Origin of the sequence: Nonomuraea sp. NPDC049504 (genome assembly GCF_040676845.1) — a bacterium.
Taxonomy (GTDB): Bacteria; Actinomycetota; Actinomycetes; order Streptosporangiales; family Streptosporangiaceae; genus Nonomuraea; species Nonomuraea salmonea.
The window spans coordinates 167227-224011 of record NZ_JBFAPT010000019.1 but is presented as its reverse complement, the minus strand read 5'-3'; the positions used below and the strand labels follow the sequence as shown (position 1 = coordinate 224011).

At 70.6% G+C, this 56785-nt stretch carries 51 protein-coding genes and 1 riboswitch (1 of these 52 cut by a window edge); of the genes, 26 read left to right on the top strand and 25 right to left on the bottom strand.

Annotated features, from left to right (window positions below; translation table 11 throughout):
- Positions 1 to 48: 48 nt before the first annotated feature.
- The 4 genes from argS to AB0K28_RS32460 form a co-directional block, all read right to left on the bottom strand.
- Positions 49 to 1776, bottom strand: a complete 1728-nt coding sequence (gene argS, locus AB0K28_RS32475; RefSeq protein ID WP_364377524.1) for an arginine--tRNA ligase — start codon at positions 1774 to 1776, stop codon at positions 49 to 51.
- Positions 1773 to 4085 carry an HAD-IC family P-type ATPase gene (locus AB0K28_RS32470; RefSeq protein ID WP_364377522.1) on the bottom strand — a complete coding sequence of 771 codons (2313 nt, stop codon included), beginning with the start codon at positions 4083 to 4085 and terminating at the stop codon, positions 1773 to 1775. Before AB0K28_RS32470 ends, argS begins: the two co-directional genes overlap by 4 nt.
- A 73-nt stretch (positions 4086 to 4158) precedes the next feature.
- Complete coding sequence (gene plsX / locus AB0K28_RS32465; RefSeq protein ID WP_364377520.1) at positions 4159 to 5178, bottom strand: phosphate acyltransferase PlsX; 1020 nt, start codon at positions 5176 to 5178, stop codon at positions 4159 to 4161.
- A 140-nt stretch (positions 5179 to 5318) separates the two neighbouring features.
- Positions 5319 to 5879, bottom strand: a complete 561-nt coding sequence (locus AB0K28_RS32460) for a DUF1707 domain-containing protein (RefSeq protein ID WP_345391281.1) — start codon at positions 5877 to 5879, stop codon at positions 5319 to 5321.
- A 177-nt stretch (positions 5880 to 6056) separates the two neighbouring features.
- Between AB0K28_RS32460 and AB0K28_RS32455 the strand changes: the two genes are divergently transcribed.
- Positions 6057 to 7373 (top strand): lysine 2,3-aminomutase, encoded by a 1317-nt coding sequence (locus tag AB0K28_RS32455; RefSeq protein ID WP_364377517.1) that lies wholly within the window; start codon positions 6057 to 6059, stop codon positions 7371 to 7373.
- A gap of 393 nt (positions 7374 to 7766) precedes the next feature.
- The gene (locus tag AB0K28_RS32450; protein WP_364377515.1) at positions 7767 to 8729 is read left to right on the top strand and encodes a hypothetical protein; all 963 of its coding nucleotides are present in this window, start codon (positions 7767 to 7769) and stop codon (positions 8727 to 8729) included.
- Between the two features lie 911 nt (positions 8730 to 9640).
- Here AB0K28_RS32450 and AB0K28_RS32445 read toward each other — a convergent pair.
- The 3 genes from AB0K28_RS32445 to AB0K28_RS32435 form a co-directional block, all read right to left on the bottom strand.
- On the bottom strand, positions 9641 to 9796 hold the full coding sequence (locus tag AB0K28_RS32445; protein ID WP_345391275.1) for a hypothetical protein: 156 nt from the start codon (positions 9794 to 9796) through the stop codon (positions 9641 to 9643).
- 164 nt (positions 9797 to 9960) lie between these two features.
- Positions 9961 to 10827, bottom strand: coding sequence for an ABC transporter ATP-binding protein (locus tag AB0K28_RS32440; RefSeq protein ID WP_364377513.1), 867 nt, complete (start codon positions 10825 to 10827; stop codon positions 9961 to 9963).
- Positions 10820 to 11755 (bottom strand): ABC transporter permease, encoded by a 936-nt coding sequence (locus AB0K28_RS32435; protein WP_345391272.1) that lies wholly within the window; start codon positions 11753 to 11755, stop codon positions 10820 to 10822. Before AB0K28_RS32435 ends, AB0K28_RS32440 begins: the two co-directional genes overlap by 8 nt.
- Positions 11756 to 12357: 602 nt before the next feature.
- Here AB0K28_RS32435 and AB0K28_RS32430 point away from each other — a divergent pair.
- The 5 genes from AB0K28_RS32430 to AB0K28_RS32410 all read left to right on the top strand — a co-directional run bounded on the left by AB0K28_RS32430 (position 12358) and on the right by AB0K28_RS32410 (position 17954).
- Positions 12358 to 13866, top strand: coding sequence for an ABC transporter substrate-binding protein (locus AB0K28_RS32430; protein ID WP_364377511.1), 1509 nt, complete (start codon positions 12358 to 12360; stop codon positions 13864 to 13866).
- Between the two features lie 125 nt (positions 13867 to 13991).
- Positions 13992 to 14936, top strand: a complete 945-nt coding sequence (locus AB0K28_RS32425; RefSeq protein ID WP_345391269.1) for an ABC transporter permease — start codon at positions 13992 to 13994, stop codon at positions 14934 to 14936.
- Complete coding sequence (locus tag AB0K28_RS32420) at positions 14929 to 15903, top strand: ABC transporter permease (protein WP_345391266.1); 975 nt, start codon at positions 14929 to 14931, stop codon at positions 15901 to 15903. The genes AB0K28_RS32425 and AB0K28_RS32420 overlap by 8 nt, the downstream gene beginning before the upstream one ends.
- A 13-nt stretch (positions 15904 to 15916) precedes the next feature.
- Positions 15917 to 16954, top strand: a complete 1038-nt coding sequence (locus tag AB0K28_RS32415) for an ABC transporter ATP-binding protein (RefSeq protein WP_364377508.1) — start codon at positions 15917 to 15919, stop codon at positions 16952 to 16954.
- Entirely contained in the window at positions 16938 to 17954 is a 1017-nt protein-coding gene (locus AB0K28_RS32410) for a dipeptide ABC transporter ATP-binding protein (protein ID WP_364377506.1), read from the top strand. The genes AB0K28_RS32415 and AB0K28_RS32410 overlap by 17 nt, the downstream gene beginning before the upstream one ends.
- 59 nt (positions 17955 to 18013) lie before the next feature.
- Here the strand turns inward: AB0K28_RS32410 and AB0K28_RS32405 are convergent, their stop codons facing one another.
- From AB0K28_RS32405 to AB0K28_RS32385, 5 genes are all read right to left on the bottom strand, one after another.
- Positions 18014 to 19198 (bottom strand): lipid-transfer protein, encoded by a 1185-nt coding sequence (locus AB0K28_RS32405; protein WP_364377504.1) that lies wholly within the window; start codon positions 19196 to 19198, stop codon positions 18014 to 18016.
- Positions 19195 to 19599, bottom strand: a complete 405-nt coding sequence (locus AB0K28_RS32400) for an OB-fold domain-containing protein (RefSeq protein WP_364377502.1) — start codon at positions 19597 to 19599, stop codon at positions 19195 to 19197. The genes AB0K28_RS32405 and AB0K28_RS32400 overlap by 4 nt, the downstream gene beginning before the upstream one ends.
- A gap of 26 nt (positions 19600 to 19625) precedes the next feature.
- Positions 19626 to 20774, bottom strand: coding sequence for a S8 family serine peptidase (locus AB0K28_RS32395; protein WP_364377500.1), 1149 nt, complete (start codon positions 20772 to 20774; stop codon positions 19626 to 19628).
- Positions 20771 to 21334, bottom strand: a complete 564-nt coding sequence (locus AB0K28_RS32390; protein WP_364377498.1) for a hypothetical protein — start codon at positions 21332 to 21334, stop codon at positions 20771 to 20773. The genes AB0K28_RS32395 and AB0K28_RS32390 overlap by 4 nt, the downstream gene beginning before the upstream one ends.
- A 126-nt stretch (positions 21335 to 21460) precedes the next feature.
- On the bottom strand, positions 21461 to 22267 hold the full coding sequence (locus AB0K28_RS32385; RefSeq protein WP_345391260.1) for an SAM-dependent chlorinase/fluorinase: 807 nt from the start codon (positions 22265 to 22267) through the stop codon (positions 21461 to 21463).
- A gap of 118 nt (positions 22268 to 22385) precedes the next feature.
- On the opposite strand from AB0K28_RS32385, the gene AB0K28_RS32380 reads away from it, so the two are divergent.
- Positions 22386 to 22685, top strand: coding sequence for a DUF3263 domain-containing protein (locus AB0K28_RS32380; RefSeq protein WP_355414860.1), 300 nt, complete (start codon positions 22386 to 22388; stop codon positions 22683 to 22685).
- A 39-nt stretch (positions 22686 to 22724) separates the two neighbouring features.
- The gene (otsB, locus tag AB0K28_RS32375; RefSeq protein WP_364377495.1) at positions 22725 to 23495 is read left to right on the top strand and encodes a trehalose-phosphatase; all 771 of its coding nucleotides are present in this window, start codon (positions 22725 to 22727) and stop codon (positions 23493 to 23495) included.
- A gap of 4 nt (positions 23496 to 23499) precedes the next feature.
- On the opposite strand, the gene AB0K28_RS32370 is transcribed toward otsB, so the two are convergent.
- On the bottom strand, positions 23500 to 24924 hold the full coding sequence (locus tag AB0K28_RS32370; protein ID WP_364377493.1) for a trehalose-6-phosphate synthase: 1425 nt from the start codon (positions 24922 to 24924) through the stop codon (positions 23500 to 23502).
- A gap of 31 nt (positions 24925 to 24955) precedes the next feature.
- On the opposite strand from AB0K28_RS32370, the gene AB0K28_RS32365 reads away from it, so the two are divergent.
- The 6 genes from AB0K28_RS32365 (at position 24956) to AB0K28_RS32340 (ending at position 30064) form a co-directional block, all read left to right on the top strand.
- Entirely contained in the window at positions 24956 to 25510 is a 555-nt protein-coding gene (locus tag AB0K28_RS32365; protein WP_237106268.1) for an RNA polymerase sigma factor, read from the top strand.
- Positions 25511 to 25589: 79 nt separating this feature from the next.
- Positions 25590 to 25731: riboswitch (SAM riboswitch) on the top strand.
- A gap of 13 nt (positions 25732 to 25744) precedes the next feature.
- Positions 25745 to 26977 carry a threonine synthase gene (gene thrC, locus AB0K28_RS32360; RefSeq protein WP_345391246.1) on the top strand — a complete coding sequence of 411 codons (1233 nt, stop codon included), beginning with the start codon at positions 25745 to 25747 and terminating at the stop codon, positions 26975 to 26977.
- 24 nt (positions 26978 to 27001) lie between these two features.
- A complete protein-coding gene (locus tag AB0K28_RS32355; protein WP_364377490.1) occupies positions 27002 to 27277 on the top strand; it encodes a MoaD/ThiS family protein in 276 nt (91 codons plus the stop codon).
- A gap of 243 nt (positions 27278 to 27520) precedes the next feature.
- Positions 27521 to 27721, top strand: a complete 201-nt coding sequence (locus AB0K28_RS32350; protein ID WP_106250594.1) for a cold-shock protein — start codon at positions 27521 to 27523, stop codon at positions 27719 to 27721.
- A 330-nt stretch (positions 27722 to 28051) separates the two neighbouring features.
- Positions 28052 to 29683 (top strand): chaperonin GroEL, encoded by a 1632-nt coding sequence (gene groL / locus AB0K28_RS32345; RefSeq protein ID WP_345391243.1) that lies wholly within the window; start codon positions 28052 to 28054, stop codon positions 29681 to 29683.
- 150 nt (positions 29684 to 29833) lie between these two features.
- Positions 29834 to 30064 (top strand): hypothetical protein, encoded by a 231-nt coding sequence (locus AB0K28_RS32340; RefSeq protein ID WP_364377488.1) that lies wholly within the window; start codon positions 29834 to 29836, stop codon positions 30062 to 30064.
- A gap of 69 nt (positions 30065 to 30133) precedes the next feature.
- Here the strand turns inward: AB0K28_RS32340 and AB0K28_RS32335 are convergent, their stop codons facing one another.
- Together AB0K28_RS32335 and AB0K28_RS32330 are read right to left on the bottom strand one after the other, a co-directional pair.
- A complete protein-coding gene (locus tag AB0K28_RS32335; RefSeq protein WP_364377486.1) occupies positions 30134 to 30664 on the bottom strand; it encodes a YbhB/YbcL family Raf kinase inhibitor-like protein in 531 nt (176 codons plus the stop codon).
- A gap of 66 nt (positions 30665 to 30730) precedes the next feature.
- Positions 30731 to 32761, bottom strand: a complete 2031-nt coding sequence (locus tag AB0K28_RS32330) for an AAA family ATPase (RefSeq protein ID WP_364377484.1) — start codon at positions 32759 to 32761, stop codon at positions 30731 to 30733.
- A gap of 121 nt (positions 32762 to 32882) precedes the next feature.
- Here AB0K28_RS32330 and AB0K28_RS32325 point away from each other — a divergent pair, with 121 nt between their 5' ends.
- Positions 32883 to 33212: a hypothetical protein gene (locus AB0K28_RS32325; protein ID WP_364377482.1), complete on the top strand. Its 330-nt coding sequence runs from the start codon at positions 32883 to 32885 to the stop codon at positions 33210 to 33212.
- Positions 33213 to 33424: 212 nt separating this feature from the next.
- Here AB0K28_RS32325 and AB0K28_RS32320 read toward each other — a convergent pair whose 3' ends face one another.
- From AB0K28_RS32320 to AB0K28_RS32310, 3 genes are all read right to left on the bottom strand, one after another.
- A complete protein-coding gene (locus AB0K28_RS32320; protein ID WP_364377480.1) occupies positions 33425 to 35077 on the bottom strand; it encodes a DNA repair helicase XPB in 1653 nt (550 codons plus the stop codon).
- 132 nt (positions 35078 to 35209) lie between these two features.
- A complete protein-coding gene (locus AB0K28_RS32315; RefSeq protein WP_345391234.1) occupies positions 35210 to 35566 on the bottom strand; it encodes a hypothetical protein in 357 nt (118 codons plus the stop codon).
- Between the two features lie 73 nt (positions 35567 to 35639).
- On the bottom strand, positions 35640 to 37118 hold the full coding sequence (locus AB0K28_RS32310; protein WP_364377478.1) for an AMP-binding protein: 1479 nt from the start codon (positions 37116 to 37118) through the stop codon (positions 35640 to 35642).
- Between the two features lie 342 nt (positions 37119 to 37460).
- On the opposite strand from AB0K28_RS32310, the gene AB0K28_RS32305 reads away from it, so the two are divergent.
- A complete protein-coding gene (locus tag AB0K28_RS32305; protein WP_364377476.1) occupies positions 37461 to 38810 on the top strand; it encodes a hypothetical protein in 1350 nt (449 codons plus the stop codon).
- Here the strand turns inward: AB0K28_RS32305 and AB0K28_RS32300 are convergent.
- Positions 38788 to 41217, bottom strand: a complete 2430-nt coding sequence (locus AB0K28_RS32300) for a helicase C-terminal domain-containing protein (protein ID WP_364377474.1) — start codon at positions 41215 to 41217, stop codon at positions 38788 to 38790. The genes AB0K28_RS32305 and AB0K28_RS32300 overlap by 23 nt on opposite strands.
- Before the next feature lie 45 nt (positions 41218 to 41262).
- On the opposite strand from AB0K28_RS32300, the gene AB0K28_RS32295 reads away from it, so the two are divergent.
- On the top strand, positions 41263 to 42237 hold the full coding sequence (locus AB0K28_RS32295) for a hypothetical protein (protein WP_364377472.1): 975 nt from the start codon (positions 41263 to 41265) through the stop codon (positions 42235 to 42237).
- Here the strand turns inward: AB0K28_RS32295 and AB0K28_RS32290 are convergent.
- Both AB0K28_RS32290 and AB0K28_RS32285 read right to left on the bottom strand, forming a co-directional pair.
- Positions 42234 to 42851, bottom strand: coding sequence for a helix-turn-helix domain-containing protein (locus AB0K28_RS32290; protein WP_345391214.1), 618 nt, complete (start codon positions 42849 to 42851; stop codon positions 42234 to 42236). The genes AB0K28_RS32295 and AB0K28_RS32290 overlap by 4 nt on opposite strands.
- Before the next feature lie 34 nt (positions 42852 to 42885).
- The gene (locus AB0K28_RS32285; protein WP_364377469.1) at positions 42886 to 43332 is read right to left on the bottom strand and encodes a hypothetical protein; all 447 of its coding nucleotides are present in this window, start codon (positions 43330 to 43332) and stop codon (positions 42886 to 42888) included.
- Positions 43333 to 43432: 100 nt separating this feature from the next.
- Here AB0K28_RS32285 and AB0K28_RS32280 point away from each other — a divergent pair, with 100 nt between their 5' ends.
- Together AB0K28_RS32280 and AB0K28_RS32275 are read left to right on the top strand one after the other, a co-directional pair.
- Positions 43433 to 44053: an HAD family hydrolase gene (locus AB0K28_RS32280; protein ID WP_345391207.1), complete on the top strand. Its 621-nt coding sequence runs from the start codon at positions 43433 to 43435 to the stop codon at positions 44051 to 44053.
- Positions 44054 to 44146: 93 nt separating this feature from the next.
- Positions 44147 to 44542, top strand: coding sequence for a cold-shock protein (locus tag AB0K28_RS32275; RefSeq protein ID WP_345391204.1), 396 nt, complete (start codon positions 44147 to 44149; stop codon positions 44540 to 44542).
- Positions 44543 to 44588: 46 nt separating this feature from the next.
- Here the strand turns inward: AB0K28_RS32275 and AB0K28_RS32270 are convergent, their stop codons facing one another.
- Positions 44589 to 46103, bottom strand: a complete 1515-nt coding sequence (locus tag AB0K28_RS32270) for an MFS transporter (RefSeq protein ID WP_345391201.1) — start codon at positions 46101 to 46103, stop codon at positions 44589 to 44591.
- Positions 46104 to 46390: 287 nt separating this feature from the next.
- Between AB0K28_RS32270 and AB0K28_RS32265 the strand changes: the two genes are divergently transcribed.
- Together AB0K28_RS32265 and AB0K28_RS32260 are read left to right on the top strand one after the other, a co-directional pair.
- Positions 46391 to 47191 carry a DUF3027 domain-containing protein gene (locus AB0K28_RS32265; RefSeq protein WP_364377466.1) on the top strand — a complete coding sequence of 267 codons (801 nt, stop codon included), beginning with the start codon at positions 46391 to 46393 and terminating at the stop codon, positions 47189 to 47191.
- A 67-nt stretch (positions 47192 to 47258) separates the two neighbouring features.
- On the top strand, positions 47259 to 50294 hold the full coding sequence (locus AB0K28_RS32260; RefSeq protein WP_364377464.1) for a hypothetical protein: 3036 nt from the start codon (positions 47259 to 47261) through the stop codon (positions 50292 to 50294).
- 3 nt (positions 50295 to 50297) lie between these two features.
- Here AB0K28_RS32260 and AB0K28_RS32255 read toward each other — a convergent pair whose 3' ends face one another.
- Entirely contained in the window at positions 50298 to 51584 is a 1287-nt protein-coding gene (locus tag AB0K28_RS32255) for an MFS transporter (RefSeq protein WP_364377462.1), read from the bottom strand.
- Positions 51585 to 51659: 75 nt separating this feature from the next.
- Here AB0K28_RS32255 and AB0K28_RS32250 point away from each other — a divergent pair, with 75 nt between their 5' ends.
- A complete protein-coding gene (locus AB0K28_RS32250; RefSeq protein WP_364377460.1) occupies positions 51660 to 52223 on the top strand; it encodes a CGNR zinc finger domain-containing protein in 564 nt (187 codons plus the stop codon).
- Between the two features lie 22 nt (positions 52224 to 52245).
- On the opposite strand, the gene AB0K28_RS32245 is transcribed toward AB0K28_RS32250, so the two are convergent.
- Complete coding sequence (locus AB0K28_RS32245; protein ID WP_364377458.1) at positions 52246 to 53724, bottom strand: alpha/beta hydrolase; 1479 nt, start codon at positions 53722 to 53724, stop codon at positions 52246 to 52248.
- Between the two features lie 93 nt (positions 53725 to 53817).
- On the bottom strand, positions 53818 to 54030 hold the full coding sequence (locus AB0K28_RS32240; protein WP_345391166.1) for a DUF2530 domain-containing protein: 213 nt from the start codon (positions 54028 to 54030) through the stop codon (positions 53818 to 53820).
- 82 nt (positions 54031 to 54112) lie between these two features.
- Between AB0K28_RS32240 and AB0K28_RS32235 the strand changes: the two genes are divergently transcribed.
- From AB0K28_RS32235 to AB0K28_RS32225, 3 genes are all read left to right on the top strand, one after another.
- Positions 54113 to 55552, top strand: a complete 1440-nt coding sequence (locus tag AB0K28_RS32235; RefSeq protein ID WP_345391163.1) for an NCS2 family permease — start codon at positions 54113 to 54115, stop codon at positions 55550 to 55552.
- A gap of 148 nt (positions 55553 to 55700) precedes the next feature.
- Complete coding sequence (locus AB0K28_RS32230) at positions 55701 to 56153, top strand: MarR family transcriptional regulator (RefSeq protein WP_345391160.1); 453 nt, start codon at positions 55701 to 55703, stop codon at positions 56151 to 56153.
- Positions 56154 to 56176: 23 nt separating this feature from the next.
- Positions 56177 to 56785, top strand: partial view of an MFS transporter gene (locus AB0K28_RS32225; protein ID WP_364377455.1) — the beginning only. Its footprint extends 615 nt past the window's final position; only the first 609 of its 1224 coding nucleotides appear in the window; its start codon is at positions 56177 to 56179; its stop codon lies off the right edge, out of view.

Genomic DNA, 56785 nt, shown 5'->3' with positions numbered 1-56785 from the left:
TGGAGGCGCGCCCACGACGATAGGGGAGACTTTGAGCCAACTGCCGGTTTACATGCGCTCGGGGACAGGGACACCGAGGAGACCGAGCCCCGTTTCGAGCACCCGCAGGGTCAGCGCGCACAGGGCGAGCCGGGAGGCGCGGGTGTCGGGGTCGACCCCTTCCTTGAGCACCGGGCACTGCTCGAAGAAGTCGGTGAAGGCGGAGGCGGTGGCGTAGAGGTACGCGCACAGCCGGTGGGGCTCGCTCAGCTCCGTCGCCTGCTCGACCACGCTGCCGAAGCCCAGCAGTTGCAGGGCGAGTGCGCGCTCCGGCGCGGCGCCGAGCCTGATGGGGCCGGTCGCGGCGGCGGGGTCGATCTCGCCCTTGCGGAAGATGGAGCGGATGCGGGCCTGGGCGTATTGGAGGTAGGGGCCGGTGTTGCCGGTGAAGGCCACCATGCGGTCGAGGTCGAAGACGTATTCGCTGTCGTGGCTGACCGACAGGTCGGCGTATTTCACCGCGGCCATGCCGACGGCGCGGGCGATCTCGTCCTGGGTCTCGGCGTCGTAGCCGCGGTCGGCGATCAGCGCGGCGGCCTTGTCGACGGCCGACTGGAGGAGGTCCATCAGCTTGACGGACTCGCCGGAGCGGGTCTTGAAGCGGCGGCCGTCCTTGCCGAGCATCATGCCGATCTGGACGTGCTCGGCCGAGACGGTGTCGGGCAGCCAGCCGGCCATGCGGGCGGCGGCGAACACCATGCGGAAGTGCAGGGCCTGATCGCTGCCGACGACGTAGAGGATGCGGTCGGCCTTGAGGTCGTGGACGCGGTAGCGGACGGCCGCCATGTCGGTGGTGGCGTAGCCGTAGCCGCCGTCGCTCTTTCTGATGATGAGCGGCAGCGGCCTGTCGTCGGAACCGGTGAAGCCGGGCGGGAACACGCAGAGCGCGCCCTCGCTCAGCTGCGCGGTGCCGGACGTCTCGAGGTCGTCGCAGGTCTTCTGGAGCATGGGGTTGTACATGCTCTCGCCGGCGATGTCGGCGTCGGTGAGGGTGACGCCGAGCATGTCGTAGACCTTGTTGAAGTAGCGCACGGTGGCGTCCATGAAGACGTGCCAGAGCCGCAGCGTGTCGGGGTCGCCCGACTGGAGGGTGCCGACCCGCGCGCGGGCGCGTGCCTTGAACGCCTCGTCGCTGTCGAACTTGGCGCGCGCCGCCTGGTAGAACTCGGTGCCCTGGCCGGCTTCGAGCTGGGCTATCGCGGCCGGTTCGCCGATGTCGAGCAGGTGCTCGATGAGCATGCCGAACGGGGTGCCCCAGTCGCCCAGGTGGTTCTGCCTGATGACGGTGTTGCCGACGTGTTCGTGCAGGCGGGCCAGCGAGTCGCCGACGATGGTGGTGCGCAGGTGGCCGACGTGCATCTCCTTGGCCGCGTTGGGCGCGGAGTAGTCGATCACCACGGTCTGCGGCGGGGTGCTGGTGCCGACGCCGAGCCGCTGGTCGGCGAGGATCTCGCCGGCCTCGGCCGCGATCCAGCCGTCGTCGAGCGTGATGTTGAGGAAGCCGGGGCCGCTGACCTCGACCGTGCCGGGGAAGTCGGACAGCTCGGCCCTGATCGCCTCTGCGACCTCCCGCGGGCTCCGTCGCAGGCGCTTGGCCAGGCTCATCGCGACGTTCGCTTGGAAGTCGGCGAACTGGGAGGGCCGGATCAGCGGGTCTGCGTCGGCGTGCTCGGAGCCGAACGCGCGGGCCAGCGCCTGCTGGACGCGCTCGGTGAGCACTTTCTGCGGGTCGGTCATGGTCTAAGGGTACCGGCGAGCTTGACCGCCACGCTTATCATTACGGCCGCCACGAGGGAGATGCCGACGGCGGTCAGGTCGTTGCCGAGATCGCCCGGCTGGAGGGCGAAGAAGTCTCTGACGAACGGCAGCGCGAGCCCGATCGCGAACAGCACCGCCATGGCCCCGACCAGCGCTCCGCGCCACCAGTTGAGCGGCCTGGCGATGAGCACGAGCACCCACCAGGTGGTGAGGAAGAGGGTGATGACGGCGGCGGTCTGGTGCTCCAGCAGATCGGAGGAGCCGTGGTGGGCGGCCCAGAACGTCGCGAGCACCGCCAGCGCGCACAGCACCCCGGCCGGTACGGCGAAGCGCATCACCCGGGGCACGAACCCGGGCCGCGAGCGTTCGAGGGTGGGCGCGAGCGCGAGGAAGATCGCGGGGATGCCGATGACGAGCGCGTTCGTCAGGGTGGAGTGGCGGGGCGCGAACGGGAACGCGATGCCGGCCAGCCCGACGAGCAGTGACAGCACGATCGCGTAGAAGGTCTTGGTGAGGAACAGGTTGGCGACGCGCTCGATGTTGGCCAGCACGCGGCGGCCCTCGCCGACGACGTGGGGCAGGGTGGCGAAGGTGTCGTCGAGCAGCACGACCTGCGCGACCGCCTTGGTGGCCGGGCTGCCGGTGCCCATGGCGATGCCGAGGTCGGCGTCCTTGAGTGCGAGCACGTCGTTGACGCCGTCGCCGGTCATGGCGACGGTGTGGCCGCGGGCCTGCAACGCGGTGACGAACGCGCGCTTCTGCTGCGGGGTGACCCGGCCGAAGACGGTGTGGCGGTCGAGCAGCTCGCCGAGCGCGGCGGGGTCGGCGGGGAGCGTACGGGCGTCGACGGCGCGCTCCGCGCCGGGGATGCCGAGGCCGGTGGCGATGGCCGAGACCGACAGCGGGTTGTCGCCGGAGATCACTTTGACCGTGACGCCCTGCTTGGCGAAGTAGCGCAGGGTCTCGTGGGCGTCGGGCCTGATGCGCTGGCTGAGCGTGACGAGCGCGACGGCCTCGATCTCGGCGTGCCCGTGCTGAGCTCGCTCCAAGCTGTCGGTACGGCACAGCGCCAGCACGCGCGTGCCCGAAGCGGCCAGCTCGGTGGCCCTGTCGTAGGCGTCGCCGCCCTTGAGCAGCACGTCGGGGGCGCCGAGCAGCCAGGTGCCTCGCGTACCGAAGTCGGCGCCGCTCCACTTGCGGGCCGAGGAGAACGGCACGCTCGCGCGGGCGCTCCAGCCGGCGGGCGTGGCGGGGTGGCGGGACTTGATGGCCTCGGCGGTGGCGTTGGGGTGGTCGTCGAGGTTCGCCAGGGCGGCGAGTGCCTGCTCGACGGGCTCGCCGTCGCCTACGGGCAGCACCTGGTCGAGGTCCATGCCGCCGGCGGTGAGCGTGCCGGTCTTGTCGAGGCAGAGCACGTCTACCCTGGCCAGGCCCTCGATGGCGGGCAGCTCCTGGACGAGGCAGCGGCGCCGGCCGAGGCGGACGACGCCGACGGCGAACGCGATGGAGGTCATCAGCACGAGCCCCTCGGGGATCATGGTGACGATGCCGGCGACCGCGCCGGTGATGGCGGTGCCGAGGTCGGCCGAGTTGTTCAGCTGGCTGTAGATGAGCAGGGCGCCGATCGGGACGACCAGCCAGGTGATGTATTTGATGAAGTTCGCCACGCCGGCGCGCAGCTCGGAGTGGGCGAGGTGGAAGCGGCTGGCCTCTTCGGCGAGCCGCACGGCGTAGGCGTCGGTGCCGACCCTGGTCGAGACGAACGCGCCCGAGCCGGCCACCGCGAAGCTGCCCGACAGCACGCGGTCGCCCGGCCGCTTGTGGACGGGGTCGGCCTCGCCGGTCAGCAGCGACTCGTCGATCTCCATGCCGTCGGAGTGGACGACCTCGCCGTCGACCAGCAGGCGGTCGCCGGGCCCGAGCAGGATGAGGTCGCCGAGCACCACGTCGCGGGGGTCGACCAGGCGTTCTTCGCCGTCGCGGCGCACGCGTACGGGAGCCTCGTTGATCACCGCGAGCCGGTCGAGCGTGCGCTTGGCGCGCAGCTCCTGGACGATGCCGATCAGCGCGTTGGCCACGATGACCAGCCCGAACAGGCCGTCCTGCCACTCGCCGAAGATCAGGATCAGTGCCCAAAGCACGCCGATGACCAGGTTGAACAGGGTGAACACGTTCGCTCTGAGGATGGCGCTCAGCGACCTGCTCGATCGGCGCGGCACATGGTTGGCCTTGGCCCCCGCTACTTGGGCGGACGTGAGCCCGTGGACCACCGAGGTGAGCCCCTCCACATAACCCCCCGTTTGTGTGGATCGGTCACACCCTAAAGGGTCGGCGCCCTTCCTCGAGGGTGACTTGATTCTGTCACCACAATCGATGCGAGCGGCCCGTGGCGGCCATGCGTTCGCCGATGGCGGGAACGACTCCGGCCGCGGCCAGGTCGGCGGCGAGCCGGCAGGCGGCGCTGATGCCCTGGGCCTTGGAGGCGCCGTGGGCGATGACGACGGTGCCGTTCAGGCCGAGCAGGACGGCGCCGCCGTACGCCTCGGCGTCGAGGCGGCGGCGCAGCTCGCGGATGCGGGAGCGCTGCAGCGCGGCGCCCAGCCTGGCGATCCTGCTGTCCTCGATCGCCTCCCGCAGCTCGGTGAAGGCGTAGCGGACGGCGCCCTCCATGGTCTTCAGCGCGACGTTGCCGGTGAAGCCGTCGGAGGTGATGACGTCGACCTTGCCGGTGAGCAGGTCGTGGCCCTCGACGTTGCCGGCGAAGTGCAGGCCGGAGCCGGCCTGGAGCAGTTCGTGGGCGCGCTTGACGACCTTGTTGCCCTTCTCGGCCTCGCTGCCGATGGTGAGCAGGCCGACCTTGGGGTCGTGGACGCCGTGGGCGAGCTCGGCGTAGATGGCGCCGAGGTGCGCGAACTGCAGCAGCATCTCCGGCTTGGCCTCGGCGTTGGCGCCGGCGTCCACGAGGACCGTGGGGGAGGGCAGGGTGGGGAGCGCGACGGCGATGGCCGGCCTGAGCACGCCCTGCTGGCCCTTGAGCCGCAGGCGGCCGGTGGCGACGACGCCGGCCGTCGACCCGGCGGAGACCACCGCGGCGGCGTCGCCGCGGCGCACGAGGTGGCAGGCGACCGCGATGCTGGACCGGGGGCGGCGCAGGCTGGCCAGCGCGCCCTCGTCCATGGCCAGCGCCTCCTCGGCCCTGACGATCGGGATCTCCTTGGTGGCGTCGTGGTCGGCGAGCGCCTCGTACAGCACGCGGGGCGAGCCGACGAGCACGACGGGCAGGCCGCGTTCGCGGACGGCGTGCACGGCTCCGGCCACGATCTCGTGGGGCGCGTGGTCGCCGCCCATGGCGTCGAGCGCGATCGGCCTGCTCTCTGACAAATGGTCACCTCGTACGGCTTCGAGCCCGCCGTCACGGCTTGGGCCGGAACGCGGGCTCGGATGTCCGCATCGCAGGCACGGCAGCTGCCAGGTTAACCGGCGGGTAGACCCTGATGGTCCCCGGCCGGGGCGCGTCGCGGCTAGCGCAGGTTCCAGTCGTCCAGGCCGCGGGTGACGATGACCTTCGAGAACGCGGACGAGCCGGTCAGCCGGATCAGCGGGCCGTCGCCGCTGCCGCCCGCGGTGCTCACGTTGCGCTTGCCGAAGACGGAGCCGCCCTCGTCGATGACGCGGGCGTCCGCGGGCACCCTGACGATGACCTTGCTGAAGTTCGCGCTGGTCTCGATGGTGATCTCGCGGCCGGGCAGCACGGCGTCGGACAGGTCGATGACGAGCGCGCCGAAGCCGGCCCGGAGCTTGAGGTGCCGGGAGGCCACCCAGCGGCCCTTGCGCACGATCTTGCTGAAGGTGGAGCTGATGACCTGCCGTTCGATGGCGACGGGAGCGGCCGAGGCCGTCACGTCGGGCAGGTCGTGGGTGAGGGGGACCAGCTCGCCGACGGTCTTGGCGTTGTAGGCGACGTCGAGGCGGTCGGCGTGCTCGACGCTGGTGAGTCTTCCTGTGGCGAGTGCTTCCGACAGGACGGCGGCCACGCGGTCGCGGTCTTCGTCTGAGGCGCGGAGCTGCGGATCCTGGGTCACGATATGTCAGTGTACGCCTGGACGCGATATGTCGCGAGTGCTCCGAACCTCAAGGAAAACTTGGAGACCGGCGGAACCGGTGACGGCAGTGGGCGCGTCCGGGTATTAAGAACCGTAGACGCGCGACAGGGTCGTGAGGTTTACACGCGATCGAACAAAAAAGATGGGAAAGGCCTAGTGATCTTGAACCAAGCTGGCACGCGACGCTTCCGGGCGTACACGTCCAAGCACCTCGACGAGCTCCTGCGGCGTGCGGGGCTTGGAGACGACGAGCGCCTCAAGGTGCGCGCCGTCGCCACGGTGCTGCCTTTCCGGACCAACGCCTACGTCGTGGATGAACTCATAGATTGGTCGGCTGCTCCCGACGACCCGATTTACCGGCTGGTCTTCCCACAGGAGGACATGCTGCCCGCAGCCGACGTCGCCCGGCTGGCCGACCTGCTCAAGGCCGAGGCGCCGAACGCCGAGATCCAGGCGGAGGCCAATCGAGTACGCGCCCAGCTCAACCCGCACCCCGCAGGCCAGAAGGAGCTCAACGTCCCGAAGATCGGCGACGAGCCCGTCCCTGGTATGCAGCACAAATATCCGGAGACCGTGCTGTTCTTCCCCAAACAGGGGCAGACCTGCCACGCCTACTGCACCTACTGCTTCCGGTGGGCGCAGTTCGTCGGTGACGCGGACCTGAAGTTCGCCTCCGACGACATCGACCAGATGGTCGGCTACCTCCGCCAGCACCCCGAGGTGACCAGCGTGCTGATCACCGGCGGCGACGCGATGATCATGGGTGAGCCCGTGATCAGGCGCTACATCGAGCCGCTCCTGGAGCTGGAGCAGCTCGAATCCATCCGGATCGGCACCAAGGCGCTCGCCTACTGGCCCCAGCGCTTCACCACCGACCCCGACGCCGGCGAGACCATGCGGCTGTTCGAGCAGGTCGTGGCCAAGGGCAAGAACCTCGCGTTCATGGCCCACTTCTCGCACCCGCGCGAGCTGGAGTCGTCGCTGGTCGAGTCCGCGGTCAAGAACATCCTCGGCAGCGGGGCGACGATCAGGACCCAGGCGCCGCTGATCAGGTCGATCAACGACGACCCGGCCACCTGGTCGTCCATGTGGCGGCGGCAGCACAGGATGGGGATGATCCCCTACTACATGTTCGTCGAGCGCGACACGGGCCCCCAGGACTACTTCGCGGTCCCGCTGGCGCGGGCGTACGAGATCTTCAGGGACGCCTACTCCTCGGTCTCCGGCCTCTGCCGTACGGTGCGTGGGCCGTCCATGTCGGCCACGCCGGGCAAGGTCTGCGTCGACGGCGTCACCGAGATCGCCGGCGAGAAGGTGTTCATGCTCCACTTCATCCAGGCCCGCGACCCGTCGCTGGTGGGGCGGCCCTTCTTCGCCCGCTACGACCCGTCGGCGGTCTGGCTGACCGACCTGCGGCCGGCCTTCGCCGACCGTTTCCCGTTCGAGAGCGCGGACGACCTGCTGCCCGCCTGACGGCGGTCGCGCGCGTCCACCGCGACCACAGAAAAACCGCGCCCCCGGCCCGTGACATTTGTTTTCGCGACCCTTTGTTCACGGGCCGCCGGGGCGCTTCCGACTTCGTGCGGTCTTGTCCGCGCTTTATCGTGAACAAGGCCGCCTGAATCCCGTTTTGTCTCCCCGCTCAACGCTCCCCCTTTACTCGGTAACCGGGCTGCAAACCCCTGCTACATGGGCATTCATGCGCCTGCGGCCACTCCGGGCGAGTGGTAGAACTGCTTTCGTAGCTCAGCCGTGGCGACACGCTCAGTGTGGTGCCCATAGCGCGTACGCGACGGCATACGGGGGTTATCGATTCGCATTTCCATCGCATTCGAGAGCGATCGATCACGAGCCGGGAAGGCAATCATGAATCGAGTAGTCAAGACGGCCCTGGCCGTCACAGCTTTCGGCTTGGCGGCGGCGGCCATGGCCGTGCCGGCGCAAGCCGATGTTCAATCAGAGACCGCCGCGCACGCGCCGGTCGACGGCGGGGGCACCACTGGAGCAAGCCCGCTCGGCGGCCTCCTCGGTGGCCTGGTCGGCGGCGACCTGCTGGGCAGCCTGCTCCCCGGGAGCAAGGCCAAGTCCGCGGCCGCCCCGTCCGGCCAGATGAGCGAGGTCGAGCGCGACCGGCTCAACGAGATGCGGATGCAGCAGCAGGCCGAGGCCAGGGGCAACGGGTTCGAGGACATCACGCGTACCGGCGGGCCCATGCCTGAGCTGTCGCCCATCGTCTCCAGCATGCCGTTCGGCGGCGGCGCCCTCACCTCGTCGCTGCCCCTGCTGGGCGCGGCGCGCATGGCGCAGCCGTCCGTCAAGTCCGGCCGCGCCCAGGGCGCCGCCCCGGCGGCGTCGGCGCTCAGCACGGTCAACGGCGTGCTCGCCTCGCCCGTCGGCGGTGCGCTCGGCCGCCTGCCCGGCGCCGGTCTGCTGCCGGCCTCCGGCAGCAGCATCGCCGACACCAGCGGCGTCACGGCCAAGACCGTCAACAGTGCGACCTCCGGCCTGCGGGCCGTCTCGGCCGACTCGTTCGTGGCCGGGCTCAGCGACGCGGCCGCGCGGGCGCTGCCGCACGCCACGAGCGGCCGGCTGTCGCCGGTCGTCGGCCGGGTCGCGCCCGCCGAGGTGGCGCCGGTCGTCGAGGCGGTGCCGGGCACGACGCAGGCCGTCGCCATGGACGAGCTCGCGCCGCTGGTCGAGGACACCGCCGCCTTCGTCGCCACCCGTGGGACCAAGGCCGCGGGCTCCTACAGCGACGTGGTCACCGCCCTGGGCTGGACCGCCGACGCGCTGACCGGCTCGGTGCGCGGCGTCACCGCCCACCACTAGCCCTCGCGGGCCGGGGGTGAGCGCGGGCTCGTCCTTGAACCGGCATGAAGGGACGCGGACGTCAAAGGTGCCGACGCCCGTGCGTCCGACCGCCGGAATTGCACGACCCGCCTCCCAGGCCCCCGCAACGGGCTCCCCTCCAGCTGGATCCGGTGTTCCCCGGCGCGATCGCCGGCTGCCGTGGCGGATTCCCCCTCCGGCGGCTCCGGCGCTCCCTCGGCGGGACGCCACCACCGCGGCAGGTTCCGGTGTTCCCTGGTGGAAGACCGGCCGCCACGGCGGACTCTTGTCCGCCGGGCGCGGTGCCCTCTCCGGAGGGTCCGACCGCCACGGCGGCTGCTCGACCGCCCGGCGCGGTGCCCCTCCTGGGGCCGGTCGTCAGGGCGGGTGCTTCTCCGGTCGGCGCGGTGCCTCCCTTGGTGGAGGTGGCGGGCGTCGTGGCCGGGTGCGGCAGGCCGTTCAGGATGTTCCCAGGTGCCGGGCGCCTGAGGCACTGACGCGCAGAGATGACGAGGACCTCCGCGGCACGCGGGCGGTCCGACTGACGGGCCAGGGCGGACGCGCCCTCGCCCCGGGCGTGCTCGCGTACGGCGCCGCCACTGCAGGGCAGCGGCGCCACGCGAGCCCCGCCCCGCCGCCGACCCTCAGGGGTCGGCGGCTTTCGCATGCTGTGCCCCGCCCCGCCGCCGACCCTCAGGGGGTCGGCGGCTTTCGCATGCCGTGCCGAGCCTCGCCTTCCTCGTCCTCGGGGGTGGGTGGAGAGCGTGGGGGTGGTGGGGTGGGCGGCGCTGTGGTGGGTGCTGGGGCCTTGGCGGCTGTGGTGTCTCATCTCCCGAGGCTCTCCGGCCGCTCGGGCGTCCAGAGCGCGTACGGCCCCTCGAACGGGGTGCTGTGGCGGCCCGGGTGGGTGGTCAGGGGAGGCGGACGCCGGTGCGGCGGGCTATCTGGGCTTGTAGGCGGGCCATCTGCCAGTGCAGCTCCAGCAACTGCTCGGCCAGTTGGATCCGCGGGATCTCGGACACATCCTCGGTGGCCAGGTGGTCAATCGCGGCCGAAAGCTCTCCCATCGCGAGCCCCCACTCCATCACCGTTCCTCGGATCGAATTGACGTTCGAATCCTAGCGGAACCCCCGCCGCGCTGTCAGTCTTTTGCCCCTCGCGTCGCACACGTTTCGTACACAAGAACGAACCCCCTGCACGATCGTCGTGCAGGGGGCGGGAAGCGAGAAGGTCAGCCCTTGTTGTAGGCGGCGATGACTTCCTTCGGGTCGCCGTCCATCCTGATCTTGCCCTTGTGCAGCCAGATGACCCGGTTGCAGGTCTCCTCGATGACCCTGAGGTCGTGGGCCACGAGGAAGACGGTGCCGGCCGACTCGCGGATCTGGCGGATGCGGGCCTCGCTCTTCTTGCGGAACTCGCGGTCGCCGGTGGCCAGCGCCTCGTCGATGAGGAGGACGTCGTGGGTCTTGGCGGAGGAGATGGCGAAGCGCAGGCGGGCGCCCATGCCGGAGGAGTAGGTGGACATCGGCAGCTGGACGAACTCGTCGATGCCGGAGAAGTCGACGATCTCCTGGTATTTCTCCCTGACCTCGGCGGGCGTCATGCCCATGGCGTAACAGCCGAGGACGATGTTGCGCTCACCGGTCAGCTCGCGCATCAGAGCGGCGTTGACGCCGAGCAGCGAGGGCTGGCCGTCGGTGTAGACGGCTCCTTTGTGCGGGGGCAGCAGGCCGGCGATGGCGCGCAGCAGCGTGGACTTGCCGGAGCCGTTGCGGCCGACGATGCCGATGGCGTCGCCGTGGTAGGCGACGAACGTCACGCCCTTGACCGCGTGGACCTCTTTCATCTGCGGGCGGCCCTGGCGCCTGAGTATGCGCGTGAGGGCGTTGACCGCGTTGCCCTTCTCGGCGTCGGAGGCGGCGCCGTAGACGCGGTAGACGATGTGGAGGTCGTCGACGATGACCGTGGGCGTGCCCGTGGGCACGTCGAGGGGCCGCTTGCTCGAAGGCTCCGGGGTGGGACGCTTCTTGGCGTCCTTGCCGGGGACGGCGGGCTTGTCGCCCTTCACCTGTGACAGCTCCTTGGTCAGTTCAGCCACGCCCGTACCTCTCCTCGGACCGCCAGAAGTACCAGAAGCCGAAGCCGAGTGCGAACACCGCCCAGAATACGCAAGACATCCACACCATCGGTGGCGGGTGGTGGCCGAACTCCGGCCTGTAGCTGTGGATGAGGATCTCGCGCATCCACTCGATGAACGACGCCGCCGGGTTGAGATACATCACGTTGGCCACCCACTGGGGCAGCTCCGCCGAGCCGACCACCTTGTCCTGGATGGAGAAGAAGACGCCGGAGGCGTAGAGCCAGGTGCGGGTGATGAACGGCAGCAGCTGGTTGAGGTCGCGCATCGTGGCGCCGAGGCGGGCGACGATGAGGCCGGCCCCGATGTTGAACAGCGTCTGCAGCGCGAGCACCACGGGGATCATGAGCCAGAACCACGTGGGCATCTGTCCCATGATGACCAACAGGACGAGGAGCACGCCCATGGAGATGGCGAGCTGCTGCAGCTCCTGGATCGTGTACGCCAGCGGCAGCGAGGCCCGCGGGAAGTGCAGCGCCCTGATGAGCGACAGGTTGCCGGAGATCGACTTGGCCCCGGCGGTGACCGTGCGCTGGGTGAAGGTGAAGATGAACATCCCGGTCAGCAGGAACGCCGGGTAGTCCTCGATGCCTTTGCCGCCGCCCAGGATGAGACCGAACATCACGAAGTAGATGGCGGCGTTGAGCAGCGGGGTCAGCACCTGCCACAGCTGACCGAGCGTGGAGCTGGAGTATTTCGAGACGTTGCGCGAGGTCGCGTACGTCAGGATGAAGTGTCGCCGCTCCCACAGCTGGCGCAGATATACCGGGAACCTCGGCCGCGCGATGGCACGGCGAAGCCCGTATCTCTTGGCGAGCTTGGCCAGCGGCTCCTGCCCGCTTCGGCCGCCCGCCTGGGCGTCCGCGACAGCGGATTCCGGCTGGCTCATGGCAAGGACTCTATTGGATCCCGGGTGGTGGGGTGCCTGTCGTACGGGTCGACGACAGACTGTTGGACGGTCTTCGGTGGCGCCGGGTTCCAAGGCGTCACCAAGACCTGGTCAACCGTAGCTCAGGGAGCCGGGCCGCGTGGGCGGAGGCACGACCACGGTCATGTAGGGGGTAATTTTCATCGACTGTTCACGTCCAGGCCCGGCCGGTCTGCGGTGTTCTGTACCATTTGCGAGGCATCAGGCCGATTGTCTGTGACGCTGGATAGGCACACGTGTGACCGAACTGCAACGCGCCAGAGACTCCCTGGTGGCAAGTAGTAAGGGATAGTCGCGATCGACTGGCAGGGCGTCGGCTGGTTTGACCATGTCAGCCAAATCCGGGGGGATACCAGGAACTCCCCGTCAGGCTGCTCACGATCACCGCAGCTCAGCGCTTGGCGCCCACCTGTAGAGGGAGGAATTCTTTCACCATGCGTGTTACTAAGGGCGCACAGATCGTCGCCGGTACCGCGCTGCTCGCCCTCGCGGTTGCCGCGTGTGGCGGCGGTGCCTCGGACAACGGTGGCACTGCCGCGGGCGGCGCAGAAACGCCGGTCCGCATGGAAATCGGTGAGCCTCAGGAGCTCCTGAACCCGCAGAACACGACCGAGACCGAGGGCTCCGAGGTTCTCGCCGCGATCTTCTCGCCGCTCGTCAGCTACGACGAGAGCAAGCAGCCGGTCGAGGAGGCCGCCGAGTCGGTCACCACGGAAGACAGCAAGGTCTGGACGATCAAGCTGAAGTCGGGTTACACCTGGCACGACGGCACCCCCGTCAAGGCCGCCGACTACGCCCGTGCGTGGAACTACGCCGCTCTGCAGGACAACGCCATGGGCTCGTCCTACTTCTTCGGCCGGATCGACGGCTACGAGGACGTGCACCCGGGTGAGGGCAAGACGCCGACGGCCAAGGAGATGAAGGGCCTGAAGGTCGTCGACGACCTCACGCTCGAAGTCACCCTGACCGCGCCGTTCTCTCAGTTCAAGACCATGCTGGGCTACACCGCCTTCTACCCGATGCCGGAATCGGCGATCGGCTCCGACGGCAAGATCACCCAGGAGTACGGCGAGAAGCCGATCGGCCAGGGCCTGTTCAAGATGGACAAGCCGTACAAGAAGGGCACCGACCCGACGGTCGAGCTGTCGGTCTACGACAAGTACCCGGGCAAGAAGCCCACGGGCTGGACGAAGCTCCAGTTCAAGGTCTACACCAGCTCCGAGACCGCGTGGAACGACCTTCAGGCCGAGAACCTCGACATCCACGACTCCCTGCCCGCGACCGCCATCGCCACGGCCAAGTCCGTGCTCGGCGACCGCTACTTCGACGAGCCCGACGCGGCCATCGGCTACATCGGCGTCCCGCTGAAGTACAACAAGGACTTCGAGAACGTCGACATCCGCAAGGCCATCTCGATGGCCATCGACAGGAAGACCATCGCCGACACGGTCTTCTCCGGCACTCGCGCCCCCGCGGACGACTTCATCAACCCGGCCATCCCCGGCTACCGCCAGGGCGCCTGCGAGGCGTGCACGTACAACCCGGCCGAGGCCAAGAAGCTGTACGAGTCCGCGAACGGCCCGAAGACCATCGAGCTCGGCTACAACGCCGACGGTGGCCACAAGGAGTGGATCGAGGCCGTCGCCAACAACCTGCGGGCGAACCTGGGCATCGAGGTCACGCCGAAGCCGTTCGAGAAGTTCCAGGGCATCCTGGACGCCCTGGACGCCAAGGAGTACAAGGGCCTGTTCCGTATGGGCTGGGCCATCGACTACCCCTCGGCCGAGAACTACCTGACCCCGATCTTCGGCACCGGCGCCATCGACACCGGGTCGAACTACGGTGGTTACTCCAACAAGGACTTCGACGACCTGGTGGCCAAGGGCGACCAGGCCGCCGACGCCGCCGAGGGTCTGAAGTTCTACCAGCAGGCCGACGACATCCTGCTGAAGGACCTGCCCTACATCCCGGTTTACTTCTACCGGAGCAACTTCGGCCACTCCACGAAGGTCAAGAACGTCAAGCTCAACCTGCTGAACCAGGTTGAATGGGCCGACATCGAGAAGGCCTGACGTCGTTCGCCTGGCGGGTGGCTCTTGCCACCCGCCCGTCGGAGGGCTGAGCTTGGAGGCAGTCACTCGGACCGGGTAAATCACGGACTCCGAGGGCTGCCTCCAAGTGTGTACCGGAGGGCTTAATGGGCCGATATGTCATCAGGCGCTTGATTCAGGCGATACCCGTCCTGCTCGGCGCCACGCTACTCATCTTCTGCATCGTCTTCGCGCTGCCCGGCGACCCCATCGCGGCACTGTTCGGGGACAAGCGGCCGGATCCGGCCGTGGCCGAGGTGCTGCGCGAGCAGTATCACCTCAACGATCCGCTGCTCCTGCAGTACTGGCACTACATCAGCGGCGTGCTCTTCAGGGGCGACTTCGGCGTCAACTTCGCCGACGTGCCCGTCTCGGAAATGCTGGCAGGCAAGTTCCAGGTCACGCTGAACCTGGCGCTGACCGCCCTGATCATCGAGGCGCTCCTCGGTGTGGGTCTGGGCCTGTGGGCGGCGCTGCGCCGCGGCAGGGCCACCGACACCGCCATCCTCGCCTCCACGCTGCTGCTGATCTCGGTGCCCACGCTGGTGACCGGCTTCGTGCTGCAGCTCGTCCTGGGTGTGCAGCTCAAGCAGTGGACCGGGCTGGACATCTTCCCCGTCGCGGGTACGTTCGCGGGGCTGCGCAGCTATCTCCTGCCCGGCTTCGTGCTGGCCGGCGTGTCCGTCGCGTACCTCACCAGGCTCACCAGGACGAGCCTGGTGGAGACCCTGAGAGCGGACTACATCCGCACGGCGATCGCCAAGGGTCTGCCCAGGCGGCGCGTCATCGGCAGGCACGGCCTGCGCAACGCCCTGATTCCGCTGGTCACCTATCTGGGCGCCGACCTCGGCAACCTGATGGGCGGCGCGGTGATCACGGAGACGATCTTCAACCTCCAAGGGATCGGCAACCAGCTCTTCACCTCGGTTTACTTGCGTGAGCAGCCGGTTGTCGTCGGGATCGTCACCATCCTGGTGCTGATCTACATCCTGGCCAACCTGATCGTCGACTTGTTGTACGCCGTGCTCGACCCGAGGATCCGCTATGAGTAACCCAACCCCACCGGGCGGGCCTGGACTCCCGGAGACGCAGACGCTCGTACCCGACACGGTCGCCCCCGCGGCGCCCGACACCGAGGGCGCCGAGGGCAAGGGCGGCAAGCCCGCCAGCCTGTGGACCGACGCCTGGCACGACCTGCGGCGCCGGCCGATGTTCATCATCTCGGTGATCATCATCCTGGTGCTGCTCGTCATGTCGTTCTGGCCGTCGCTGTTCAGCGCGATCGACCCGTACAACGCCAGGACCTGTGACCTGTCGACGGCGCGGCAGGGCCCCGGGCCCGGCCACCTGTTCGGCCGCGACAACCTGGGCTGCGACGTCTACGCGCGGACCATCTACGGCGCCCGCAACTCGATCGTCATCGGCGTGTTCACCACGCTCATGACGACGATCATCGGCGGTCTGCTCGGCATCATCGCCGGCTTCCGCGGCGGCGTTACCGACACGATCGCCTCGCGGCTGACGGAGATCTTCTTCGCCATCCCGTCGATCCTCGGCGCGCTGCTGATCGCGGCCACCTTCCGCGGCAAGGCCAACAGCATCCTGCTGGTGATCGTGGCGCTGACGGTGCTCGGCTGGCCGATGGTGTTCCGGATCATGCGAGCGGCGGTGATCACCGCGAAGAGCCAGGACTTCGTGGTCGCCGCCAGAGCACTGGGCGCGGGGTCGAGCCGGATCATGTTCCGTCACCTGCTGCCGAACTCGCTGGCGCCGGTCATCGTGGTCGCCACGATCAACCTGGGCAGCTTCATCGCCGCCGAGGCGGCGCTGTCGTTCCTGGGCGTGGGCGTGCAGTCACCGGACATCTCATGGGGCCTGATGATCGCCGACGCGCGCAACAGGTTCCTGGAGGCGCCGCTGCCGCTGGTGTTCCCCGCCGTGTTCCTGAGCATCACCGTGCTCGCGTTCATCATGCTGGGCGACGCGGTGCGCGACGCGCTCGACCCGAAGCTCAGGTAGAAGGGGGGATCAAGTGAAGAAGACGTCTTCGGATGTGTTGCCCGCCGAGGGAGGGCCGGGCGACGGACCGCTGCTCGCGGTGGAGGACCTGCACGTGGAGTTCCACACGCGGGCCGGCATCGTACGAGCCGTCAACGGCGTGAGCTACACGGTCAACCCAGGCGAGACGCTCGCGGTGCTGGGCGAGTCGGGTTCGGGCAAGTCCGTGACGGCGCAGGCCATCATGGGCATCCTCGACATGCCTCCGGCGGTCATCCCCAAGGGGGAGATCCGCTTCAGGGGCACCGACCTGCTCAAGCTGTCGGAGGAGGCCCGTACGCAGGTCCGCGGCCAGCGGATCGCGATGATCTTCCAGGACGCGCTGTCCGCGCTCAACCCGGTGTTCACCGTGGGCTGGCAGATCAGCGAGATGTTCCGGGTGCACCGGGGCATGTCCAAGGCCGACTCCATGAAGAAGGCCGTGGAGCTGATGGACCGGGTCCGCATCCCGGCCGCGCGGCAGCGGGTGAACGACTACCCGCACCAGTTCTCGGGCGGCATGCGGCAGCGCATCATGATCGCGATGTCGATCGCCCTCGACCCCGAGGTGCTGATCGCCGACGAGCCGACCACGGCGCTCGACGTGACCGTGCAGGCGCAGATCATGGAGCTGCTGGCCGAGCTGCAGCGCGAGAGCCAGATGGGCCTGATCCTCATCACCCACGACCTCGGCGTCGTGGCCGACGTGGCCGACAAGATCGCGGTCATGTACGCCGGCCGCATCGTCGAGCACGCCCCCGTGTTCGACATCTACAAGACCCCCGCCCACCCGTACACCAAGGGCCTGCTCGACTCGATCCCCAGGGTCGACCTCAAGGGCCAGGACCTGTACGCGATCAAGGGCCTGCCCCCCAACCTGCTGAACCTGCCGAAGGGGTGCTCGTTCCACCCCCGGTGCCCGTTCCGTCAGGACAACTGCCTGACCGACGCCCCCCCGCTCTACGAGATCAGCGGCACTCGCGGCAGCGCCTGCCACTACTGGAGGGAGGTCCTCGATGGCGAGCGGCAGTGAGACCATCCTCGAGGTGCGTGACCTGGTCAAGCACTTCCCGCTGACGCAGGGGATCGTCCTCAAGAAGCAGGTCGGCGCGATCAAGGCCGTGGACGGCGTCTCGTTCGACCTGAACAAGGGCGAGACGCTGGGCATCGTGGGCGAGTCGGGCTGCGGCAAGTCCACGCTGGCCAAGGTGCTGATGGCGCTGGAGCGGCCGACGTCGGGCTCGGTGAAGATCAACGGCCGGGACATCGCCAAGGCCAGGGGCGGCGAGCTCAAGCGCATGCGCCGCAACATCCAGATGGTGATGCAGGACCCGTACACCTCGCTGAACCCCCGGATGACCGTCGGCGACATCATCGGCGAGCCGTACGAGATCCACACCGAGGTCGCACCCAAGGGTGACCGGCGCAAGAAGGTGCAGGAGCTGCTGGAGGTGGTCGGGCTCAACCCCGAGCACATCAACCGCTACCCGCACCAGTTCTCCGGCGGCCAGCGGCAGCGCATCGGCATCGCCCGCGGCCTGGCGCTGCAGCCGGAGATCATCGTCTGTGACGAGCCGGTCTCCGCGCTCGACGTGTCGATCCAGGCGCAGGTGATCAACCTCCTGGAGCGGCTGCAGAGCGAGTTCGGTCTCGCGTACATCTTCATCGCCCACGACCTGTCGGTGGTGCGCCACATCTCCGACCGGGTGGGCGTGATGTACCTGGGCAAGTTCGTGGAGCTGGGCAAGGACGCCGAGATCTACGACCGTCCCGCGCACCCCTACACGCAGGCGTTGCTGTCGGCGGTGCCGGTGCCCGACCCTGACGGGCGCGAGCAGCGGGAGCGGATCATCCTCCAGGGTGACCCGCCCTCGCCGGCCAACCCGCCGAGCGGCTGCCGGTTCCGTACGCGGTGCTGGAAGGCGCAGGAGATCTGCGCGGAAGAGGAGCCGCTGCTGCAGATCAGGCCCGGTACGGGCCATGCCAGCGCCTGCCACTTCGCCGAGACGCACGACGTGGTGCACGTAGGTTAGATCTGGTTAGAACCGCCTGAAACGCCCCGGGGACCTGCTCCCTGGGGCGTTTCGCATGCTCAGGCGGTGACGATCAGCGCGGAGCCGTGGCCGAACAGCCCTTGGTTGGCCGCGAGGCCGACGCGGGCGGCGGGCACCTGGCGGGCGCCGGCCCGGCCGCGCAGCTGCGTGGTCAGCTCGCAGAGCTGGGCGATGGCCTGGGCGGGCACGGCCTCGCCGAAGGAGGCCAGGCCGCCGGACGGGTTCACCGGGATCCGGCCGCCCAGGGCGGTCTGCCCGTCCCTGAGCAGCTTGTCGGCCTCGCCGGGCGGGCAGAGCCCGACGTCCTCCATCCAGTCCAGCTCCAGCGCCGTGGACAGGTCGTAGACCTCGGCCAGCGACACGTCCTCAGGGCCGATGCCGGCCTCCTCGTAGGCGGCGTACGCGATCGAGGCGCGGAACGGACGCTCGGGCGGCGGCACGGCGGCGCACGAGTCGGTCGCGAAGTCGGGCAGCTCCAGCACCGTGTTGGGGAAGACGGGGGTGACCGTGGAGACGGCCGCCAGGCGGACGGGGGCGGCGACGCCGTGGCGGCGCGCGTACGACTCCGACGCCAGCACCACCGCCGCGCCCCCGTCGGAGGTGGCGCAGACGTCCATGAGCCGCAGCGGATCGGCCACCATGGGGGAGGCCAGCACCTGCTCGGCGGTCACCGGCTTGCGGTAGCGGGCCATCGGGTTGAGCGAGCCGGCCAGCGCGTTCTTGACCTTGACGGCGGCGAAGTCGGCAGGGGTCGAGCCGTGCAGGGCCATGCGGCGGCGGGCGTAGAGCGCGAAGTACGCCGGGTTGGTCGCGCCGAGCAGCCGGAAACGCAGCCAGTCGGGGTCGTCGGGCCGCTCGCCGCCGACGGGGGTGAAGAAGCCCTTCGGCGCCGCGTCCGCGCCGATCACCAGCGCGACGTCGCAGAGCCCGGCGAGGATCCTGGTACGCGCGATGTCCAGCGCCTGCGCCCCCGACGCGCAGGCCGCGTAGCAGGAGGCGACCCTGGCGCCCGACCAGCCGAGCGCCCTGGCGTAGGAGGCGCCGGAGACGAAGCCGGGATAGCCGTTCCTGATCGTGTCGGCCCCGACGACGAACTGCACATCGGTCCAGGCCAGCCCGGCGTCGTCGAGGGCGGCGCGGGCGGCGGCCAGGCCGTACTCCAGGAAGGGCCGGCCCCACTTGCCCCACGGGTGCATCCCGGTGCCCAGCACGGCCACGTTCATGAGGCCCGCCCCCACATCCACATCAGCGGCCCGTCGGCCAGCTCGCCCGAGGTCAGCTCCAGCTCCATGCCCACCGCGAGCTGCTCCACCGTCAGGCCCTTGACCTGGCCGAGCACGACGATGCCGACCTCGTCCAGCTCGACCGCGGCGAGCGTGACCGGCTCGTACGGCTGCGCCGCCACGTACGGCGCGGGCGGCGGGTAGCAGGCATTGGTGTACGACCAGACCCGGCCGCGCCTGGGCAGCAGGGTCTCCTCCATGTCGGTGACCTCGCAGCGCGGGTTGGGGCAGGAGTCCCGGCGGGGCGGGAAGCAGACGGTGCCGCAGCCCGCGCACCGGGTGCCGAGCAGGCGGACACCGCCGGGCTCGACCGCGAACCAGCCGTCGATCGCGTACGTCATAGCTCGGAGTATCACACAAGCGCTTGCTAGGTTGAATCCCTCCGCCGCTCCCGCGAGCGCAGCACCACCCACCCCGACATCACGACCACCAGCAGCACCATCCCCGCCACCACCGCCGTCCTGGACGCCGGATAGGGCCCGTCGCCGAAGTAGGGCCCCGGCAGCGGCGGTATAACGGCGGGCGCGGCCAGCCGGGCGGCCTCGCGCAGCGCCAGCGCCGCGTCCGCCACCCCGTGCCCGTAGGCCGGGCTGTAGCCGTCGCAGGGCCGGCGCCTGGTGCCCTCCTCGATCGCCAGCCGCACGTGGTACGGCGACAGGTGCGGATGCGCCGACCTGATCAGCGCCGCGATGCCCGCCACCATGGCGGCGGCCGAGCTGGTGCCGTCGCCCACCACGTACGAGTCGCCGCCGTCGGCCGTCACGATGTCCGTGCCCGGCGCGACCACCGACACGTAGTCCTGCCGGTTGGAGAAACGGGCCACCCTGCCCCGGCGGTCCACCGCGCCCACGGCGATCACGCCGGGGTAGGCGGCGGGGAAGTTCTTCCTGTTCGCCGCGGCCCCGTCGTTGCCCGACGACGCCACGAGCACCGCGCCCTTGCCGATGGCGTACTGGACGGCCTCCTCCTCGGCGGCCGAGCCCTCCCACGCGCCGCTGCCGCCGCCCAGCGACATGCTGATCACGCCCGCGCCGTGGTCGGCGGCGTACCTGATGCCCCTGGCCAGCGCGTCGCGCCAGCCGGGCTGCCGGTGGGCGCGGCGCGGGTCGCCGTTCTCCAGAGTGACTCTGATCGACAGCACCGTGGCGGCCGGCGCCACGCCGAGCACGCCGCCCTTGCCGCCTTCGCCGTGCCCGCGCCCGGCGATCAGCCCGGCCATCGCGGTGCCGTGGGGGCCCCACCCGCGCCCGTCCCCGCCGGGGTCGGTGAGGTCGGGGCCCTCGATGACGGCGCCCCGCAGGTCGGGGTGCCCGGGGTTGACGCCGGTGTCGAGCACCGCGACCGTGACGCCCTCGCCCTTGCTGGTGCGCCAGGCGTCGGGCAGGCGCAGCGCGCGGAGCTGCCACTGCCCGGCCCTCGCGGCGGCGGCCATCTCGTCGCTGCCGTCCCCCGCCAGGGCCGGTACGGGGCCCGACAGCAGCACGGTCAGCAGGACCGGTACGGCGATCCGCCTCATCGCGTCAGCGCCCGGTGCAGCGACGTGGCGACCTGGCGGGCGGCGGCGCACAGGCGGGAGGGCACGGGGTCGCCGGGACGGTAGGCCCGCCCGTCGGCGTACCCGGCCGCCGTCGCCACCAGGTAGCGCCCGGGGGAGCCGAGCACGACGCCGGTGACGTACTGGCGGTCGCCGAAGCGGGCGGCGGGCCCGCCGGGGAACGCCGCGGGCCGCACGGTCGCGGGCCGCCCCGAGCCGTGGAGGGAGAATCCCGGCCGGTCGAGCACGGCGATGCCGGCGGTGACGACGAAGGTCTGGGTGCTGTCGGAGTAGGTGGCGCGTAAGGCGACGCGGCAGTAGGGCCGGTAGGGCAGCACGGCCGCGGCATGGAAGGCGGCCGGGCAGGCGGCCTCGGGGGCGACCCCGGCCAGCACGTACGTGACCCGCGCCCCGGAGGGGCTGTGCCCCGGCACCGTGGCGGGGAAGATGCGCGTCACCGGCCAGGCGCGCCAGCGCTCGGACACGGGCGGGACGGGAGCGGGCCAGGTCACGGACAGCAGGAAGGACAGCACAACGGACAACTGGAACACGTCGACCTCGAGCGGGAGGGGAGGGGCCTCCGATCAGCTCGCATTCTGACACGCGGATACGCCGACGGACGGACGCTTCAGTAAACAGACCGATACGCGGAGTAGTTCCGGTTTGTCCTATGGAGAGGGGGAAAGTCGGACATGTGCACCGGGTGGCAGGCCCAGCCGCTGGGCCGCGTCACCGCAGTTGACCGCGATCGCGATCAGCCCCGCCGAGTCCGCGAACGCCACCAGCTCGCCCGGCGGCACCGCCGCGTACGTCTCCCGGTACGGCAGCGCGAGCTGCCGCCGCCCCAGCCACACCCCGAGCGTGTCGCCCACCCGCACGCCCAGCGACCGCAGGTCGCCGGCCCCGATCGACAGCTGCGTGTTGCCGTAGCGGTCGACCGAGACCACCTCGCCCTCCACCGAGCCGTCGCGCAGCAGCGTGGTCGGCTCGGGCAGCGTGACCAGCCGCGACACCGGCAGCCGCGGCCCCAGCTCGGCCGCGGGCAGCCCGCCGTAGAGCCGCCCGGCCACGGGAGCGAACACATCACGCCCGGGGAACGTCGGCGAGGCAGGCCGCAGGAAGTAGGCGTCGTTGGTGATCTCGTACGCCGCCCGCGCGCCGCCGCTGGCGTGCACCGCCCACGACAGCAACCCGTTGTCGGGCCCGATGAACACCCGGCCGCCCGCCTCGACGGCCACCGCCCGCCGCGCGCCACCCGCCCCGGGATCGACCGCACCGATGTGGATACCCTCGGGGAGGTACGGGATGGTCTGCGCCAGAACCGCCGCGCCGCGCCGCACATCGCCGGCCGGGATGAGGTGACAGACGTCGATCACCCGGGCCTCAGGGGCTATCCCGGCGATCACTCCATGACAGGCCGCCACATATCCATCCTCTAACCCGTAGTCGGTGAGGAGCGTGATGACAGAGGTCACATCTGGTGACTGTACGTCTCCCAATCCGTCGTGAACAGCCGCACTCCGCACATTACGATGGCGAACGGGCCGCGTGCGGGCGGCGAGATCGTCGCCCGCCCCTTTCGAGGAGGACACCATGGGAGCACCGCTCAGCGGTGACAATGCTGCCCAGGAACCGTCCCGACAACCACTCTCACAACGCGATCTCGATCTCCTCGCCTTCGAACGCCAATGGTGGCGCTACGCGGGCGCGAAGGAGCACGCCATCAAGGAGACGTTCGGCTTCTCCGCCACGCGCTACTACCAGCTCCTCGGTGAGCTGATCGACCGGCCGGAGGCGCTGGAGCAGGACCCGATGCTGGTCAAGCGGCTGCGCAGATTACGATCCACGCGCCGGCGCGACCGTGCGGCCAGAAGGCTCGGCATGCGTCCCTGACCGTCTGGGTACGGCAGCCGAGTGAAGAACATCCCTGGAATGGAAGCGATCGTGCACGATCCGGCGGGCGCCGTGATCGGGCTCGACTTCGACGGCACCCTGTCGCCGATCGTGCCCGACCCCGCCCAGGCCGTGATCCATCCGAAGGCGCCCGGCGTACTCGCCGAGCTGGGCGCCCACGTCGGAGCGGTGGCCATCGTGACCGGCAGACCCCCGGCCACCGCCCTGGCGCTCGGACCCGGCCTGGCCGACGTGCCCGGCCTGGTGGTGCTCGGCCACTACGGCTTCGAACGCTGGGAGGACGGCCGCGTCTCCGCGCCCCCGCCGCCGCCCGGCGTCCCCAACGCGGAGGCCGAGCTGCCGCTGCTGCTCGAATCGCTGGGCGTGCAGGGCGTGCGCATCGAGGACAAGGGGCGGGCCGTGGCCGTCCACACCAGGCGCAGCCCCGACCCGGAGGGCGCGCTCGCCGCGCTGCGCGAGCCGCTCGCCAAGCTGGCCGACAAGCACGGGCTGGTCATCGAGCCCGGCCGCATGGTGCTGGAGCTGCGGCCGCCGGGCATGGACAAGGGCCACGCGCTCGGCCTGTTCCTCACGGAGCGGGAGGCGCGCTCGGTCATGTTCGTCGGCGACGACCTCGGTGACCTGGCGGCGTTCGACGCCGTACGCGCGTCCGGCCTCCCCGGCGTGACCGTGTGCAGCGGCTCGACCGAGGTCACCGCGCTCGCGGAGCGCGCCGACCTGGTGGTGGACGGCCCCGACGGCGTGGTGCGGCTGCTGGAGGAGCTGGTCTCGGCGATCACCCGCTCGTGACGCGTCAGGCCAGGGCCTCGAGCTGGGCGGCGAGCCACTGTTGCGGTGGCAGCGCGGTCGCGGCGGCGCGCAGCTTGTCGCGGCGGCTGCGCCGCTCGTCCTCCGGCATGACCAGCGCCTCGTGCAGCGCGGCCGCGGTGCCGCTGATGTCGTACGGGTTGACGAGCAGCGCGTGCTGGCCCAGCTCGGCCGCGGCGCCCGCCTCCCGCGACAGCACGAGCGCGCAGTGCGGCGACAGCACGGGGCCCTCCTTGGCCACCAGGTTCATGCCGTCGCGGATGGGGTTGACCAGCAGCACGTCGGCCATCCGGTAGGCGGCCAGCGAGCGCGGATAGTCGTCGTTGACGTTGAGGATGAGCGGGTCCCAGTCCTCGGTGGCGTACTCGTCCTCGATCTCCTGCGCGCAGCGCTGCACAGACGCGGTGTACTCGCGGTATTCGGGCAGGTCGTGCCGGCTGGGATAGGCGAAGGCGAGGTGCACCACGCGGCCGTGCCACTCGGGGTGGGCGGCGAGGAACTCGCGGTAGGCGTTGAGCCCGCGCACGATGTTCTTCGACAGCTCGGTGCGGTCGATGCGGACGATCAGCCTGCGCCCGCCGACCTGCTCCCTGAGCGCCGTCATGTGCGACTCGACGTCGGGCTCGCAGGCCCGCTCCCACAGCGCGGCGCCGTCCACTCCCAGGCTGTGGACGCCGATGCGGGTGGTCCTGCCGGCGTGGGTGACGCTGCGCCCGACGCGGTCGGCCTCGGCGCCCAGCAGCCGCTCGCAGCAGTCCATGAACGCCTGCGCCCACCGGTCGGTGAGGAAGCCGGCGTGGTCGGCGCCCAGGATGCCTTCGAGCACCTCCTTGGCGACGTCGTCGGGCAGCAGCGAGAAGTATTCGGGCGGCGCCCACGGGGTGTGGCTGAAGTGCGCGATGCGCAGGTCGGGCCGTTCGGCCCTGAGCATGGCGGGGGTCAGCGTAAGGTGGTAGTCCTGCACCATCACGCGCGCGCCGTGGCCGGCCTCCTCGGCCAGCGCCAGCGCGAAAGCGCCGTTGTAGTCGCGGTATGACTCCCACTCGCGCTCGAACCTGGTGCCGAAGTTGGGCGAGTTGGGGATGTCGTAGAGCAGATGGTTGACGAACCACAGGGTCGAGTTGGCCACCGCGTTGTAGGCTCGATGGAAGGTGGCGGGCGGGATGTCGAGCATGCGCATCGGGCCCGTGTCGTAGCCCGCGTGGTCGACCCGGCCGCCGCCGGCCTGCCGCACGGCGCTGCGGTCGCCGTCGGACAACGCCGCGCAGACCCACAGCACGCCGTCGCCCTTGGCCACGCCCGACAGGCCCGACACGAGACCGCCGCCGCCGCGCTTCATGGTGAGTTCGCCGTCGTCGGAGACGGTGAAGGAGACCGGCCCTCTGTTGGAGGCCAACAGCACGCTGTTCATCTAGGCTCCTTTCGATCATAGGATCCCAGCTATGGCGCTTGATGAGCTAACCGAGGAACTCGCCCGCTCAGCCGCTGCCGGAGATCATCGCGCACTCGGCGAGCTCCTGGCGCGGATAGAGCCCGATGTGATGCGGCATTGCGCCCGAATCCTGCCTTATCACCAGGACGCGGAGGAGGCCTCGCAAGATACGTTGCTGGCTGTCGCGCGTAATATCGGGCGGTTCGAGGGGCGTGCCAGGTTCAGTACGTGGCTGCACATCGTGACGGCCAACTGCGCGCGCACGACGTACCGGTCGCTGAAGCGGCGGGCGGCCGAGCAGAGCTCGGACGAGCTGCCGATGCAGAAGCCCGACGTGCGGCGGGTCAGCGTGATCGCGGGCTCGCGGCTCGACCTGCTCGACGCGATGGAGGCCCTGGAGGCCGACAAGCCCGACCTGGCGCAGGCGCTGGTGCTGCGTGACATCGTCCAGCTCGACTACAACGAGGTGGCCGAGCAGCTCGGCATCCCGCTGGGCACCGCGAAATCCCGCATCCATCAGGCACGCAAGTACGTGCAGGGTGTGCTGGGCGAGGACTATCGCTGAGACCACCCGTCTCACATGGTGAGACGGGTGGTAATTGCGGCCACTTAAGCGGGTAGAGTCCGTTTCAACAACTTCATATTGCTCATCCAGAGGGGTGGAGGGACCGGCCCTGCGAAGCCCCGGCAACCCTCCCGGCTTTCGACTCGCGACCAGGCGAGGCCGACCGGGACAAGGTGCCAATTCCGGTTCGCGGTCAAGGTGGCCGCGGGCGAAGATGAGGGAAGGCCTCGCTTCATGTCGCTTGACTTTGGTCCTGCCACCGCTCTGTCCTGCCGCGAGTGCGGCGCGCGTTACCCGCTGGGTCCCAGCTTCGCGTGTCAGGAGTGTTTCGGGCCGCTCGAGGCGGCCTACGACTTCGGCCGGGTGACCCGCGAGCAGATCGCATCGGGCCCGGCCAACATCTGGCGTTACCGGGCGCTCCTTCCGGTTCCGGCGAACGTGACCGAAAAGCCGAATATGAACCCCGGCTGGACGAAATTGGTCAAGGCCGGAAACCTCGGCCGAACGCTCGGCATCAAGTCCCTTTACGTGAAGGACGACTCCGGCAATCCCACCCACTCCTTCAAGGACCGGGTCGTCGCCATGGCCGTCGAAGCGGCCAGGAACTTCGGCTTCCACACGCTTTCCTGCTCCTCCACCGGCAATCTCGCCGGCGCCGTCACCGCCGCCGCCGCGCGGGCCGGGCTCGACGCGTGCGTGTTCATCCCGGCCAATCTGGAGCAGGCGAAGATCGCCATGGCGCGGGTCTTCGGCGGGAAGCTCATCGGCATCGAGGGCACGTACGACGACGTCAACCGGTTCTGCTCCGAACTCATCGGCGACCCGCTGGGCGACAAGTGGGGATTCGTCAACGTCAACCTGCGGCCCTACTACGCCGAGGGCTCCAAGACGCTCGCGTACGAGATCGCCGAGCAGCTCGGCTGGCGGCTGCCCGAGCAGATCATCATCCCCATCGCCTCCGGGTCCCAGCTCACGAAGATCGACAAGGGCTTCAAGGAGCTGGTGAAGCTGGGGCTGGTCGAGGACACCCCGTACAAGATCTTCGGGGCGCAGGCGGCCGGGTGCTCGCCGGTGTCGACCGCGTACAAGGCGGGGCACGAGGTCGTACGGCCGGTCAAGCCCGACACCATCGCCAAGTCCCTGGCCATCGGCAACCCGGCCGACGGGCCGTACGTGCTGGACATCGCCCGGCGCACCGGCGGAGCCGTCGAGGACGTCACCGACGCCGAGATCGTGGCCGCCATCAAGCTGCTGGCCTCGACGGAGGGCGTCTTCGCCGAGACCGCGGGCGGCGTCACCGTCGGCGTGCTGAAGAAGCTCACCGAGAACGGCGTGCTCGACCCCGACGCCCTCACCGTGGTGCTCAACACCGGTGACGGGCTCAAGACGCTCGACGCGATCAGCGACGACGCCGCACCCACGGCCGTGATCCGGCCCTCTCTCGACGCGTTCCGCGCGACTGTCTGACAACCAGGAAAGGCGACTTAAACCATGAGCGTTTCTGTGCGGATTCCCACCATTCTGCGCACCTACACCGGGGGCAACGCGGAGGTCAGTGGCGAGGGCGCGACGCTTCGTGACGTGCTCATCAAGCTCGACGCCGACTACCCGGGCATCGGCGCGAGAATTCTGGATGAATCGGGCAAGATTCGTCGTTTCGTCAACGTTTACGTGGGGGAAGAGGACGTCCGTTTCGCCGAGGGCCTCGACACTCCCGCCCCTGAGGGGACTCAGATCTCCATCATCCCGGCGGTCGCCGGCGGCTGAGTGTCGCGGCTCGCATCCAGAAGGCGCCCCTTGTGGGCGCCTTCTCCTTTTCCGGGCCTAATTCAATGTTGAACCAGGTTCGGGAAGAAGAAATAGGCAGTTCCCAGATTGACTCTGTTGCCAAACCCCTCCCCACAGGTATGGTCGAGGGCGATCGTCCGGCTGATTTTCTGTTAAGTCGGGCGATTACAGGTCTCGCGGAGGAATGGGCGAGATCTGGGAGACCAGTAAGAGGAGTCGGAAGTGGCGCAGGGCACCGTCAAGTGGTTCAACGCGGACAAGGGCTACGGCTTCATCGCGGTAGACGGTGGTAAGGATGTATTCGTCCATTACTCAGCGATCATGATGGACGGGTACCGATCTCTCGAGCAGGGACAGCGCGTCGAGTTCGAGATCACGCAGGGCCAGAAGGGACCGCAGGCGGAGTCCGTCCGAACGGTCTGATCGACATCCTGGTATGCACCGGGCGGGTTCGCACGGCAGCGCAGTCCGTGCGAGCCGTCATCTCTCTCTCGTCGACTCGCGTACGGTGGGCCGCCCAGGGCGGCTCGCCGTACCGGCGTACTGACTGACCTGGGCGGAAACGTGGGGCAGGTGGGCGTTCGCTTGCACTCGACAGGGTAGAGTGCTAAACAGTTCGTTGGCACTCTGTGCAGCAGAGTGCCAACACCGGATCGGGACGATGGGGTCTGCCGAAGGAGATGCTGACCCATGCCGTCGCGGGCGTCGGCTCGGTCCACGACAAGCCACCCTGCATCTGGGAGGTCTAGCCTTATGGCAGCCAAGATGATCGCGTTTGACGAGGACGCCCGGCGCGGTCTCGAGCGCGGTATGAACCAGCTCGCCGACGCCGTCAAGGTGACCTTGGGTCCCAAGGGCCGCAACGTCGTGCTGGAGAAGAAGTGGGGCGCTCCCACGATCACCAACGACGGTGTGTCCATCGCCAAGGAGATCGAGCTCGAGGACCCCTGGGAGAAGATCGGCGCCGAGCTGGTCAAGGAGGTCGCGAAGAAGACCGACGACGTGGCTGGTGACGGCACCACCACGGCCACCGTGCTCGCCCAGGCGCTGGTGCGCGAGGGCCTGCGCAACGTCGCCGCCGGCGCCAACCCGATGGCCCTGAAGAAGGGCATCGAGTCCGCCGTCGAGCGCGTCAGCGAGGAGCTCTCCAAGCTGGCCAAGGACGTGGAGACCAAGGAGCAGATCGCCTCCACCGCCTCCATCTCCGCCGCCGACCCCGAGATCGGCTCGCTCATCGCCGAGGCGATGGACAAGGTCGGCAAGGAAGGCGTCATCACCGTCGAGGAGAGCAACACCTTCGGCCTCGAGCTCGAGCTCACCGAGGGCATGCGCTTCGACAAGGGCATGACGTCGATGTACTTCGTGACCGACTCCGACCGCATGGAGGCCGTGCTCGAAGACCCCTACATCCTGATCGTCAACAGCAAGGTCTCCGCCAACAAGGACCTGCTGCCGCTGCTCGACAAGGTCGTCCAGTCCGGCAAGCCGCTGCTGATCATCGCCGAGGACGTCGAGGGCGAGGCTCTGGCGACCCTGGTCGTCAACAAGATCCGCGGCCTGTTCCGTTCCGTCGCCGTCAAGGCTCCGGGCTTCGGCGACCGCCGCAAGGCCATGCTCAACGACATCGCGATCCTGACCGGCGGTCAGGTCATCGCCGAGGAGGTCGGCCTCAAGCTCGAGACCGCCACCCTCGACCTGCTGGGCCGCGCCCGCAAGGTGGTCGTGACCAAGGACGAGACGACGATCGTCGACGGCGCCGGTGACGCCGAGCAGATCTCCGGCCGGGTCAACGAGATCCGCGCCGAGATCGAGCGCACCGACTCCGACTACGACCGCGAGAAGCTCCAGGAGCGCCTGGCCAAGCTGGCCGGCGGCGTCGCCGTCATCAAGGCCGGTGCCGCCACCGAGGTCGAGCTCAAGGAGCGCAAGCACCGCATCGAGGACGCCGTCCGCAACGCGAAGGCGGCCGTCGAGGAGGGCATCGTCCCCGGCGGTGGCGTGGCGCTGCTGCAGGCCGGCGCCAAGGCGTTCGACAAGCTCGAGCTCAACGGCGACGAGGCCACCGGTGCCGCCATCGTCAAGAAGGCGCTGGAGGAGCCGCTCAAGCAGATCGCGGTCAACGCCGGCCTCGAGGGCGGCGTCGTGGTCGAGCGCGTGCGCAACCTCACCCCGGGTGAGGGCCTCAACGCCGCGTCGGGCGAGTACGTCAACATGTTCGAGTCGGGCATCATCGACCCGGCCAAGGTGACGCGCTCCGCGCTGCAGAACGCCGCCTCCATCGCGGCGCTGTTCCTGACGACCGAGGCCGTCATCGCCGAGAAGCCCGAGAAGGCTGGGGCCGCTCCCGCCGGCGGCATGCCCGGCGGCGGCGACATGGACTTCTAGGTCTTTATCCGTCGCGCAGGCGAAGAGCGGTCCGGAATTTTCCGGGCCGCTCTTTTTCTTGTGGAGCTGCCATTACGTTTCACCATTGATCCGCTACTCATGGTGAGGAAAGGTGGTCAGCCATAACTCACCTCAACGAAGGAGTGGCGGATGTTCTCCCGCAGCAAGCGCATTTTCGGTATCGCGGCCATCGCCCTGGCCGCCGTCACCGCCGCGGCGGCTCCCGCGCATGCCGACGACGAGCTGACGAGCACGTTCAGCCTGCTGCGCCAGCTGAACAATCCGTTCTGCCTGCCGGGCGCGACCACCACCGGCATTCCGGTCGTCGACTCGCTGCTGCCGGGGCTCGTCGGCTGCCCCCAGGCGCCCCTCGTGCGCTGACCCCGACATGAGCTGACCCCGACATGACGAGCGCCCCGCCGGGCTCCCGGCGGGGCGCTCTGACGCTTGTCAGACGCCGAAGTGGGCCACGACGAAGCCACGGGCCAGCAGGTTGGCGTTGATGTTGAAGCCGACCACGGCCGGGCTGGTGTCGCTGTCGACCCCCAGCTTGTCGACGCCCAGCGCGTGCACGGTGAAGACGTAGCGGTGCGGGTCGCCGGGAGGCGGGGCGGCGCCGCCGTAGGCCTTGGTGCCGTAGTCGGTGCGGGCGTGCACGGCGCCCTCGGGCAGGCCCTTGAAGTCGGGCGCCGAGCCCGCGCCGGTGGGCAGCTCGGTCACCGAGGCCGGCAGGTCGAACAGCACCCAGTGCCAGAAGCCGCTGCCGGTCGGCGCGTCGGGGTCGAAGCACGTGACGGCATAGCTCCTGGTGCCCTCGGGGGCGCCGGACCAGCGCAGGTGCGGCGACTGGTTGCCGCCCGTCATGCCCCAGTCGTTGAAGACGTGGAGGTCGGGCAGTCGCTCGCCGTCCTGGATGTCGTCGCTCTCGACCACGAGCGCGGGGACCGACGGCAGGAATTCATGGGGAAGCGGTGCGGGCACGGCATCCTCCTTGGGTGAGAGCTAGGTGCTTGCCCAGCCATCCTAGAAGCGCCGTGCCCGCGCGGCTCACGCCGCCAGCTCGGCGGGCAGCGGCTTGTCGTGCAGCACGGTCAGCGAGGTGACCGCACGGGTCAGCACGACGTAGAGCCGGGCCAGGCCCCTCGGCTCGGCGGCCACGATGTCGGCCGGCTCGACCACGATGACGTGGTCGTACTCGAGGCCCTTGGCGAGCGTGGCGGGCACGACGAGCAGGCGCTGCTCGTCGGGGGAGTCGGGGTCGAGCACGGCGTGCGGCAGCTCGGCCAGCGCCTGCGAGACGGTCTCGACCAGGGCGTCGGGAACGATGACGCCGATGGAACCCTCTTTGGCCAGCGCCTGCCGCGCCACCTCGATGACCGAGCCGCCGGGCAGCACGGTGAGCGAGCCCGCGCCGGGACGCAGCGAGCGCGGCGCGGCCAGGCCGGGGGCGATGGAGGGCAGCAGCCGGGCCGCGTAGTCGAGCACCTCGCGCGGCACGCGGAAGCCGAGTGTCAGCTCCGTCACCTCGCCCTCGCGCTGGCCGAGGTGTTCGAGCACCGCCTGCCACGAGGTGGTGGACCACGGGGTGGTGCCCTGCGCGAGGTCGCCGAGCACGGTGGCCGAGCCGTTGCGGCAGCGCCGTCCGAGCGCCCTGAGCTGCATCTCCGACAGGTCCTGCGCCTCGTCCACGACCAGGTGACCCAGTGAGGGCGTGCGTTCCATGAGGTCGCGCAGCTCGTCGAGGAGCGCCGCGTCGGCCGCCGACCACTTCGCGGACTTCCAGCTCCGGTACGGCTTGCGCCAGGCGAGCAGCTCCTGCTCCTCGGCCGTCAGGTCGGACTTGGCGGCCTTGGCGCGGAACTCGGGGTCGGACAGCAGGCGATGGAGCACCTGCTCGGGCGTCAGCTTGGGCCAGACGGCGTCCACGAGCTGCTTGACCGGCTTCGACCTGGCCACCGCGTCTTGGACCCGGTCGTCGGGCGACTCGCCGCGCTGCTCCATGCGGACGAGCACCATGTGGGCCAGCCGCTGGGCCAGCGCCGCGCGGCCGGGGTTGTAGCGGGTGGTGCCGCGCAGGGAGGCGACGATCTCGCGCACCTCGTAGTCGGCCACCCGGTGGCGGTAGGCGCCCTTGGTGAAGACGACGCCTTCCTCCGGTTTGACGATGTGCAGCCAGAGCGCGCGCTCAAGGACGGCGGCCATCCTGGCGTCGCCCTTGATGGCGGCGACCTCGGGGTCCTCGGGGGCGGCGTGCTCGCCGAGCAGCCCGGCCACCGTGGTCTGGTCGACCTTGACCTCGCCCAGCGCGGGCAGGACGGAGGAGATGTAGGACAGGAAGGCCCGGTTCGGCCCGACGATCATGACGCCCGACCTGGCCAGCCGCTCGCGGTGGGTGAACAGCAGGTAGGCGGCGCGGTGGAGGCCGACGGCGGTCTTCCCGGTGCCGGGGGCGCCCTGCACGCACACCGTCTGGGCCAGCGTGGAGCGGACGATCTCGTCCTGGTCGGGCTGGATGGTGGCGACGATGTCGCGCATGGGGCCGGTGCGGGGCCGCTCGATCTCCTCGGTGAGGATCTTCGACGGGCCGATGTCGCCGCCGTCGGCCAGCGGCTCGTCCTCGTACGCGGTGAGCGCCCCGCCGTGGTAGCCGAAGCGCCGCCGGCGCTCGACGCCCATCGGGTCGGCCGGGCTGGCCTGGTAGAACGCGCGCGACACCGGCGCCCGCCAGTCGATCACCAGCGGCTTGCTGCCGGCGTCGTGGACGTGGCGGCGGCCGACGTAGATGGTGCTCGGCAGGTCGTCGCCGCCGGCGCGGTCGAGGCGGCCGAAGAAGAGCGGGGTGTCGGGGTGGTCGGCCAGTGCGGCGACCCGCTGGTCGAGCAGCGACTGCAGGATCTGCTGCGAGACCCAGTCGCCGGCCGCGTCGGCCGACAGGGACTGGGCGTGCGCGCGCATGGCTGTGAGCGCGGCTCTGGACTCGGCGAGGTGGGCCTGCTCGGCCGCGAGTACGCCGGCCGGGTCGTCGGGGTCGGTGCTGGTCTCTTGGCGTATGTCTGGGGCCATCTGGTGCCCGGGCATGCGAAAGCGCCTCCCTGGTCTGGTGAACGGAGGTGGTCAAGGCAGCGAATCCGCCAGTCTAGTGGCGACTTCGGCGGGCTTCCAAAGCATTTACTCGCGGCCGACCGGGTACGCATAGGAGGTGCTCCGGCTCCGTGTCTCGCCGATCGTCCCCACGATCGCGAGCTTCCTGCTCGCCGCGTTGTGGGGTCTGTCGGTGTTCGCCGGATGGGGGCTGCAGGCGTTCTGTGCGGGAGATGAGAGCCCGTCGACGTGTTCGCAGCGCCTTGATACGGTTTCCACGGTGTCGGCGCTGTTCGCCGCACTGGCGGCGTGCTGCACGGTGGCCGCCTGGCTGGTCCCGTGGTCGAGGGCCGACTCGCGGACGTTCGCCCGCTTGATGGGCGCCGGGGTGGTGGCCTGGATCGCGGCCGAGGGCGTGTTGTTCCTCGGCGGCCTGCTGGCACGCTGAGCCAGGCGGAAACGGGCGTCCGCTACCAACCTGGAAATACCGAAAAATTCGGGCATTTCAGGTGGGTTTGTCGGATCATGGGGGTATGTCGCAGGCGGCGTGATAGTACGCAGGTGAGGGGGGTGGTTCGAATGTCGGCCCGCGGAGTCTCGTGGACGTGACACCACGGTGAATGCCTGGCCGCTCGGGCGAGCGGCCGGGCATCGCGACCGCTACACCCCGCCGAGCACGTCGTCGGCGTCGATGATCTGATAGGCGTACCCCTGCTCGGCCAGGAACCGCTGCCGGTGCGCCGCGAACTCCTGATCGACGGTGTCCCTGCTGACCACCGTGTAGAACCGGGCGCCCCCGCCGTCGGCCTTGGGCCGCAGCACCCGCCCGAGCCGCTGGGCCTCCTCCTGGCGCGAGCCGAACGTGCCCGACACCTGGATCGCGACGGCCGCCTCAGGCAGGTCGATGGAGAAGTTGGCCACCTTCGACACCACCAGCACCTGAATCTCCTTGTCGCGGAACGCCTGGTAGAGGCGCTCGCGCTCCTTGATCCTGGTGTCGCCCTTGATCACCGGCGCGTTGAGGTGCTCGCCCAGCTCGTCGAGCTGGTCGATGTACTGGCCGATGACCAGCACCTGCTCACCCAGATGGCGGCGGACCAGAGCCTCGGTGACGTGGGTCTTCGACGGCGTGGTGGCGCAGAAGCGGTAGCGCTCCTCCGCCTCGGCCATCGCGTACGCCAGCCGCTCGTCGTCGGTCAGCGTGACCCGGACCTCGACGCAGTCGGCCGGCGCGATCCAGCCCTGGTTCTCCATCTCCTTCCAGGGCGCGTCGTAACGCTTGGGGCCGATCAGCGAGAACACGTCGCCCTCGCGGCCGTCCTCGCGCACCAGCGTCGCGGTCAGCCCGACGCGCCTGCGGGCCTGGAGGTCGGCGGTCATCCGGAAGATGGGCGCGGGCAGCAGGTGGACCTCGTCGTAGACGATCAGGCCCCAGTCGCGGGCGTCGAACAGCTCAAGGTGGCTGTAGACGCCTTTGCGCCTGGTGGTCATCACCTGGTAGGTGGCGATGGTGACCGGGCGGATCTCCTTCTTGTTGCCGGAGTATTCGCCGATCTCGTCCTCGGTCAGCGACGTGCGCTTGAGCAGCTCGGTCTTCCACTGGTGGGCCGAGACCGTGTTGGTGACCAGGATGAGCGTGGTGGCCTGGGCGTGTGCCATGGCCGCCGCGCCGACGATCGTCTTGCCCGCGCCACAGGGCAGCACGACCACGCCTGAGCCGCCGTTCCAGAACGCGTCGGCCGCCTCGCGCTGGTAGGGCCGCAGCGTCCAGCCGTCCTCGTGCAGCGTGATGGGGTGGGCCTCGCCGTCGACGTAGCCCGCGAGGTCTTCGGCCGGCCAGCCCAGCTTGAGCAGCGCCTGCTTGACGTTGCCGCGGTCGCTCGGGTGCACGACGACCGAGTCGGCGCCGATGCGCTCGCCCAGCATCGGCTGGATCTTCTTGGAGCGCAGCACCTCCTCCAGCACGGCCCGGTCGGTGGAGGTCAGGACCAGCCCGTTGACCGGGTCCTTCTCCAGGCGCAGCCGGCCGTAGCGGGCCATCGTCTCGGCGACGTCCACGAGCAGCGCGTGGGGCACCGGATAGCGGCTGTAGCTGATGAGCGCGTCGATGACCTGCTCGGCGTCGTGGCCCGCGGCGCGGGCGTTCCACAGCGCGAGCGGCGTGACGCGGTAGGTGTGCACGTGCTCGGGAGCGCGCTCGAGCTCGGCGAACGGCGCGATCGCCTTACGGCAGGCGTCGGCCTGCTCGTGGTCGACTTCGAGCAGCAGCGTCTTGTCGGACTGGACGATCAGCGGTCCATCGCTCACTGGCATGTCTCCGTGGGGTCGCGTACGGGGCTCTGACGCATCAGGACCATCGTCTCGTGATCCCGGCTCCCCCGCTCCGTGTCTCCAACAACGGACACGCCAGGATTAGTCCTGGACGGCGATGTGCGGCCCCCTGGCTCAGTCGTCGAAGGCGCCGTTGACGCCCAGCAGGATGAACGTGCCGAAGGTGATCACGAGGCCGGCCCCGAACAGCACCCAGCTCCAGACCAGCATCGTGCGGGCGACCTGCGGCCTGGTGGTGGCCCTGCCGAGCGCGAGGCCGGCGAGGATCGCGCCGGGGATGCCGAAGACGTTGCAGCAGGAGACGACCGCGAGCAGGTTGAGCACGAGGGCGACGATCGCGTTGGCGGTCGGGCCGCTGCTGGGAGGCGGCGGAGGGGGACCGTAACCGTAGCCGTAGTGAGGCGGCGGCTGCTCGCCGTAAGGCGCGCCGTAAGGGATGTACGGCTGACCCGACGGGTCTTGCTGGCTCATCCTCACCTCCGAACTGGTCAACAATTATCACGGAATCACCCCGTGGCAGACCGGTATGGAGGATGGGCAGCGCTCAGCCGAGCAGCGCGCGCAGCGCCTTGCGGTCGAGCTTGAGCACGCTCGTCAGCGGCACGGAGTCCACGAACCGCACCTCCCGGGGATACTTCACCCGGCCCACCCGCTCGCGCGCCCACGCGACGAGCTCCTCGGCCGTCACCGTCGCGCCCGGCCTGAGCTGCACGAACGCCACGACCTCCTCGCCCAGGGCGGGCTCGGGCCGGCCGACGACGCCCGACAGCACCACGTCGGGATGCCGGTCGAGCGCGTCCTCGACGTCGCGCGGGAACACGTTGAAGCCGCCCCTGATGATCAGGTCCTTCTTCCTGTCCACGATGTAGAGATAGCCGTCGTCGTCCACGCACCCGATGTCACCCGTACGCAGCTCGCCGTCCACCAGCGCCGTGCCCTCCGGGTCGGGCTCGTGCTCGCCCCAGTAGCCGAGCATCAGCGACGACCCCGACACGCACACCTCGCCGACGTCGCCGGGCTCCGCGACCTCGCCGTCGGAGTCCCTGATCGTGAGGGAGTAGCCGGCCAGCGGCAGGCCGACGCTGCCCACCCGGCGCCTGCCCGGCGGGTTGAACGTGGTGACCGCGCTGGTCTCGGTCAGCCCGTAGCCCTCCAGGATCTGCACGCCCGGCATCCTGCGCTCGAACTCGCGCAGGGCGTCCCTGCCGAGCGGGGCCGCGCCGCAGGTGAGGTAGGCGAGGTCGGGCAGCGGGCGGGATTCGAGCGGCTCGGCGAGCAACTGGTGGATCATCGAGGGGACGACGGTGCCGTACCTGACGTGCTGCTCGGCGGCCAGCTCCAGGAACGTCTTCGCGTCGAACCAGCGCATCAGCACGGTCTGCTGGGGCTCGCTCGCGTGCAGCGAGGCGACGGTGATGATCAGCCCGTACGCGTGCGACAGCGGCACCGGCACCAGCGCCCGGTTCATGCCCTCCTGGTGGGAGAGGGCGAAGGCGTCCCTGGCGACGTGCCAGAGGCCCTGGTGGCTGAGCATGACGCCCTTGGCCGTGCCGGTGGTGCCGCCGGTGTACATGAGGGCGGCCAGGTCGCCGGGGTCCCTCGCGACGGGGCCGTGCTCGGCCGCGCGTTCGAGCTCGGTGGTGTCCACGTACGCGGGGATGTCCACGCCGGCCGCGCGTACGGTGTCGGCCAGCTCGGGGGAGGTGACGACGGCGGCCGCGCCGCTGTCGGTGAGCACGTGCCGCAGCTCGTCGGGACCCACCAGGAACACCACCGGCGTCACCACCGCGCCCGCCGCCCACAGCGCCTGGTAGACGATCGGCACCTCGGGGGAGTTGGCCATCATGACCGCGACCCGGTCGCCGGGCCTGATGCCGGCCTCGATGAAGCCGCCGCACATCCGGCGCGCCCGCTCGGCGAGCGTGTGGCCGCGGTGCCAGACGCCGTCGTAGAACACCGCGTCGTGGTCGTCGAAACGCTGCCATGACTCCTCGGCCAGGCGGCCCAGCGTGTGCTCGGTCACATGCCCAACCTGATGGGAGCGGGGAGGCGGAGTCAAGAGCTGTGACCTTGACTCGTCATTGTGGACATGGGTGGCGTAGTCCGTAAATCGATATAATTCTCGTTATATTGTGTTCCGAGTTTGCATGTAGCGCTAGATCGTGTATTTGTGGAGATCTACGGGTCGTGAGGCCCCGTGCGGGCAATGCCGGGCATGATCCACATGCCCGGGACCGTCGTGAGAGGTGGCTTATTTCCGCAGGTCAGGTGCGGGATGGCTGCCCCTCGTCCGAAGACGAAGAAAATCCTTGACTCGCAGGTCGTCTTTCTGGAGAAAACCTTCCCTCTTATTCCGAGGTGCTTCGTGACGGAAACGCCTGAAACGGGCGAGATCGACCTGGACCACATTACGCTCACAGGAAGTCTCATAGCGGTCAGCGACCACGTGCGCGCCACCGCCGCTCCCGCCACCGCAGACCTGACCAGGCGGGCGGCCGACGCACAGCTCAGGTCGTACCTGGAGCCGAGCTGCTTTCCCGAGGCGGTGCGGCGGCTCGCCATGGGCCACCTGCTCGTCCTCGTCGGCGAGGAGGACAGCGGGCGCCGGCTCGGGGCCATCGCGCTGCTGTCACGCATGTCGCTGGCCGAGAGCACCATCACCGTGCTGTCCCCGGCCGCCGCGGCGTCCGAGCTGCTGACGGGCATCGAGTACGAGCCGGGCCGGGCCTACCTGCTGCACGACTGGATCGCCGGGGCCGAGCGCTCCGAGCTGGTCGAGCTGGCCCGCAAGCTGGCCGAGCTGGGCTCGTACCTGGTCGTCACCAGGAGCGGCGCGCCGTCGGCCGCCGTCGAGGTCGAGCTGGCGTGGGCCGCGCCCGACCCCGGCGAGCTGTACGACCTGTGCCTCAGCGCCTTCGACCTGCGGGCCGGGCTCAGCCCTGCCGAGCTGACCCGCGGCAGGGACCTGGCGCCGCGCCTGCCCACGCCCGCCGAGGTCGTCCGGCTCGCCGCCCGCCTGGCCCGCGGCGAGCCGCCCGCCGACGAGGTGGCCGCCTGGTTCGACACCAAGCCGGCCATGGGCGAGGTTCTGGGGGTGGCCGCGCTGGCGTTCGCGCACCGGCTCTCCGAGCAGGCCCTCGACGCGCAGCTCGCCAGGCTCGAACGCCTCTGCGGCGACACCGCGCGCCGGCCGCTCGCCGGGCCGCTCGTCGGCGTCGAGGACGGGCTGGTCGGCTTCCGCGCGCCGCACCAGCGCGGGCAGGTGCTGGCCGAGCTGGTCGGACGCTACGGGTTCTGGCTGTGGCAGCCGCTGCGCGACTGGGTCAGGTCGCTGCCCGGCCAGGGGGCGGCCGTCCAGGTGCGGGCGGCTGCCGGTCTCGCGCTGCTCGCGCGGCACTCGGGCAGGGAGGTGCGGCAGGAGTTCCTGGAGGTGTGGGCGTTGGGGAGCGCGGCCGAGCAGGTCGCGGTGGCGAACGTGCTGTCGTACATGTGCGGCGACGACACCCTCGCCCCTGGGGCGCTCAGGATCGTGCTGGAGTGGTCGGCCGACCCCCGCGACCCCCGCGCGACGGTGGCGGCGGTGGCGCTGGGCGGCGGGCTCGCCGTCCGCTACCCGGACGACTGCGCTCGGCACCTGCGCCGGCTGGCGTCGTCCGGCGGGCCCGTCGCGTCGGTGGCCGCCCGGTCACTGCTCAGAGGCCGGCGACGCCCGTGATGCGGTGCAGGGCGAAGCGGTGGACGGCGGCGCGGGTCTCGTCGTACGCCGTCAGGTAACCGCCCTCCATCCTGGCCGGCTCCAGGATGCGCGAGGTGGCGTTCCCCTGCGAGTCGAGATAGCCGATCCACACCCGCACGCCCTGCTTGATGGCCTCCTGGAGGGCCGAGATGGTGGCCGTGGCGGGGCCGCGCGGGACGCCGCCGCCCGGCGCGTCCGCGGGCTCGCGCCGCGACAGGTGCGCCGCGTCGCCGGCTCGCAGCGCGCGTACGGCCGCCGCCGCCACCTCGGGGTCGAGGCCGTTGGGCGGCGCCGTCGCGCGGGCGGGGGCGAACGCCTCGGTGCGCCGGCTCTCCAGCTGCGAGATGATCACGTCGCCGTCGAGCGACTCGGCGACCGGCGCGTACCCCATGGCGCGCAGCGAGTCGACCAGCGCAGCCCTGGACGAGCGCGAGGCGATCACGGTCGGCGCCAGCCGGCGCAGCCGCAGCGCGGCAGAGCGCCGGTCGGCGGTGATCTGGTCGAGCAGCGCGGGGTCGTCGCACCTGATGTACGCGCTCGCCGTCCCCACCCTGATCCGCCCGTGCCGCCGCGCGACATCGGTCACCAGGTACGACAGCGCCTGCGGCACCGGCGTCGCCGAATGGCGGGCCAGCATCGACACCAGCTCCTCGCCCCCGTGCCCGGCGTCGAGCGCCCGCCTGATCGACTGCTCGCTGAACCGGTAGACGGTGGCCCCGCCCTTCGACTCGACGTCGGCGGTGAGCGTCATCCAGCGGTTGAGCTCGCTGGTGAGCGGTCCGGGCGCGACCGCGGTGAGGTCGGCCTGCAGCAGCACGTGATCGACCGGCTCGGGCAGCAGCGGCGCCAGCGCGCCCGCCGCGTCACCGCCCTCGGTGAGCAGCCTGCCGTGCGCCGACAGCGCGCCCAGGCCCGTCACGCCCACCTGCTCGGCCTCCCGCAGCGTGAACTCGGTGAGCTGCTGGCGCAGCGGCCCCTTCCTGCGGGGCTGCTCCCACGCCAGCCGTTCGAGCACCGCGTCGCGGTCGGGCGCGAGCCCCGGCGCCGCCGCCAGCACGCCCAGCGTGGCCGCCCGCACCCCGGGCGCCGACGAGCGGCGCAGGTCGGTGTGCAGGGCGTTGAACGGCCTGTCCCGCTCGTCGCGGTCGCCGACCAGACCGGGCACCCGGTCCATGTGCAGCCACGTGGCCGCCAGCGTCACCCACCGGTCGGCGGTGGACCTGACCCGCCACAGGTCGTAGCCCGCGGTCGGCAGCCACTCGCCGTCCACGCCGCCGCCCGCCGCGATCAGACCGGCCGCGTGCGCGACCTCGACCACCAGCGCCGCCACCCACTCCGGCACGTCCAGCTCGGTCGTGGCGCGCTTCAGATCGCGTACGCCGAGCCCGCCGGTACGCAGCACGCCGGGAGGCTCGACGCTCCACCGCTCGCACAGCTCCTCCACCGACCTGACGAACGAGAACGCCTGCCCCGCCGCCGTACGGTCGGTCAGCTTCTGGTCGCGCGCCGCCCCCTGCAGCGGCGGCGGCACCGCGAGCAGGCCCCGGTGCACCCGGCCGCCGCGCAGGTGGAGGGCGACCTCGCGGGGCAGCGTCACGCTCTCCTCGCCGGTCGCCGCCAGCAGGCCGCGGGCCAGCAGCTCCTCGATGGGGGAGCGGGCCGACTCGATGCGGACCTCGCGCCTGGCGTTCGGCACGCGGCCGGTGGGCGGGCCCCAGGCGAGCTGGTCGAGCGCCGCTCTGGCCTCGGGGGAGACCGAGCCGATCAGCCCGGCGGGGTCGGCCAGCGCCGCCGCCAGGCGTTCCTTGCCCGTGCCCGTGGTGCCCGGCGCGACGTCGTCGGCCATCTCGGCCAGTTGCTCGGGTGCGTGGTGGCGGAACGCGTCCGTCGCGCTCGGGCCGAGACCGGCCGGGTCGTCGAGCACCTTGCGGACGCCGGGGCCGAGGTGGAGTGCGTCGTCGGGGCCGTAGACGAGGGCCAGCTCGCGGAGCCTGTCGAGGGCGGCGGTCAGCGCGGGCATGGGGTCCGCGCTCCGTGCCCGCTTGCCGCCGGCCTTGCCGTTGCTCGCGCCGGTGGCTCTGCTCCTGCTCGTCTGGGCGTCGTCCGCTTGCGCGTCGTCCGGATCGCCGGCGGCCAGAGCGGCGGTGATCAGGGCGCGCAGGGCGTCCTTCGACAGCGGCTCCTCGCGTACGGCGAGCGTCTCCACGACCGCCAGCGTGAACCGGTCGAGCCGGTCGAGCACCCTCGCTATGGCCGACGGGCTCGCCGCGCGGGACGCGAGACCTTCCAGATGCGCGGGCACCGGAGTGATCAACTCGGGACGCGCGGAGACGAGCGCCCGTAGCTGTTCGTCGGTGCGCCCCCTGATCCACTCCGTGAACTCCATCGTTGCCATGGTATGTCCCCCCTGATTGAGGCAGCATTGCTAGGCGTGATAGAGCGCGCGGACCAGCTCGTGCTGAACTACGTCTCCAAGGCCGCCGACGCGGCTCACGGTGTGCTGCGCGCCGACCAGCGGCTCGACTTCGCCCGCCGGCTGCGCGCCAGGATCGAGACCGAGCGGGGCGGCAGCCAGGACGCGCGGCAGGTGGCGCGGGTGCTGGCCAGGTTCGGCGACCCGGTGAACCTGGTCGAACGCGAGGCCCGCCGGCTCGCCGAGGCCGGCGTCCCGACCGCCCGCGACACGGCACTGAGCCGCACATCGGCCGCTCATGGCGCCGCGCCGGCCGCCACCTCGGCGGCCCGCGAGGCCGGTCCGGGCCCCTTGGCGGCGCCCACGTCGGCCCCCGCGCCGGCCGCGTCAGGCCGGCCGGGTGACACGGCGCCTCTTCCTGCCGCCCGGGCAGGTGGCGCGACGCGGCAGCTGCCGGCCGTGGTCGACGAGCGGGAGGCGCCACCCGGCGTGCGGGTCCACCGGCGGCTCGCCGAGGAGCACGTGGCGCAGGAGCGGGGGTACGGGCTGCCGTTCGCGGGGCTGCGCAGGGTGGCGATGGCGCGGGCCAACCCCATGGCCACCGGCGGCAGGGACGCCAGGACGATCGTCAAGGAGCATCCGCGCGACGCGGCCGCCATCGTGATCCTCGTGGCGGCCGCGCTGCTGGTGCCGTTCCACCTGGCGCCGCTGGCCATCTTCCCGGTGCCGGTCGTGGTGTGGGCGCTCGGCGCGGCGCTGGTGCTGTTCAGCGAGAGCTGGAACCTGCGTGACAGGCTGCTCGGTACCGGGGCCCCGATGCTCGGCTACTCCGTGGGCGGCGTGCTCGTCGGCGGCCTGCGGGTCGGCGTCGAGGCCGGGTGGCAGCCGTTCATCGAGCAGTTCTTCGACGTCAGCGGCACGATGTTCATGATCGGTACGGGGCTCGGCGTCGTCTGGCTCTCCTACCGGCTGCTCGCGCTGGAGGAGCGTTAGCTCACCGGGGCGGGGCTGGGCAGCAGGCCGAGCGCGAGGCGTACCCACGCGCTGACGAACTGGTCCTTCTCCGCGTGCCCCGGCAGCTCCCCGATCGTCTCCTGGAACAGCCGGTAATGCACCACCGAGCCGCCCAGCACCGCCGCGATGCCCGTCCAGTCGAGCTCGGCGTCGCGGTATTCGGGCTGGGCGCGGAACCAGCTCACGATGGCGTCGAACATCGGCTGGAGCAGACCCTCGCGGACGACCTCGACCAGCTCGGGGAACTGGCTCAGGTCGCGGAAGAAGACCCGCGTCAGCTCCGACTCCTCGCGCACCTTCGCCAGGCCCGCGCGGCACACGTGCGCCAGGCGCTCCTCCAGGTCGACCGATGCCTCCATGGCGCTCAGCTCCGCCAGGCTCTCGGCCACCTGGCTCCTGGTGCGGCTGGCGTGCTCGTTGATGGCCGCGGCGAGGACCTCGTACTTGGACTTGAAGTGCCGGTAGAGCCCTCCTGCGCCGGGGGACAGCCCTGAGGCGGCCTCGATCTCGGCCACGGACGTGGCGGAGTAGCCCCGTTCCGCGAACAGCCGCAGGGCCTCGTCGACGATCCGCTCGCGGGTCGATCTGCTCATGTCTGTGCTGATACCTCCGTAAGGAGCGTAGTCGCTAATCAGCGGTACGCCGGATGAGGCCCGCCACCGCGGAGCCGATGATCAACCAGACGAGCGCCGCGAGGCCGTAGTTGACGAGCGTCGTCCAGCGCGGGTCGGCGAACTGGAAGAGGTTGGTCAAGCCCAGGGACAGCGACGAGGCGAGCGTTTCGACGAACTGGTACCACACGTTGGCCGGGTTGGCCTTGAGCACGGTGAAGATCGCGTACAGCAGGACGGACAGCGCGGCCACGCGGGCGGCCAGGCGTACCAGGGCGGCCAGGGCGGTCACCACGCGCCGCCACGGCGTCAGGGTCCTCCCGCCGGGGCGGGCCGGGCGGTGCGGGCGCGGCACGGCGGGCCCGCTCCCGGCGCGCGGGCGGCTCTCCGTGACGGCACCGCCCTTGACGGGGGACGCGACGAGCCGGTCTCCGGCGTGCGGCGGGTGGGGGGTGTCGGTCACGGCCGCTCCTCTCCGATAAGTAATTCCTTTCTTCCCATTCCCATGCTCCCAGAACAAGGCCCGTTACGGGCAGTAGGGGAGTGTTTGGCATCCTTCACGTGTGACGACTTCGGTGGGATTCGACCTTGACATGACATTGGCGGACACGCGGGAGGGCATCGCGGCCGTTTACGACGAGCTGGCCGTGCGATTGGGCGTGCCATTTGACAGTGCGGCGATCGTGGAACGGCTGGGGCCGCCGCTGGAGGTGGAGCTCGCCAACTGGTTGCCGCCCGAGGAGGTGCCCGCGGCGGCCGACCTCTATCGGGAGATATATCCGAAATTGGGAGTTCCGGTGCACACGGCCATGGCGGGCGCGTACGAGGCCATCGACGCCGTACGCCGGGGCGGCGGCCGGGTCATCGTCGTGAGCGGCAAGAACACCCGCGACGCCGCCGGCACAGTCAAGGCGCTGGGCCTGGCCGTGGACGAAGTGGTCGGCTCGCTTTTCGGAGCGGCCAAGGGATCGGCACTCGCGCGCTTCGGCGCGGCGGCTTATGTTGGTGACCATGTCGCGGACATCGAGGCGGCACGCGCGGGCGGCGCCGTGAGCGTGACAGTGGCGACCGGTCCTTACACGGTGGGAGAGCTGCGTGATCACGGAGCTGATGTGGCGCTGGGCGACCTGACCGAATTCACCGCCTGGTTCGCCGGCTGGCGCGATCATGGCGGTCCCGCGTAATTATCGGGGATTTACCCGGTCGCCCTGGCGCTTCCCGGGGCATAACCTACTTCCATCCGTCCTTCTTTTCGACTGTTTGAACGAGGTCCTCCTGTGCCGAGTGGCAAGGTCAAGTGGTACGACGCCGACAAGGGATTCGGCTTCCTCACCCGCGACGACGGCGGTGAGGTCTTCGTGCATTCATCCGCACTGCCCGCCGGCGCGGGGCCGCTCAAGCCGGGCCAGAAGGTCGAGTTCGGCGTGGCCGAGGGGCGCCGGGGCCAGCAGGCGCTGTCGGTCAGGATTCTGGAGCAGCCGCCGACGCTCGCCAAGGTCAAGCCCAAGGGCAAGCGGAAGAAGCCGGACGAGATGGTGGTCATCGTCGAGGATCTGATCAAGCTGCTCGACGGGGTCTCGACGTCGTACCAGCGTGGCAAGCACCCGGACGCGGCCCACGCCAAGAAGATCGCCCAAGTCCTCCGCGCCGTGGCCGACGACCTCGACGCCTGACCCGCCCGCCGTGCCTGTGGGAGGACCGCACACGTCCTCTCACAGGTCACGCGTTCGGGTTGGTCAGGGGCTTTGTCGGGTCCACCGGGTCAGGGCGTGACGGCGTTTCCGGTCGGGTGTGTTCGTGGTGGAGGCGGTCCCGCACCGCGCGTACGCGCCTGCGGCGGGTCGCCAGGAGCCAGCCGAGGGCGGCCGTGAGCAGGACCGCGAGCGTGACCAGGCCGGCCGTGCTGCTCTGGGTCAGCGACAGCACCAGGCCCACCAGGCCGCCGAACACCCACGCCAGCTGCAGCATCGCCTCCACCACGCCGAACGTCGACGACCGCACCTCCTCACCGATCTCCCGCTGCACGATCGCGTCGAGCGCCAGCTTGCCCAGCTCCTGGGCGAAGGCGGTGATGAGGGAGATCGCCAGAGCCGCCCAGATGCCGAAGAAGACGGCGGCGGCGATGGTGGTGACGGCCGTGACGGCGAGCGTGACGAGCACGATGAGCTGCGGCGAGTGATTACGGGTCCAGTTGGCGACGACGGCGCCCACCAGGCCGCCGAGCCCGGCGGCGCCCGCCAGCAGCGCGATCGTCTTCGTCACGTCGAAGAACGGGTCACCCGCCGCCGGGTCGCCGGCCGACAGCCACGGCACGGCCGCGTCCTGGACGAGGAAGAGCAGGAAGAACAGCAGGAAGCCGGAGAAGACGCGGATGGCCACGTTCGCCCAGACGGCCTCGGCGACGGTGGCCCCGACCTTGAGCAGCGTGCGCCAGCGCGGCGCGGCGCCCTCCTCCTCAAGGTCGGGCGAGTCGACGTGCCGCGGCAGGCGTACGGCGACGACCCCGAGCAGCAGGAACGCCACCATCGCGACGCGCAGGACCACCGCGCTGCCCAGCCACGCGGTCAGCCCCGCGCCGACCGGCACCGCGACCCCGGCCGAGACCAGTGTGAACAGCGCCACCCGCGCGTTCGCCGACACCAGCGTGATGTCGGCGGGCAGCACGGACGGCATGATCGCCGCCCGCGACACGTTGTACGCCTTCGACAGCACCAGCACGCCGAGCGCCCCGATGAACAGGGTGGGCAGGTCGCCCGGCCCAACGGCGGCGGCCATGGCGAAGCAGAGCAGGCCACGGCCGAACAGTGTCCCGGCCATGACGTAACGCCGGCCCGACCTGAACCGGTCGAGTATCGGCCCCACGAACGGCGCCAGCAGCGCGAACGGCAGCATCGTGATGACCAGGTAGAGGGCGACGGAGCCGCGGGCCTCGCCGACGGGCACCCCGAAGAACACCGTGCTGGCCAGCGCGACGGTGACGAGCGCGTCACTGGCGCTGTTGCCCGCCGACAGCTCGATCAGCCGGCCGAGCCCGGTGCGGCCCGCGCCGTTGGCGTAGGTGAGCCGCCGGGTGGCCTGCCCGACCTTCCTCGCACCCGCCGCCGTGGCCTTCCCCGCCCGTGCGGTGCCGGTCGCGGTGGCCCTGGTCGCGCGCGCCGTCGCACGTCCCGCGTCGGCGGCGCCACGCGCCACCCGCCGCGAGATGTCCCGTGCTCGCTCCCAGCCACCCTCCACGCCTACCAGTCTTACCCGAATCCCTCCGCGATCTCAGCGCGGGTCCGCCCCTGGACATCAGCCTTTTCCCACCGCCGGAAACCAGCCCGGGAGAAGGCCGAATCCGCCGTCGCGGGGTAAAGGCCACGACCTGCGGGACGGCCGCCGGAAGGGCGAGCACCGGAGTGCCGAGGGGTGGGGATGGGTGGGGGAATTGAGGGCGGGATGCGCGGTTGTGGGTCCCGCGGGTCGCTCGATGGGTGAGAATGAAGTGTGAGCGAACAGCACCTTTCGGCGGAGGCGGGCCGATGAGCCGCACCAGGGCCCGTGTCTCCGCTCCCGACCAGGCCTGTGTCGCCGCCGTCGATCTGGCGCGCGCCGCGGCCGAGGAGCTGGCGCGGCCGGGCGAGCCCGGTGAGCACCTCGGCTACGAGAGCGAAGGCGACCGGATCGTCACCCACTACTTCGCCTGCCAGGACCGCGCCTATCGCGGCTGGCGGTGGGCCGTCACCGTCACGCGCGCGTCGCGGGCGAAGAAGGTGACGGTCAGCGAGGCGGTCCTGCTCCCCGGCACCGGCGCGCTGCTGGCGCCCGAGTGGCTGCCGTGGAGCGAGCGGTTGCGCCCCGGTGACCTCGGGGTGGGCGATCTGCTGCCGACCGCCGACGACGACGACAGGCTGGCGCCGGGTTTCACCGAGACCGACGACGACGCCGAGCATCAGGCGGTTTTCGAGTACGGCCTGGGCCGGGCACGTGTGCTCTCGGCCATCGGCAAGGACCGGGCTGCCAGACGCTGGCACTCGGGCGAGCACGGGCCGCACACGCCGATCGCACACGCCGCTCCCGCGCAGTGCTCCACCTGCGGCTTCTACTGGCTGCTCGCGGGTGGGCTGCGGCAGATGTTCGGAGTCTGCACTAACGAATACGCACCCGACGACGGCAAGGTCGTCGCCGCCGACCACGGCTGCGGCGCCCACTCGGAGGCCGCCGTGTCGCCCCCGCCGGTCGAGCAGGCGATCCCGATCCTCGACGACCTGGGCTACGACCTCATGGAGGAGGAGGCCGGCTCGGTCGACGAGTCGGCTTCCGAAGAGCTCGGCCATTCCTGATCGTGAGTGTCGGTGCGGGCCGCTAACCTACGGTGGCCCCCAACCCTCTCTACCAGGATCGTGATCGATGAGCGACACCTACGGCACTGACCGGATGCGCGCGGCCGTCCTGTCCGCGTGGACGGCCTCGCCTGCCCGGTTCCGCGAGGACGCCAACGCGGAGGAGGACTTCGCGCTCGGCGGTTACCGCGACCGGCTGATCGTCGAGCTGGCCCAGAATGCGGCCGACGCGGCGCTGCGGGCGGGCGTGCCGGGCGTGCTGCGGCTGACGTTGCGCGGCGAGGTGCTGACGGCCGCCAACACCGGCGCGCCGCTCGACGCCACCGGCGTGGAGAGCCTGTCCACGCTGCGCGCCTCGGGCAAGCGTGACGAGGCAGGGGCGGCGGGCAGGTTCGGTGTCGGGTTCGCGGCGGTGGTGTCGGTGTGCGACGCGCCGTCCATCGGCTCGCGCGGTCACGGCGCGGTCCGCTGGTCCCGTACGGAGACCGCGGCGCTGGTGGCCGACATCCCGGCGCTGGCGGGCGAGCTGGCCGGCCGGGGCGGTCACGTGCCGCTGCTGCGGCTGCCGTTCGACGAGCCGCCGTTCGTCGACGTCCCCGAGGGCTTCGACACCCTCGTACGCCTGCCGCTGCGCGACCACGCGAGCGTCGAGGCGGTCCGCACGATGCTGGCCGAGACCAGCCCCGCGCTGCTGCTCGGCCTGCCCGCGCTGGAGCGCATCGAGATCGAGCTCGACGGCGAGACGCGCACGGTGGTGGCCGAGGGCTGGCACGTCGTTTCGGAGTCGGGCGAGTTCACCCAGGAAGAGGTCGCGAGGCTGTTCGCCGACCGGCCCACCGAGGAGCGGGCCCGCCCGTTCTGGTCGCTGCGCTGGGCCGTCCCGGTCACCGGCACGGGCGAGCCCGGCGCGCTGCCCGCCATCGTGCCGCCCGTGGTGCACGCGCCGACCCCCAGCGACGAGCCGATCGACCTGCCCGCGCTGCTGATCGCGTCGTTCCCGATGGCCACCGACCGGCGCCACGTCGCCAAGGGGCCGCTGACCGACTTCCTGGTCGAGCGGGTCGCCGACGCCTACGTACGCCTGCTGCGCGAGCTGCCCCGCACGTCCAGGCTGCTCGATCTCGTGCCGTCGCTGATGGGCAAGGGTGAGCTCGACGCCCGCATCCGCCGGGCGATCCTGCAGCGGCTGCCCGCCACGCCGCTGCTGCCCGCGCTGTCGGCGCCCGCGCCCGTCGTGCAGACCCCGTCGTTCGCTGACGAGCGGGTCTACGAGCCCGACGCCGAGTGGCGGGTCGAGCATCCCGCGCCCGAGCCCGAGGGCGACGGCTGGGTGGTGGCCGGCCGCGAGGCCGCCGTCGTGCCCGGCGCGTCCGCCGAGTTCCTGGCGGCGATCGCCGGTTTCGTGCCCGGCCTGCTGCCCGCCGGCTGGAACGCCCGCCACCCCGCCATGGCGGCGCTCGGCGTGCGCAGGGTCGAGCTGGCAGACGTCGTCGACCTGCTGTCGGGCGAGGCCGTGGAGGGGCGCGAGCCGTCGTGGTGGCGTTCGCTCTATGAGGTGCTGCCGGCCGACGACCCCGAGTCGCTGGGCGCGCTGCCGGTGCCGCTGACCGACGGGCGGCTCGTACGCGGCCCCCGAGGCACTCTGATCCTGACCGACGGCGGCGCCGAGCTCGACCTGACGCCGCTCGGGCTGCGCATCGTGCACCCCGAGGCGGCCCACCCGGCGCTGCTGCGGCTCGGCGCGGCCGAGGCGACGCCCCGCACGGTGCTCGACGACCCGCTGACCAAGGCCGCGGTCTCCCAGTCGCTCGACAGCCCCGACCCCGAGCCGGTCGCGAAGGCCGTGCTGTCGCTGGTCGAGGCGTCGGGGCTGGCGCCCGGCGAGGCGCCGTGGCTGGCCGAGCTGGCGCTGCGCGGCAGCGACGGCGACCTCTATCCGGCCGGCGAGCTGATGCTGGCCGACGGGGCGCTGGCCGGGCTGCTTGAGCCCGACACGCATCTCGGGGTGGCGGCGTCGGAGCTGGAGGAGGCGTACGGGCCGCGGGTGCTGGCGGCGGCGGGCGTGCTCGACGGGTTCGCCGTCGTCCACGACGCCGACGTGCTGCTCGACCCCGACGACTGCGACCACGACCTCGACGGCGAGGCCGACTGGCTCGACCACGTGCTCGACCTGCTGCCCGACCTCGACGTGCCGCCGCTGGTGCCCGAGTTCGTGGCGGTGCGCGACCTTGAGCTGGTGGCCGACTGGCCGGCCGCGCTGCGGCTGCTGACCACGCCGCCGCTGCGGGCCGCGCTGCATCCGCTGCGGGTCGAGGGTGTCGAGGTGCCGTCCTACACGGCCTGGTGGCTGGCCAACCATCCGGTGCTCGGCGGGCGCAAGCCTTCGGAGCTGCGGCTGCCCGGCGCCGACCCGCTGCTGCAGGGCCTCTACGCCGACGCGCCCACGGGGCTCGACGAGGCGGCGCTGTCCATGCTCGGCGTCCGTACGACGCTGCCCGACCTGCTGGCCTCCCACGGCGGCCCTGAAGAGCTGCTCGACCTGATGGCCGACGAGTCGATCGAGGTCGATCGGGCGCAGCTGCGGTCGCTGTGGGTGGCGCTCGCCGCCGTCGATCCCTCACGGGTGGCGCCGCCCGCGCGGGTGCGTGCCGTGCTGCGCGGGGCCATCGTGGTGGCCTCGGCCGACGACGCCGTCGTGGTGGAGGCGCCTGACCTGCTTCAGCTCGTCGCCGATCGGCCTCTGGTGCTGGCCCCGTACGATCTGGCCGAGGCGCTGTCCGAGCTGCTCGACCTACCGCTGGCCGGTGAGCTGACCTCCGGTGAGGTCACCTCCGAGGGGGTGACGCGGCCGGTGCCCGCCGAGGTGCGCTCGTTGCTGCCGACGGCGCCCGAGACGTATGTCGAGCACGAGAAGCTGCTGGTGGACGGCGTCGAGTGCGCGTGGCGGTTCTTCGAGGGGTCGGTGCACTGCACCGGGGTCGATGGGCTGGCCAGAGGGCTGGCGTGGGCCACCGGGCAGTGGAACGACCGGCTCGCGGTGGCCGCGCTCCTGCGTGATCCGGCGGCGGTGCCGCTGCTGCTTGCCGAGGCCGATCTGTCCTGAAGGTCATCCCGTCGTCGTCAGGGCGGGGCGGTCCAGCAGCGGCCTGACGACGACGGGTTGCGCGACGGCGAGGAGCAGGGCGGTGAGGGCCAGCGTGCCCCACAGCCCTGCCGGTCCCGTCTGCTCGATGAGCCAGGTGCCGCAGAGCGGGGCCAGCACGGTCGCGAAGCCCCACGACGTGCCGAAGACCGACAGGTAGCGGGCGCGGGCGTGCTCGGGGGCGATCGCGGCGACCAGGGCGTAGCTGCGGCCGAACATCAGCAGCTCGCCCCCGCTCAGCACCACCGTGGCGGCGAGGTGTCCCGGCAGGTCGGCTGTCACGGCGTAGCCGGCGAGGCCGGTGGCGAGCAGCGTGTAGCCGAGGGTCATCGCGGTGTGGTGCGACAGGGACGCCAGCTTGGGCAGCAGCGGCTGGCAGGCCACCATGACGACGGCGGAGACGGCGGTCAGCAGGCCGGCGTCGGCCGCCGCCAGCCCGCGCGCCACCAGGGCGAGGGGCATCGCGATGATCACCTGCATGGCGATGAGGGCGAACAGCGTGCCGGAGAGCAGCAGCACCAGCAGCGAACGGTCCCGCCAGACCGCTGGGGCGGGCGCGGGCGCGGGGGCGGGGTCACGGCCGGGGGTTGGAGGGGCTATGGGCGCAGTAGCGGGGCCGGGGCTTGGAGGGGCTGCGGGTGTGGTGGGGGAGTCGGGGCTTGGAGGGGCTGCGGGTGTGGTGGTGGGGTCGAGGCGGCGCGGGGTGGGTGGGTCTTTGGGGAGGACAGTGCGGATCAGGGTGGCGCAGGCCAGGCAGGTGACGGCGTCCACGATGAAGAGCCAGCGCAGGTCCCAGCGGCCGAGGGCGGCCGCGATCAGGCCCGCGCCCAGGCCGCCGACGGCCATGGCGGTGTTGAACAGGCTGTACGCCTGAGCCTGGCGCGCCGGACGTACGGTGTCGGCGATGATCGCCTGGGACGGCGGCTCGTAGAGCTCGAAGACCAGCCCGAGCAGGACCGCGAAGACGGCCACCAGCGCCACCGTCCCGGCGAACGCGATGCCCGCCTGGGCCACGGCGCACGCGGTGAGACCGGTGACGATCGTGCGGCGGCGGCCGAAGCGGTCGGCGAGCACGCCGCCGACCAGCCGGGACGGGATGGTGGCGACGCCGAACGCGGCCGTGATGAGGCCGGCCGTCGCGGGGTCGGCGCCGAAGTCGGTGGTCATGAGGACGGTGAGGAAGCCCAGCGAGAAGGCTCCGAGCCGGTTGATCGCCCGTGCGAGCAGGAGCCACCACACGGTGCGCGGCATCTTGATCCCCCTGTGTGACCGACGACAGTGGTAACGTCGGTCACGCACACTACGGCTTCAGAGGTGACCGGTCAAATGCTGTTCGATAGTCACGTGGCGATCCTGCTCGACACGGCGGTCGCGATGGTCAACGCGCTGACCGACGGTCATCAGGGCAGCAGGCCGTACGCCGCGCCCAAGGGGGACGAGTTGCCGGGCGCGATCGGGGAGGTGCTGCCGGGTGGGGTGGCGGTGTCCGTGGACGAGGCGCTCTACCTGGCCGGCACCACGCTCAAGGTGCGCCGGGTGTTCGAGGCGATGGAGGCCGGGCGGGAGGACGACGCCGCCGCCGTCGTCAACGCCCTCGTCGTCAGCACCGGCGCCCGGCCGCAGCTCGACCGGGCGCCTGGAGAGCCGTGGCAGGTGCACTTCCACGGGGCCGACGACACGCTCGCCGTGGGCTGGAGCGCGGGCTTCGCCTCCGCGCTCACCCTGGCCATCGGCAGCGACCTCGGCGGGCGGCTCGGGGTGTGCCGTGCCGCCCCCTGCGACCGCGTGTACGTCGACTCCTCACGCAACGCCGTCCGCCAGTTCTGCTCCCGCTCCTGCCAGAGCCGCGTCAAGGCGGCAGCCTTCCGCGCCCGCACCCGCCCCACCTGAGCTCGGGCGAGCCCCGGGCGGGTCAGGCGGGGCAGGTCGCGCCTGTGCCGGGGAGTTCTGCGTCCAGCAGGTACGCGTCCACCAGGCCCATCACGCATTGGCTGCCGCTCAGGTACGCGCCGTGGCCCTCGCCCTCGTACGTGACCAGGATCCCGGTCTTGAGCTGGTCGGTGAGCTCGATGGCCCACTCGTACGGCGTGGCGGGGTCGCCCTTGCCGCCGACGACCACGATGGGCGCCGAGCCGGTGGCGTCGATGCGCTTGGCCTCGTCGTCGCCCGGCACCGGCCAGTGGGCGCACGCCGGGAAGGAGCCGTCCACCGACAGGATCGGGAAGATCTTGCGGATCTTGGCGTCCATCCGCTCGACGTCGGCCGCGGTGGGCCGCTCGCTGTTGTCGGCGCAGTTGATGGCCATCAGGCTGCTCATGGACGTGTTGTACGTCCCGTCGGCCCGCCGCCCGGTGTAGGCGTCGGCCAGGGCGAGCAGCATGGTGCCGTCGCCCTTGCGCGCCGCGGCGACGGACTGCTCCAGCACCGGCCAGCTCTGCTTGGCGTACAGCGGGGTGATGACGGCGTGCTGCGCCAGCCCGTACGTCAGCTCACGCTCACTCACCTTGATGGGCTTGGTCTTGAGCTGTTCGAGCAGGTCCAGGACGTTCTTCTCGACGTTGGCGGGGGACGCGCCGATCTCGCAGCTCTGGGCGACGCAGTCCGCGGCGAACGCCTCGAAGGCGGCGTCGAACCCGCCCGCCTGGATGACCGCCCGCTCCTCGAACGTCACGGTCGGGTCGAAGGCGCTGTCGAGGACGAAGCGGCCGACGTTCTTGGGGAAGTGGGTGGCGTAGACGGCGCCGAGGTGGGTGCCGTAGGAGAAGCCGAGGTAGTTGAGCTTGTCGTCGCCCAGCGCGACGCGCATCTGGTCGAGGTCCTTGGCCGCGTTCACGGTGCCGACGTGCGGCAGCACCTTGCCGGAGTCCTTCTCGCAGGCGGCGGCGAACTCGGTGGCCAGCTTGTCCTGGTCCGCACCGTGGCCGGCGGCGAGCAGCTTGCCCATGGTGTCGCCGCAGCGGACGCCGGCGCTGCGGTCCACGCCGCGCGGGTCGAAGCTGACGAGGTCGTAGCGGGTGCCGAGCTTGGCGAAGGCGGCGGAGGCGGTGGCGAGGGTGTCCACGCCGGACGCGCCGGGGCCGCCGAAGTTGAACACGAGCGAGCCGAGGCGCTCGCCGGTGGCCTTGACGCGGATGAGCGCGAGGTCGATCTTCTCGCCGTCCGGCTCGGCGTAGTCGAGGGGGACCGGCAGCTTGGCGCACTCGATGCCGGGGCCGGGCGTGGCGGGCCTGCCGTCGGCGCCCACGAGGTCGGTGCAGGCGGCCCACGCGATGGAGCCCTGGTCGCTGCTGCTCGGGGCGGGGGTCGCGCTGGGCGGCGCAGGGGAGCCGCCGCTGCCGCAGGCGGTGAGGAACGCCGCTCCGAGCAGGAGCGTCACGATCGGCTTCTTCATGCCGTCCAGCATGGTTCGACAGCTATATGCCGATGTAGTGGGTGAAAACACCACTTCCGGATGACTTCGAGGATCCGGCGGAGATGACGAATGTCAGTCGCGGCCGGGACGGCGGACGAACCAGATGCCGAACAGCCCGAACACGACGCCGGTCACGCAGGTCCAGATCCACCACGCGTTCTCCGGGGCGGGTCGGAAGATCAGCAGCACCACGAGAGCGAGCGCCCACAGGCCGGTGCCGACGCCGACGGCGGCCGTGTCGTTCGTTTTGATGGGCGGCGGGTCAGGATGCCACTGCTTGTCCACGTATCCAGCCTAGCTTCCAATAGGGTCTCGATCTCATCACTGGCTCTTTTCGCAGCTCATCCGTGCTGTCACTCTTCGCGTCGTGAGTGACACTCGTACGGCTATCGACCGTTTCTTCCAGATCTCTGAACGAGGCTCGACGATCTCCCGTGAAGTACGGGGCGGTCTGGCCACGTTCTTCACCATGGCGTACATCGTGGTGCTGAATCCCCTCATCATCGGCACCGGCAAGGACGTCACCGGTGAGTACATCGGTGATGGTTCCGCGCCCAACGTGGCCTTGGTCGCCGCGGGCACGGCGTTCGTGGCGGGCGTGCTGACCATCCTCATGGGCGTCGTCGGCAAGGTGCCGTTCGCCATGGCGGCCGGGCTGGGCCTGAACGCCTTCGTGACGTTCACCATCGCCTCGGTCATGACCTGGGAGGAGGCCATGGGCCTGGTCTTCCTCGAGGGCATCATCATCACGATCCTGGTGCTCACCGGGCTGCGGACGGCGATCTTCCACGCCATCCCGGCCCCGTTGAAGACCGCGATCAGCGTGGGCATCGGCCTGTTCATCGCGCTGATCGGGTTCGTGGACGCCGGGTTCGTGCGCAAGGCCGCCGGCACGCCGCTGGAGCTGGGCATCGGCGGCAACCTCACCTCGTGGCCGATCCTCGTCTTCATCATCGGCCTGCTCGCCACGGCCGCCCTGGTGGCCCGCAAGGTCAAGGGCGCGATCCTCATCGGCATCGTCGGCACCACCGTCCTCGCGATCATCGTGGAGGCGATCGCCAAGGCCGGCGCCTTCTCGCCGGAGAACCCCGGCGGCTGGCAGCTCAACCGCCCCTCCGTGCCCGAGCAGATCTTCGGCTTCCACAACCCGCTCACGCTGTTCACCGAGTTCGACCCGTTCGGTGGCTTCGTCCGCATCGACGTGCTGCTGGCGGGGCTGTTCGTGTTCACCCTGCTCATCACGGACTTCTTCGACACCATGGGCACGATGGTCGGCGTCGGCCGCCAGGCGGGGCTGGTGCAGGAGGACGGCACGCTGCCGCGTACCAAGCAGATCCTGCTCGTCGACTCGATCGGCGCCGCGGCCGGCGGCGCGGGCTCGGTCTCCTCGAACACCACCTACATCGAGTCGGCGTCGGGTGTCGCCGAGGGCGCCCGCACCGGGCTGGCCAGCGTGGTGACCGGCGCGCTGTTCCTCGTCGCCATCTTCTTCGCGCCGCTCGTCACGGTCGTCCCGTACGAGGCCGCCGCCCCGGCGCTGGTGCTGGTGGGCTTCATGATGATGACCGCCGTCCGCGACATCGACTGGAACGACTTCGAGCTCGCCATCCCGGCGTTCCTCACGATCGTCATCATGCCGTTCACGTACTCGGTGTCGAACGGCATCGGCGCGGGCTTCATCACGTACGTGCTGATCAAGGTGGTTCGCGGCAAGGGCCGCGAGCTGCACCCGCTGCTGTGGATCGTGGCCGTGCTGTTCGCGCTCTACTTCGCGATCGGCCCGATCAGGGCGCTGCTCGGCATCTGACGGCCCGAGGAGGCCGTACGGACCTGTAGAAAGAGGGCTCGGGAGCCGCTCCGCGCACGCGGGGCGGCTCTCGGGTATCAAGGGGACAGAAGACCTTGATTTCAGGAAATATCTTGCCATGCCGTATAGTTAGCAAAGGTAATGACTCATGCTAACCAACACCAAGCCCAAGATGGACCTGCGCAGCGACGCAGGTCTCGCTTCAGCCCTGCGCGTTTCACTCGCCAGGCTGAACCGAAGACTCCGACGACAGGCGGCAGCACACTCGCTGACGGCCACCCAGTTCGCGACCCTCGCCGCGGTGCATCGGCATTCCGGGATAACCCCCGGCGAATTGGCCGAGCTCGAGAAGGTGCAGCCGCCCTCGATGACGCGCGTGATCGCCGCGCTCGAGGAACGCGGGCTGGTCTCGCGCACCCCGCATCCGACCGATCGGCGCCAGGTGACCGTCTCGGTGACCGAGGCCGCCGAGAAGCTGCTGAAGGAGGAACGCCGCCGCAAGGAGGCGTGGCTGGCGCAGCGGTTGAAGGAGCTGTCGCCGGAGGAGAGGTCGATCCTCAGGCAGGCGGCGCCGATTCTGGAGAAACTCAGCCAGATCTAGAGCCTGAGGAACCCAGGACCGGGATGTTCCGGTCTCTCAAGGTTCGCAACTACCGCATGTTCGCAGCCGGGGGCGCCGTCTCCAACGTGGGCACCTGGCTGCAGCGCACCGCCCAGGACTGGCTGGTCCTCGACCTGACCCACGGCAGCGCCTCCGCGCTCGGCACGGCCACCGCCCTGCAGTTCCTGCCGATGCTGCTGTTCGGCATGTTCGGCGGCGTGCTCGCCGACCGCTACCCCAAGCGGCCCATCCTCATCGGAGCCCAGACCCTCATGGCCGGGCTCGCGCTGACCATCGGCATCCTGACGATGACCGGCAGCGCCCAGGTGTGGCACGTGTACGTGATGGCGTTCCTGCTCGGCATGATCTCCTGCGTGGAGGTGCCGACCCGGCAGGCGTTCGTGGTCGAGATGGTCGGCCGTAACGACCTGCCCAACGCGATCGCGCTCAACAGCTCCATCTTCAACCTGGCGCGCGTGGTCGGGCCGGCCCTGGCCGGCATCCTGATCTACGCGCTGGGCGGCACCGGGCCGATCTTCCTGATCAACGCGCTGACCTTCGGCGGCGTGATCTCCAGCCTCGTCTTCATGCGCAAGTCCGAGCTCAACCTGTCCGAGCCCGTTCCCAGGGCC

Bases quoted from the DNA above. Each gene is read 5' to 3' on its own strand.
- argS (WP_364377524.1), bottom strand. From the start codon at position 1,776: ATGACCGACCCGCAGAAAGTGCTCACCGAGCGCGTCCAGCAGGCGCTG.
- AB0K28_RS32450 (WP_364377515.1), top strand. From the start codon at position 7,767: ATGAATCGAGTAGTCAAGACGGCCCTGGCCGTCACAGCTTTCGGCTTG.
- AB0K28_RS32445 (WP_345391275.1), bottom strand. From the start codon at position 9,796: ATGGGAGAGCTTTCGGCCGCGATTGACCACCTGGCCACCGAGGATGTG.
- AB0K28_RS32435 (WP_345391272.1), bottom strand. From the start codon at position 11,755: ATGAGCCAGCCGGAATCCGCTGTCGCGGACGCCCAGGCGGGCGGCCGA.
- AB0K28_RS32430 (WP_364377511.1), top strand. From the start codon at position 12,358: ATGGAAATCGGTGAGCCTCAGGAGCTCCTGAACCCGCAGAACACGACC.
- AB0K28_RS32425 (WP_345391269.1), top strand. From the start codon at position 13,992: ATGGGCCGATATGTCATCAGGCGCTTGATTCAGGCGATACCCGTCCTG.
- AB0K28_RS32420 (WP_345391266.1), top strand. From the start codon at position 14,929: ATGAGTAACCCAACCCCACCGGGCGGGCCTGGACTCCCGGAGACGCAG.
- AB0K28_RS32410 (WP_364377506.1), top strand. From the start codon at position 16,938: ATGGCGAGCGGCAGTGAGACCATCCTCGAGGTGCGTGACCTGGTCAAG.
- AB0K28_RS32405 (WP_364377504.1), bottom strand. From the start codon at position 19,198: ATGAACGTGGCCGTGCTGGGCACCGGGATGCACCCGTGGGGCAAGTGG.
- AB0K28_RS32400 (WP_364377502.1), bottom strand. From the start codon at position 19,599: ATGACGTACGCGATCGACGGCTGGTTCGCGGTCGAGCCCGGCGGTGTC.
- AB0K28_RS32395 (WP_364377500.1), bottom strand. From the start codon at position 20,774: ATGAGGCGGATCGCCGTACCGGTCCTGCTGACCGTGCTGCTGTCGGGC.
- AB0K28_RS32380 (WP_355414860.1), top strand. From the start codon at position 22,386: ATGGGAGCACCGCTCAGCGGTGACAATGCTGCCCAGGAACCGTCCCGA.
- otsB (WP_364377495.1), top strand. From the start codon at position 22,725: ATGGAAGCGATCGTGCACGATCCGGCGGGCGCCGTGATCGGGCTCGAC.
- AB0K28_RS32370 (WP_364377493.1), bottom strand. From the start codon at position 24,924: ATGAACAGCGTGCTGTTGGCCTCCAACAGAGGGCCGGTCTCCTTCACC.
- AB0K28_RS32365 (WP_237106268.1), top strand. From the start codon at position 24,956: ATGGCGCTTGATGAGCTAACCGAGGAACTCGCCCGCTCAGCCGCTGCC.
- thrC (WP_345391246.1), top strand. From the start codon at position 25,745: ATGTCGCTTGACTTTGGTCCTGCCACCGCTCTGTCCTGCCGCGAGTGC.
- AB0K28_RS32355 (WP_364377490.1), top strand. From the start codon at position 27,002: ATGAGCGTTTCTGTGCGGATTCCCACCATTCTGCGCACCTACACCGGG.
- groL (WP_345391243.1), top strand. From the start codon at position 28,052: ATGGCAGCCAAGATGATCGCGTTTGACGAGGACGCCCGGCGCGGTCTC.
- AB0K28_RS32340 (WP_364377488.1), top strand. From the start codon at position 29,834: ATGTTCTCCCGCAGCAAGCGCATTTTCGGTATCGCGGCCATCGCCCTG.
- AB0K28_RS32330 (WP_364377484.1), bottom strand. From the start codon at position 32,761: ATGCCCGGGCACCAGATGGCCCCAGACATACGCCAAGAGACCAGCACC.
- AB0K28_RS32320 (WP_364377480.1), bottom strand. From the start codon at position 35,077: ATGCCAGTGAGCGATGGACCGCTGATCGTCCAGTCCGACAAGACGCTG.
- AB0K28_RS32315 (WP_345391234.1), bottom strand. From the start codon at position 35,566: ATGAGCCAGCAAGACCCGTCGGGTCAGCCGTACATCCCTTACGGCGCG.
- AB0K28_RS32300 (WP_364377474.1), bottom strand. From the start codon at position 41,217: ATGGAGTTCACGGAGTGGATCAGGGGGCGCACCGACGAACAGCTACGG.
- AB0K28_RS32290 (WP_345391214.1), bottom strand. From the start codon at position 42,851: ATGAGCAGATCGACCCGCGAGCGGATCGTCGACGAGGCCCTGCGGCTG.
- AB0K28_RS32265 (WP_364377466.1), top strand. From the start codon at position 46,391: ATGAGCCGCACCAGGGCCCGTGTCTCCGCTCCCGACCAGGCCTGTGTC.
- AB0K28_RS32260 (WP_364377464.1), top strand. From the start codon at position 47,259: ATGAGCGACACCTACGGCACTGACCGGATGCGCGCGGCCGTCCTGTCC.
- AB0K28_RS32255 (WP_364377462.1), bottom strand. From the start codon at position 51,584: ATGCCGCGCACCGTGTGGTGGCTCCTGCTCGCACGGGCGATCAACCGG.
- AB0K28_RS32250 (WP_364377460.1), top strand. From the start codon at position 51,660: ATGCTGTTCGATAGTCACGTGGCGATCCTGCTCGACACGGCGGTCGCG.
- AB0K28_RS32245 (WP_364377458.1), bottom strand. From the start codon at position 53,724: ATGAAGAAGCCGATCGTGACGCTCCTGCTCGGAGCGGCGTTCCTCACC.
- AB0K28_RS32230 (WP_345391160.1), top strand. From the start codon at position 55,701: ATGCTAACCAACACCAAGCCCAAGATGGACCTGCGCAGCGACGCAGGT.